The organism is Marisediminicola sp. UYEF4 (assembly GCF_040546025.1).
Classification (GTDB): domain Bacteria; phylum Actinomycetota; class Actinomycetes; order Actinomycetales; family Microbacteriaceae; genus Marisediminicola.
Genome location: NZ_JBEPNA010000001.1, coordinates 453,687 through 511,357, shown reverse-complemented (window position 1 = coordinate 511,357; position 57,671 = coordinate 453,687). Strand labels below are relative to the sequence as shown.

The 57,671-nt window shown below is 68.2% G+C and carries 49 protein-coding genes and 1 pseudogene (2 of these 50 cut by a window edge); 19 read left to right on the top strand and 31 right to left on the bottom strand.

Annotated features, from left to right (window positions below):
* The 7 genes from ABIB15_RS02460 to ABIB15_RS02430 all read left to right on the top strand — a co-directional run.
* Positions 1–179 carry the 3' end of an AzlC family ABC transporter permease gene (locus tag ABIB15_RS02460; RefSeq protein ID WP_354474956.1) on the top strand. It extends 583 nt beyond the left edge of the window, so 179 of the gene's 762 nt are visible here — the last part of the coding sequence; its start codon lies beyond the left edge, outside the window; the stop codon is at positions 177–179.
* Entirely contained in the window at positions 176–487 is a 312-nt protein-coding gene (locus ABIB15_RS02455; protein ID WP_161885623.1) for an AzlD domain-containing protein, read from the top strand. The genes ABIB15_RS02460 and ABIB15_RS02455 overlap by 4 nt, the downstream gene beginning before the upstream one ends.
* A gap of 183 nt (positions 488–670) precedes the next feature.
* Positions 671–1,432 (top strand): SGNH/GDSL hydrolase family protein, encoded by a 762-nt coding sequence (locus ABIB15_RS02450; RefSeq protein ID WP_354474954.1) that lies wholly within the window; start codon positions 671–673, stop codon positions 1,430–1,432.
* Between the two features lie 62 nt (positions 1,433–1,494).
* The gene (locus ABIB15_RS02445) at positions 1,495–1,944 is read left to right on the top strand and encodes an SRPBCC family protein (RefSeq protein WP_354474953.1); all 450 of its coding nucleotides are present in this window, start codon (positions 1,495–1,497) and stop codon (positions 1,942–1,944) included.
* A 69-nt stretch (positions 1,945–2,013) separates the two neighbouring features.
* Positions 2,014–5,865 carry an ATP-dependent RNA helicase HrpA gene (hrpA, locus tag ABIB15_RS02440; protein WP_354474952.1) on the top strand — a complete coding sequence of 1,284 codons (3,852 nt, stop codon included), beginning with the start codon at positions 2,014–2,016 and terminating at the stop codon, positions 5,863–5,865.
* A gap of 44 nt (positions 5,866–5,909) precedes the next feature.
* Positions 5,910–7,064: a thiolase family protein gene (locus ABIB15_RS02435; RefSeq protein WP_354474950.1), complete on the top strand. Its 1,155-nt coding sequence runs from the start codon at positions 5,910–5,912 to the stop codon at positions 7,062–7,064.
* A gap of 2 nt (positions 7,065–7,066) precedes the next feature.
* Complete coding sequence (locus ABIB15_RS02430; RefSeq protein ID WP_354474948.1) at positions 7,067–7,867, top strand: SDR family NAD(P)-dependent oxidoreductase; 801 nt, start codon at positions 7,067–7,069, stop codon at positions 7,865–7,867.
* A gap of 32 nt (positions 7,868–7,899) precedes the next feature.
* Here ABIB15_RS02430 and ABIB15_RS02425 read toward each other — a convergent pair whose 3' ends face one another.
* The 13 genes from ABIB15_RS02425 to ABIB15_RS02365 all read right to left on the bottom strand — a co-directional run bounded on the left by ABIB15_RS02425 (position 7,900) and on the right by ABIB15_RS02365 (position 21,511).
* The gene (locus ABIB15_RS02425) at positions 7,900–8,634 is read right to left on the bottom strand and encodes a TSUP family transporter (protein WP_354474947.1); all 735 of its coding nucleotides are present in this window, start codon (positions 8,632–8,634) and stop codon (positions 7,900–7,902) included.
* Positions 8,635–8,648: 14 nt separating this feature from the next.
* Positions 8,649–9,650, bottom strand: coding sequence for an amidohydrolase family protein (locus tag ABIB15_RS02420; RefSeq protein ID WP_354474945.1), 1,002 nt, complete (start codon positions 9,648–9,650; stop codon positions 8,649–8,651).
* A complete protein-coding gene (locus ABIB15_RS02415) occupies positions 9,647–10,483 on the bottom strand; it encodes an ABC transporter permease (protein ID WP_354474944.1) in 837 nt (278 codons plus the stop codon). The genes ABIB15_RS02420 and ABIB15_RS02415 overlap by 4 nt, the downstream gene beginning before the upstream one ends.
* Positions 10,483–11,319: an ABC transporter permease gene (locus ABIB15_RS02410; RefSeq protein ID WP_354474943.1), complete on the bottom strand. Its 837-nt coding sequence runs from the start codon at positions 11,317–11,319 to the stop codon at positions 10,483–10,485. Before ABIB15_RS02410 ends, ABIB15_RS02415 begins: the two co-directional genes overlap by 1 nt.
* On the bottom strand, positions 11,316–12,092 hold the full coding sequence (locus ABIB15_RS02405; protein WP_354474941.1) for an ABC transporter ATP-binding protein: 777 nt from the start codon (positions 12,090–12,092) through the stop codon (positions 11,316–11,318). The genes ABIB15_RS02410 and ABIB15_RS02405 overlap by 4 nt, the downstream gene beginning before the upstream one ends.
* Before the next feature lie 43 nt (positions 12,093–12,135).
* Positions 12,136–13,239, bottom strand: a complete 1,104-nt coding sequence (locus tag ABIB15_RS02400; protein ID WP_354474940.1) for an ABC transporter substrate-binding protein — start codon at positions 13,237–13,239, stop codon at positions 12,136–12,138.
* A gap of 273 nt (positions 13,240–13,512) precedes the next feature.
* On the bottom strand, positions 13,513–14,472 hold the full coding sequence (locus tag ABIB15_RS02395; protein WP_354474939.1) for an MBL fold metallo-hydrolase: 960 nt from the start codon (positions 14,470–14,472) through the stop codon (positions 13,513–13,515).
* Positions 14,473–14,494: 22 nt separating this feature from the next.
* Positions 14,495–15,640 (bottom strand): acetyl-CoA acetyltransferase, encoded by a 1,146-nt coding sequence (locus tag ABIB15_RS02390; protein ID WP_354474938.1) that lies wholly within the window; start codon positions 15,638–15,640, stop codon positions 14,495–14,497.
* Entirely contained in the window at positions 15,637–16,074 is a 438-nt protein-coding gene (locus tag ABIB15_RS02385; RefSeq protein ID WP_354474936.1) for a Zn-ribbon domain-containing OB-fold protein, read from the bottom strand. The genes ABIB15_RS02390 and ABIB15_RS02385 overlap by 4 nt, the downstream gene beginning before the upstream one ends.
* Positions 16,071–17,171: a tartrate dehydrogenase gene (locus ABIB15_RS02380; RefSeq protein WP_354474935.1), complete on the bottom strand. Its 1,101-nt coding sequence runs from the start codon at positions 17,169–17,171 to the stop codon at positions 16,071–16,073. The genes ABIB15_RS02385 and ABIB15_RS02380 overlap by 4 nt, the downstream gene beginning before the upstream one ends.
* Positions 17,171–18,166 (bottom strand): cyclase family protein, encoded by a 996-nt coding sequence (locus tag ABIB15_RS02375; protein WP_354474934.1) that lies wholly within the window; start codon positions 18,164–18,166, stop codon positions 17,171–17,173. Before ABIB15_RS02375 ends, ABIB15_RS02380 begins: the two co-directional genes overlap by 1 nt.
* Positions 18,167–18,195: 29 nt before the next feature.
* Entirely contained in the window at positions 18,196–19,806 is a 1,611-nt protein-coding gene (locus tag ABIB15_RS02370; protein WP_354474933.1) for an AMP-binding protein, read from the bottom strand.
* Positions 19,807–19,828: 22 nt separating this feature from the next.
* Positions 19,829–21,511 carry a thiamine pyrophosphate-binding protein gene (locus ABIB15_RS02365; protein ID WP_354475134.1) on the bottom strand — a complete coding sequence of 561 codons (1,683 nt, stop codon included), beginning with the start codon at positions 21,509–21,511 and terminating at the stop codon, positions 19,829–19,831.
* Positions 21,512–21,699: 188 nt separating this feature from the next.
* Between ABIB15_RS02365 and ABIB15_RS02360 the strand changes: the two genes are divergently transcribed.
* Positions 21,700–22,533 carry an IclR family transcriptional regulator gene (locus ABIB15_RS02360; protein ID WP_354474932.1) on the top strand — a complete coding sequence of 278 codons (834 nt, stop codon included), beginning with the start codon at positions 21,700–21,702 and terminating at the stop codon, positions 22,531–22,533.
* A gap of 13 nt (positions 22,534–22,546) precedes the next feature.
* On the opposite strand, the gene ABIB15_RS02355 is transcribed toward ABIB15_RS02360, so the two are convergent.
* The 3 genes from ABIB15_RS02355 to ABIB15_RS02345 all read right to left on the bottom strand — a co-directional run bounded on the left by ABIB15_RS02355 (position 22,547) and on the right by ABIB15_RS02345 (position 25,140).
* Positions 22,547–23,377, bottom strand: a complete 831-nt coding sequence (locus ABIB15_RS02355) for a polysaccharide deacetylase family protein (RefSeq protein ID WP_354474931.1) — start codon at positions 23,375–23,377, stop codon at positions 22,547–22,549.
* Positions 23,374–24,387 carry an amidohydrolase family protein gene (locus tag ABIB15_RS02350; RefSeq protein WP_354474930.1) on the bottom strand — a complete coding sequence of 338 codons (1,014 nt, stop codon included), beginning with the start codon at positions 24,385–24,387 and terminating at the stop codon, positions 23,374–23,376. Before ABIB15_RS02350 ends, ABIB15_RS02355 begins: the two co-directional genes overlap by 4 nt.
* An 81-nt stretch (positions 24,388–24,468) precedes the next feature.
* Positions 24,469–25,140, bottom strand: coding sequence for a FadR/GntR family transcriptional regulator (locus ABIB15_RS02345; RefSeq protein WP_354474929.1), 672 nt, complete (start codon positions 25,138–25,140; stop codon positions 24,469–24,471).
* Positions 25,141–25,272: 132 nt separating this feature from the next.
* Between ABIB15_RS02345 and ABIB15_RS02340 the strand changes: the two genes are divergently transcribed.
* Complete coding sequence (locus ABIB15_RS02340; protein ID WP_354474927.1) at positions 25,273–26,103, top strand: fumarylacetoacetate hydrolase family protein; 831 nt, start codon at positions 25,273–25,275, stop codon at positions 26,101–26,103.
* A 31-nt stretch (positions 26,104–26,134) separates the two neighbouring features.
* On the opposite strand, the gene ABIB15_RS02335 is transcribed toward ABIB15_RS02340, so the two are convergent.
* The 3 genes and pseudogenes from ABIB15_RS02335 to ABIB15_RS02325 form a co-directional block, all read right to left on the bottom strand.
* Positions 26,135–27,739: a peptide chain release factor 3 gene (locus ABIB15_RS02335; protein WP_354474925.1), complete on the bottom strand. Its 1,605-nt coding sequence runs from the start codon at positions 27,737–27,739 to the stop codon at positions 26,135–26,137.
* A gap of 28 nt (positions 27,740–27,767) precedes the next feature.
* Positions 27,768–29,456 carry a ribonuclease J gene (locus tag ABIB15_RS02330; RefSeq protein ID WP_354474923.1) on the bottom strand — a complete coding sequence of 563 codons (1,689 nt, stop codon included), beginning with the start codon at positions 29,454–29,456 and terminating at the stop codon, positions 27,768–27,770.
* A gap of 151 nt (positions 29,457–29,607) precedes the next feature.
* Positions 29,608–29,988, bottom strand: a pseudogene (locus ABIB15_RS02325) (MerR family transcriptional regulator); the annotation flags it as partial.
* 153 nt (positions 29,989–30,141) lie between these two features.
* On the opposite strand from ABIB15_RS02325, the gene ABIB15_RS02320 reads away from it, so the two are divergent.
* Positions 30,142–31,662: a SulP family inorganic anion transporter gene (locus ABIB15_RS02320; RefSeq protein WP_354474920.1), complete on the top strand. Its 1,521-nt coding sequence runs from the start codon at positions 30,142–30,144 to the stop codon at positions 31,660–31,662.
* A 12-nt stretch (positions 31,663–31,674) separates the two neighbouring features.
* Here the strand turns inward: ABIB15_RS02320 and ABIB15_RS02315 are convergent, their stop codons facing one another.
* From ABIB15_RS02315 to ABIB15_RS02305, 3 genes are all read right to left on the bottom strand, one after another.
* A complete protein-coding gene (locus tag ABIB15_RS02315) occupies positions 31,675–32,184 on the bottom strand; it encodes a universal stress protein (protein ID WP_354474919.1) in 510 nt (169 codons plus the stop codon).
* 119 nt (positions 32,185–32,303) lie between these two features.
* Positions 32,304–33,296, bottom strand: a complete 993-nt coding sequence (locus tag ABIB15_RS02310; RefSeq protein ID WP_354474918.1) for a ribonucleotide-diphosphate reductase subunit beta — start codon at positions 33,294–33,296, stop codon at positions 32,304–32,306.
* Positions 33,297–33,436: 140 nt separating this feature from the next.
* Complete coding sequence (locus ABIB15_RS02305) at positions 33,437–35,929, bottom strand: ribonucleoside-diphosphate reductase subunit alpha (protein WP_354474916.1); 2,493 nt, start codon at positions 35,927–35,929, stop codon at positions 33,437–33,439.
* A 235-nt stretch (positions 35,930–36,164) separates the two neighbouring features.
* On the opposite strand from ABIB15_RS02305, the gene ABIB15_RS02300 reads away from it, so the two are divergent.
* The 3 genes from ABIB15_RS02300 to ABIB15_RS02290 all read left to right on the top strand — a co-directional run bounded on the left by ABIB15_RS02300 (position 36,165) and on the right by ABIB15_RS02290 (position 39,206).
* Positions 36,165–37,373 carry an MFS transporter gene (locus ABIB15_RS02300; protein WP_354474915.1) on the top strand — a complete coding sequence of 403 codons (1,209 nt, stop codon included), beginning with the start codon at positions 36,165–36,167 and terminating at the stop codon, positions 37,371–37,373.
* 47 nt (positions 37,374–37,420) lie between these two features.
* Entirely contained in the window at positions 37,421–38,224 is an 804-nt protein-coding gene (locus ABIB15_RS02295; protein ID WP_354474913.1) for a DUF1206 domain-containing protein, read from the top strand.
* Between the two features lie 148 nt (positions 38,225–38,372).
* Positions 38,373–39,206 carry an aldo/keto reductase gene (locus ABIB15_RS02290; protein WP_354474912.1) on the top strand — a complete coding sequence of 278 codons (834 nt, stop codon included), beginning with the start codon at positions 38,373–38,375 and terminating at the stop codon, positions 39,204–39,206.
* A 90-nt stretch (positions 39,207–39,296) separates the two neighbouring features.
* Here the strand turns inward: ABIB15_RS02290 and ABIB15_RS02285 are convergent, their stop codons facing one another.
* Complete coding sequence (locus ABIB15_RS02285; protein ID WP_354474911.1) at positions 39,297–40,511, bottom strand: MFS transporter; 1,215 nt, start codon at positions 40,509–40,511, stop codon at positions 39,297–39,299.
* Positions 40,505–41,491 (bottom strand): aldo/keto reductase, encoded by a 987-nt coding sequence (locus tag ABIB15_RS02280; RefSeq protein ID WP_354474910.1) that lies wholly within the window; start codon positions 41,489–41,491, stop codon positions 40,505–40,507. The genes ABIB15_RS02285 and ABIB15_RS02280 overlap by 7 nt, the downstream gene beginning before the upstream one ends.
* Positions 41,492–41,632: 141 nt before the next feature.
* Here ABIB15_RS02280 and ABIB15_RS02275 point away from each other — a divergent pair, with 141 nt between their 5' ends.
* Positions 41,633–42,556, top strand: coding sequence for a DUF4349 domain-containing protein (locus ABIB15_RS02275; protein ID WP_354474909.1), 924 nt, complete (start codon positions 41,633–41,635; stop codon positions 42,554–42,556).
* Between the two features lie 62 nt (positions 42,557–42,618).
* Here the strand turns inward: ABIB15_RS02275 and ABIB15_RS02270 are convergent, their stop codons facing one another.
* Positions 42,619–44,379 (bottom strand): glycerol-3-phosphate dehydrogenase/oxidase, encoded by a 1,761-nt coding sequence (locus tag ABIB15_RS02270; RefSeq protein WP_502908898.1) that lies wholly within the window; start codon positions 44,377–44,379, stop codon positions 42,619–42,621.
* Between the two features lie 129 nt (positions 44,380–44,508).
* On the opposite strand from ABIB15_RS02270, the gene ABIB15_RS02265 reads away from it, so the two are divergent.
* Both ABIB15_RS02265 and ABIB15_RS02260 read left to right on the top strand, forming a co-directional pair.
* Positions 44,509–45,483, top strand: coding sequence for a sugar-binding transcriptional regulator (locus ABIB15_RS02265; RefSeq protein WP_354474907.1), 975 nt, complete (start codon positions 44,509–44,511; stop codon positions 45,481–45,483).
* A 48-nt stretch (positions 45,484–45,531) separates the two neighbouring features.
* Positions 45,532–46,788, top strand: coding sequence for an FAD-binding protein (locus ABIB15_RS02260; RefSeq protein WP_354474906.1), 1,257 nt, complete (start codon positions 45,532–45,534; stop codon positions 46,786–46,788).
* A 36-nt stretch (positions 46,789–46,824) separates the two neighbouring features.
* On the opposite strand, the gene cydD is transcribed toward ABIB15_RS02260, so the two are convergent.
* The 3 genes from cydD to ABIB15_RS02245 are packed head-to-tail and all read right to left on the bottom strand — an operon-like array spanning position 46,825 to position 52,882.
* Complete coding sequence (cydD, locus tag ABIB15_RS02255) at positions 46,825–50,226, bottom strand: thiol reductant ABC exporter subunit CydD (RefSeq protein ID WP_354474904.1); 3,402 nt, start codon at positions 50,224–50,226, stop codon at positions 46,825–46,827.
* Between the two features lie 32 nt (positions 50,227–50,258).
* On the bottom strand, positions 50,259–51,287 hold the full coding sequence (cydB, locus tag ABIB15_RS02250) for a cytochrome d ubiquinol oxidase subunit II (protein WP_354474902.1): 1,029 nt from the start codon (positions 51,285–51,287) through the stop codon (positions 50,259–50,261).
* Positions 51,288–51,304: 17 nt separating this feature from the next.
* Positions 51,305–52,882, bottom strand: coding sequence for a cytochrome ubiquinol oxidase subunit I (locus tag ABIB15_RS02245; RefSeq protein ID WP_354474900.1), 1,578 nt, complete (start codon positions 52,880–52,882; stop codon positions 51,305–51,307).
* 157 nt (positions 52,883–53,039) lie between these two features.
* Here ABIB15_RS02245 and ABIB15_RS02240 point away from each other — a divergent pair, with 157 nt between their 5' ends.
* A complete protein-coding gene (locus ABIB15_RS02240) occupies positions 53,040–53,408 on the top strand; it encodes a BlaI/MecI/CopY family transcriptional regulator (RefSeq protein ID WP_354474898.1) in 369 nt (122 codons plus the stop codon).
* 16 nt (positions 53,409–53,424) lie between these two features.
* Entirely contained in the window at positions 53,425–54,387 is a 963-nt protein-coding gene (locus tag ABIB15_RS02235; RefSeq protein ID WP_354474896.1) for a M56 family metallopeptidase, read from the top strand.
* Between the two features lie 29 nt (positions 54,388–54,416).
* On the opposite strand, the gene ABIB15_RS02230 is transcribed toward ABIB15_RS02235, so the two are convergent.
* From ABIB15_RS02230 to ABIB15_RS02220, 3 genes are read right to left on the bottom strand one after another with little or no spacing between them, the layout of a single operon-like run.
* On the bottom strand, positions 54,417–54,971 hold the full coding sequence (locus ABIB15_RS02230; protein ID WP_354474894.1) for a TetR/AcrR family transcriptional regulator: 555 nt from the start codon (positions 54,969–54,971) through the stop codon (positions 54,417–54,419).
* A 1-nt stretch (position 54,972) separates the two neighbouring features.
* Positions 54,973–55,815, bottom strand: coding sequence for an alpha/beta fold hydrolase (locus ABIB15_RS02225; RefSeq protein WP_354474893.1), 843 nt, complete (start codon positions 55,813–55,815; stop codon positions 54,973–54,975).
* Between the two features lie 55 nt (positions 55,816–55,870).
* The gene (locus tag ABIB15_RS02220) at positions 55,871–57,247 is read right to left on the bottom strand and encodes a DUF2254 domain-containing protein (RefSeq protein WP_354474890.1); all 1,377 of its coding nucleotides are present in this window, start codon (positions 57,245–57,247) and stop codon (positions 55,871–55,873) included.
* 163 nt (positions 57,248–57,410) lie between these two features.
* On the opposite strand from ABIB15_RS02220, the gene ABIB15_RS02215 reads away from it, so the two are divergent.
* Positions 57,411–57,671, top strand: partial view of an ion transporter gene (locus ABIB15_RS02215; protein WP_354474889.1) — the start only. 435 nt of this gene lie beyond the right edge of the window; only the first 261 of its 696 coding nucleotides appear in the window; it begins with the start codon at positions 57,411–57,413; its stop codon lies beyond the right edge, outside the window.

Sequence of the window (57,671 nt, the reverse complement as noted above, 5' to 3'; positions counted from 1 at the left end):
TGGCCGTTCCATTCGTGCCGCCCGGCATTCCGATTCTCGTGGCGGCCGTGGTCGCGGCCACGATCGGCTGGTTCGGCTCGGCGCGAGCCCCGGAGGGCGAGGGGCTGGAGCCCGACATCGACCCCTATCGCGGCGCGGACTCCCCCGGCCACAGCACCGGCACGGCGGGCGACACATGAGCCTCTGGTTCTGGGTGATCGTGGCCTGCGTTATCGGGTTCCTGACCAAGCTGCTCGGCTATCTCCTGCCGCGCAAGTGGCTCACCAATCCGCGCGTGGCTCGCGTCGCCGGAATCCTGACGATCGGGCTCCTCGCCTCGCTGACGATCGCGAACACGGTCGCGACCGGCCAGCAACTGGCGCTCGACGCCCGGCTCGGGGCGCTCGTCGCGGCCGCGATCGCGCTCTGGCTGCGGGCGCCGTTCCTCGTCGTGGTCATCGTCGGGGCGGCCGCCGCGGCCGGGCTGCGACTGCTCGGCTGGCCGTAGCGCACACTTCCTCGTCCGAGCGGGCCGCGCGTTACCGAGGAGTTTCGGCGACACGCCGCTGTTCTGGGCGCCGCGACCCGGCGCGGTGCCGATTCCCCTGCGTTAGCTCGCGCACGTCGCGACCTCGCGGGTCGCGACCTCGCGCGGGCCCGGCACCCCTCCGAAGTGTGGTGGACTCGACCGGTGCGGATCACCTACCCGAGCTACGTCGCCATCGGCGACAGCTTCACCGAGGGCGTCGGCGATGAGCGGCCCGACGGCAGCGTGCGGGGCTGGGCCGACCTCGTCGCCCTCGGCCTCGCGCTCGCCTCGCCCGAGCCGGTCCGCTACGCGAACCTCGCCATCCGCGGTCGCCTGCTCGCCCCGATCGTGACCAACCAGCTGGATGCCGCGATCGCGCTCTCCCCCGCCCTCCTGAGTATCAACGGGGGAGGAAATGACATCCTGCGTCCGCGCGTCGCGGTCGGCCAGGTTGCCGACGCGCTCGAGGCCGCCGTCGACCGGGCGGTCGCGAGCGGCATCCATGTCATCCTGACGAGCGGGGCGAATCCGACCCGGCACATCCCGCTCGGCGCCCTCATCGGCCGCCGCGGCGAGCAGCTCGCCCAGGCCATGCGCGACCGGCTCCCGAAGCACGGTGTGACCTTCGTCGACAACTGGGCCGACGCCGAGCTCACCGAGAGCCGCTACTGGTCGCGTGACAAGCTGCACCTCAACTCCCGCGGCCACGAGCGCGTCGCGAGCAACGTGCTCGCCGCCCTCGAGGTGCCGATTCCGGATGCCGCGGGCGAGCACTTCGACGGCGACCCGGCACAGCGCACGGCCGCGTACTGGCGCGAGCACGTGCTGCCGTGGATCGGACGCCGTCTCACCGGCCGCTCCTCCGGCGACAACCGGGCGCCGAAGATCGCCACCCTCACCCGGGTGGAACCCCCGCGCAGCTAGCGCCAAATCTCGAACCCGGTGACCACCTAGCGCTCCCGCCGGAGTCGGGGAACAATGGCGCGATGGAGAAGCTGCATTTCGTGACCGAGATCCACGCACCCGCCCACACCGTCTGGACCACGCTGCTCGACGACGCGACCTACCGCGAGTGGACGAGCCTGTTCAACGACGGCTCCTACTTCGAGGGAGGGTGGGAGGAGGGCCAGACGATCCGCTTCCTCGGGCCGGACGACGACGGAACCGTGAGCGGCATGATCGGCCGGATCATCGCCAACATTCCGGACGAGTTCGTCGCCATCGAATACCTCGGCCGGGTGGTGCGCGGCGTCGACGACACCTCGAGCGAGGCGATCGAGCAGCTCGTCGGATCCCATGAGAGCTACACGTTGAGCGAGTCCGGCAGTGTCACCACCCTCGAGGTGGAGGTCGACCTCGCGGACGAGTACGTCGACATGTTCCGGGGCATGTGGCCGAAGGCGCTCGCCTCGGTGAAGGAGATCGCCGAGCGCTGACGGCAGGCCGGCTGACGGCAGGCGGGCGGAATGGGTGCGACCACCCCGACCCCGTACGATTGATCCCCCATGCCCGAAGCTCCCCTCCTTGCGATCACCTACCCGCCCGAGCTGCCCGTCAGCCAGCGCCGGGAGGAGATCTCCCGCGCAATCCGCGACAACCAGGTCGTTATCATCGCCGGCGAGACCGGGTCGGGCAAGACGACGCAGCTGCCGAAGATCCTGCTGGAGCTTGGGCGGGAGAAGATCGGGCACACGCAGCCCCGGCGCATCGCCGCGCGCACCATCGCGGAGCGGATCGCCGAGGAGCTGGGCCAGGAGCTCGGCGGGGTCGTCGGCTACCAGGTGCGGTTCACCGACCGGGTGGGCAAGGACACCAAGGTCAAGCTGATGACCGACGGCATCCTGCTCGCCGAGATCCACCGCGACCGCGACCTCAACAAATACGACACGATCATCATCGACGAGGCGCACGAGCGCAGCCTCACGGTCGACTTCCTGCTCGGCTACCTCAAACAGCTGCTGCCGCGCCGGCCCGACCTCAAGGTCATCATCACGAGCGCGACGATCGACCCGGTGAGCTTCTCGAAGCATTTCGACGATGCCCCCATCATCGAGGTCTCCGGACGCACCTTCCCGGTGGAGATCCGCTACCGGCCGCTGGTCCCGGATGCGACCGACCCCGCGGCCGGCGGGCCGGGCGCAGGCGACGACGAGTTCGGCGACGAGTTCGTGCCGGCGGATGCCGGCGGCGGCAGGAACGCCCGGAAGGGCACCACGGCGTCGGAGGACCTCGACCCGATCGACGGAATCAACGCCGCGATCGACGAACTCGCCCGCGAGTCGATGGGCGACGTGCTCGTCTTCCTCAGCGGGGAGGCCGAGATCCGCGACGCCGAGGACGCCATCCGCGGCCGCAACCTGCCGCACACCGAGGTGCTCCCGCTGTACGGCCGGCTGAGCGCCGCCGACCAGCACAAGGTGTTCCGCCCGTCGGGAACCCCCGGAACGCGGCGCCGCATCATCCTCGCCACCAACGTCGCCGAGACGAGCCTCACGGTTCCCGGCATCCGCTACGTCGTCGATGCCGGAATGGCGCGCATCTCCAGGTACAGCGTGCGCGCCAAGGTGCAGCGGCTGCCGATCGAGGCCATCTCGCAGGCGTCGGCGAACCAGCGCTCCGGCCGCTCGGGCCGCACGAGCGACGGCATCGCGATCCGGCTCTACTCGGAGCAGGACTTCGCCCGCCGCCCCGAGTACACCGAGCCGGAGATCCTGCGCACGAACCTCGCCGCGGTGATCCTGCAGATGATCTCGCTCGGCCTCGGCGACATCGCCGCGTTCCCGTTCCTGCAGCCGCCGGACTCCCGCGGCATCAAGGACGGCCTCGACCTGCTGCGCGAGCTCGGCGCGGTCACCGGCGACAACAGCATCACCAAAATCGGGCGCCAGCTCGCCCAGCTGCCGATCGATCCGCGCCTGGGCCGCATGGTGGTCGAGTCGAAGCAGCACGGCACGACCCGCGAGGTCATGGCGATTGTCGCGGCCCTCAGCATCCAGGACCCGCGGGAGCGCCCGCTCGAGCGCCGCGCGCAGGCCGACCAGCAGCACGCGCGGTTCACCGACCCGACGAGCGACTTTTTGACGCTGCTCAACATCTGGAACTACGTGAAGGAGAAGGAGAGCGAGCTCTCGTCGAGCGCGTTCCGCCGGCTCTGCAAGGCGGAATACCTCAACTTCCTGCGCATCCGGGAGTGGGGCGACGTCTACCGTCAGCTGCAGCGTATGGCGAAGCCCCTGCAGCTCAGCATCAACGATCAGGCCGTGAACCCGGTCGGTATCCACAAGTCGCTGCTGGCCGGGCTGCTCAGCCAGATCGGCATCAAGGACCGGCAGAAGAAGGACTACGTCGGCGCGCGCCAGGTGCGGTTCCTCATCTTCCCCGGGTCGGCCCTGGCGAAGAAGCAGCCGGATGCCGTGATGAGCGCGGAACTGGTCGAGACGAGCCGGCTGTTCGCCCGGGTCAGCGCCGCGATCGATCCGGCCTGGGCGGAGCCGCTTGCGGGAGATCTCGCCAAGCGCAGCTACGGCGAGCCGCACTGGGAGAAGAAGCAGGGCCAGGTCGTCGCCTACGAGCGGGTCACCCTCTACGGGGTGCCGATCGTCGAGCGGCGGCGGGTGCAGTTCTCGCGCATCGACCCCGCCTACGCACGCGAGCTGTTCATCCGGCACGCGCTCGTCGAGGGCGACTGGGAGACCGACCGGCTCGACAAGCGCGTGACCGCCTTCGAGCGGGACAACCGTGCTTTGCGGAAGGAGCTCGCCGAGCTCGAGGAGCGCACCCGCCGCCGCGACATCCTCGTCGACGACGAGACGGTGTTCGAGTTCTACCACCGGCGCATCCCGTCCGACGTCTTCTCGACCCGCTCGTTCGAGTCGTGGTGGAAGAAGGCGCGACTCGAGACACCCGACCTGCTCACGATGACCGCCGAGAACCTCGTCGACGAGGCCGAGGCCGGCATCGACGAGAACGAGTTCCCGACCTGGTGGGACCAGGGCGACCAGCGCCTGAGGCTGAGCTACCGGTTCGAGCCTGGCGCCGAGGACGACGGCGTCACCGTGCAGATACCCCTCGCGCTCGTCGCCAGGCTCTCCCCCGCTGGCTTCGACTGGCAGGTGCCCGGGCTGCGGGAGGAGCTCGTCACCGCGCTCATCAAGAGCCTGCCGAAGGCGATCCGCCGCAACGTCGTGCCCGCCGCCGAGTGGGCAAGGCGACTTCTCGAGAACGCCCGCGGCCTGCCGATCGAGGAGCTCGAGGGCACCCCGATCACCGCCTACCTCGCCGACATGATCCAGCGCAAGACGCACACCCCCGTCGATCCGGACGACTTCGACCAGGAGCGCGTCGCCGCGCACCTGCGGATCACCTTCGCCGTCGTCGACGACCGCGGAAAGCAGGTCGCGCGGGCCAAGGATCTGCCCGCCCTGCAGCACAAGCTCAAGTCGCGGGTGCGCGAGTCGGTCGCCAAGGTCACCGAGGCCACCCCGCACGCCCTGGAACGCTCTGGCCTTGTGACGTGGGACTTCGACGAGCTGCCGAAGGTCGTCGATACGAGGCGCGGCGGAACCGTCATCCGCGGCTATCCGACGCTCGTCGACGAGGGGTCGAGCGTCGCGGTGCGTGTCATGGCGACCACCGAGGATCAGGCGGCGGCGCTGCCCGGCGGCATCCGGCGCCTGCTGCTGCTCGCGATCCCGTCGCCGCTGTCGTGGGTGCGCGACCACCTCAGCCAGACCGAGAAGCTCACCCTGGCCTCGAGCCCGTACCAGAACGTGCAGGCGATGTTCGACGACTGCCTCGTCGCGGTGATGGACGACGCGCTGCGCGAGATGGTGCCCGGAGGCCTGCTCTGGACCCGCACCGAGTTCGAGTCCGCCCGGGCGAACATCTCGGCCGGCCTGATCGACTCGCTCTATGGAGTGGTCTCCGTCGTCAGCTCGAGCCTCGCCGCCGCGCGCGACGCCGAGCGGGCGATCACGACGACGACGAGCATGACCCTGCTGCCGGCCCTGACCGACGTGCGCGGGCAGATCGCGGCGCTCATCTACCCCGGGTTCATCGCGCGCACCGGCGTGACCCAGCTGAAGCACCTGCCCCGGTACCTGCGCGCCGTGACGGCGCGGCTCGAGAAACTGCCCACGGCGGTGGCCCAGGACCGGGTGAGCCAGAACGAGGTCGCCAGGGCGATGGAGCGGTTCGTCGCCGCCGGCGGCCGCATCCCGCTCCCCCCGGATGCGCCAGAGCGCCTCGTGCGGGTGCGCTGGCTGCTCGAGGAGCTGCGCGTGAGCCTGTTCGCGCAGCAGCTGCGCACGGCCGAGCCGGTGAGCCTCCAGCGCATCGTCAAGGCGCTCGCGGGCTAGCCTCGCCCGTCGAAACCGAGCCGGCCTCGGCGTAGAGTCGACGGATGACTACTGCCGTCATCGTCGACGCCATCCGCACGCCTTCCGGCCGGGGAAAGCCCGGTGGTGCGCTCGCGGGCCACCACCCGGTCGACCTGCTCGCCGCAACCCTCTCCGCACTCGTCGGGCGCAGCGGGCTCGATCCGGCGCTCGTCGACGACGTGATCGGCGGATGCGTGTCGCAGGTCGGCGCCCAGTCCTTCAACGTCACCCGCAACGCCGTGCTCGCGGCCGGGTTCCCCGAATCCGTTCCCGGTACCACCATCGACCGGCAGTGCGGCTCGAGCCAGCAGGCGGCCGCGTTCGCCGCGCAGGGCGTCATCGCGGGGGCCTACGACGTCGTGATCGCCTGCGGCGTCGAGCTCATGAGCCAGAACCCGATCGGCAGCTCGACCGTCGGCGCCGAACCCTACGGCGAACGGATCGGCGCACGCTACCCGGGCGGGCTGATCGGCCAGGGTGTCTCGGCCGAGCTCATCGCCGCGCGATTCGGCCTCACCCGGCAGAGTCTCGACGCCTTCGCCGCCCGGTCGCACGCGCTCGCGGCCGCCGCCGACTTCTCGTCCGAGGTGCTGCCGATCGACGGGCGCACCACCGATGAGACCGTTCGGCCAGCCACAACCGCTGAAGGGCTCGCCGGGCTGCCGCCCGCGTTCCGCAATGAGGCCATGGCGCAGAGGTTCCCCGAGATCGACTGGCGCATCACCGCCGGCAACTCGTCGCCGCTCACCGACGGCGCCTCCGCGGTGCTCATCATGAGCGAGGAGAAGGCCGCGCAGCTCGGCCTCACCCCACGGGCGAGGTTCCGCAGCTTCGCCGTGGTCGGCTCCGACCCGATCGAGATGCTCACCGGCATCATCCCCGCCACCAAGCGCATCCTCGCCCGCTCCGGCCTCGGCATCGACGACATCGACCTGTTCGAGGTCAACGAGGCATTCGCGTCGGTGCCGCTCGCCTGGCAGCAGGAGCTGCACGCCGACCCCGCGAGGGTCAACCCGCGCGGCGGGGCGATCGCGCTCGGACATCCGCTCGGCTCCTCCGGCACCCGGCTGCTCACGACCCTGCTCAACGGGCTCGAGCACAGCGGCGGGCGGTTTGGCCTTCAGACCATGTGCGAGGGCGGCGGCATGGCCAACGCCACGATCATCGAGAGGATTTAGCCGTGGAGATCCGCGGAGCCGTCGCCCTCATCACCGGCGGTGCCTCCGGGCTCGGCCTTGCCACCGCATGGCTGCTGCGCGACGCCGGCGCGATAGTCGTGATCGTCGACCTGCCCCACTCCGCCGGCGAGGCCGTCGCCGCAGAGCACGGGCTCGTCTTCCTCGCCGCGGACGTGGCGGATGCCGATCAGGTGCAGCTCGCGGTGGAGACGGCCGCCGGACTCGGGCCGTTGCGGATCGTCGTGGCGTGTGCCGGCATTGCCACCGGCGGGCGGGTCGTCGGGCGGGGCGGTCCGCTGCCGCTCGAGGACTTCGAGCGCGTCATCCGGGTGAACCTCACCGGCACCTTCAACGTCATCCGCCTCGCCGCGGCGGCGATGGCGGAGACCCCGCCGCTCGCCGATCCGCCCGGTGCTCCGGGAGATGCGACCGGCGGTGCGACCGGCAGCGAGCGCGGCGTCATCGTCACCACTGCATCCGTCGCGGCGTTCGACGGCCAGGTCGGCCAGGCCGCCTACTCTGCATCGAAGGCGGGGGTAGCCGGGATGACCCTGCCGATCGCGCGCGAGCTCGCGCAGCACCTCATCCGGGTCGTCACGATCGCCCCGGGAATCTTCGAGACGCCGATGATGGCGGCGCTGCCCCAGGCGGCGCGCGACTCCCTCGGCGCCCAGGTGCCGCACCCCGCCCGGCTCGGCAGGCCGGACGAGTACGCCGCGCTCGTCGAGCACATCGTGCGCAATCCGATGCTCAACGGCGAGACCATCCGCCTCGACGGCGCGATCCGCATGGCCCCGCGCTGAGCGTCGCGAATCGTCCGGTGACGGGCTGCGGCCTACAGGGACTTCAGCCCGTCGACAATCGCCGCAACGCCGCCCGCGTAGGAGATGACGATCACGGTGAGCCGAGCCACTCGCACGCTCACCTTCTTCGCGACGAGCTCCCCCATCAACAGCCCGGCGACGGTGCAGGCGACCACGAGCACCCAGAGCCACCACTCGTAATCCGGAAGCGCACCATCCGACGCGATGATCTTGCCGAAGAAGGCAGAGGCGCCGAGAGTGAAGAAGTAGGGCTGGAGAGTCGCGGCGAATGTGCGGTGCTCCCAGCGGGTGAGCACGGCGAACACCCCGACAGCGGGTCCGCTGATGCCCGCCGTCGCGCTCATGAGCCCGGATGCCGTGCCCGCGATGATCCCGGTCGGCGTCGTCGGCGTCCTGTGCGCGCCGCGGGTCACGAGCAGCGACACCGTGAGCGCGACCGTGAGGATCACCCCGACGGTGATCTGCAGAGTTGGGCCGTCCACTGCGACGGCGATCATCGATCCGGGCACCACGGCGAGCACCGCGGGGATCGCGAGCAGGAAGTAGTGCCGCCAGCTGATCTGCCGCCACACCCGCGTGAAGACCATGAGCGCCGACGCCGCCCCGCAGATGTTGACCATGAGCACGCCGTCGAAGGGGCCGATGAGCAGCACCAGCACCGGCGCGACGACGAGGGCGAAGCCCATCCCCGAGACGCGCTGGGCGACGGCCCCGGCCATGACGGCGAGGGCGATGAGGATGACCACCTCCGAGAGCGCCTCTACTGGCCGGGACGGCGCGTGAGCAACTCGCGGGGATTGCCGACCAGGGCCTTCTCGATGACATCGGGGCGGTCGACGAGAGCAGCACGCACCGACCCGACGGGGTCAGGGTCGGCCATGTCGAACGGGTAGTCGCTGCCCAGGCACAGCCGGTCTTCACCGACTCGCTCGAGCAGAAACCTCAGCGACATCGGGTCATGAGTGAGCGTGTCGAACCAGAACCGATGCAGCAGCTCCGACGGCGGCACGTCGAGATGGGTGCGTGCCTCCGGCCGCACCTTCCACCCGTGGTCGAAGCGGCCGATCTGGTAGGGCAGGAAGCCTCCGCCGTGCAGCAGGGCCACCCGCAGCGCCGCGTTGCGGGAGAGCACTCCCCCGAACAGCAAGGAGCCCGCGGCGAGCGTGGAGTCGGTGGGGTTGCCGACGAAGTTGTGCAGGTAGTGGTCGTGCATGCGGTCGGCCCCGGCGACATCGCCCGGGTGCAGCACGACGGCGAGGCCCGCGGCGTCCAGTGCGTTCCAGACGGATTCGTGGCGCTCGTTCCCCAGGTTGACGCCCGCGACGTTAGTGCTCAGCTCGACCCCGACGATCTCGGGGATCGCCACGAGGCGTTCGAGTTCGGCGAGCGCGTGCTCCTCGCTCTGCATCGGGAGGTGCCCGAGCACGGTGAAGCGCGTGGGGTGGGCGCGCGCCATCTCGAGCATCGCGTCGTTGTGCATCCGTGCCGCGTCGGCAGCGGCACCCACAGGAAGCCGATAGCCGAAATGAGTCGGGGGCACGCTCAGCGCCTGGACGTCGACTCCGCACGCATCCATGTCCTCCAGTCGCGCGCCGAGGTCGAACATCCCCGCCGGGACCGGACCGCTGCGGCGCCCGCCGGGGTAGTCGAACCACCATTCGCCGTCCTGCTTGGTCACCTGAGGGGTGGCGTCGGGGACGACGCCCGCCAAGTCCTTGATGAAGCCCTCGGGGACGGTGTGGGCGTGGATGTCGATGGTCATGCCTTCTCCAGGTCGGGTCGTGTGATCGCCGTATGCCGCCAGAAGACGACTCGTTTTTCCACGTACCAGATGATCAGATACGTGGCCAGTCCAATGACGAGGAAGAAGAAGATGATCACCCAGTAGGCGGCCGTGTCGAAGCTTCCTCGATAGCGGATCATCAGGTAGCCGAGGCCGCCGGTCGATCCGATGAATTCGGAGACGATCGCACCGATGATGGCGGTCGTCGCGCCGAGTTGAAGGCCGCCGAAGATCACCGGGAGGGCGGTGGGCACTCGAAGCTTCCACATCGTCTGCCACCGCGATGCCTTGAGCGATCGCATCAGGTTCACGGCGTTCGGCTCGGCGAGCCCGAGCCCGGAGAGCGTCGTGATGAACACGGCGTAGAAGCAGGCGAGCGCCGCCTGCATGACCTTGCCCTCGATGCCGAATCCGACCCACGCGATGATGATGGGGGCGAGAATGACCGTCGGGATCGCCTCGAGCGCCGACAGCGCCGGCAGGTAGGCGGCGCGCAGCCGACTGGACGAGCTCAGCAGCATGCCGAGCAGGAACCCGATGCTCGCACCCAGCACGAACCCTCCGGCGATCTCGATGAGGGTGCGGGACACCTGGGCCCCGAACCCGTCGGCGAAGACGACCCGGGGGAAGGCCCGCGCCACCGACTCCGGGGTCGGCAGGAGGATTGCCGACGCCATCCGACCTTCCGTGACCACCCACCACACGGCGAGGATGATCGGGGCGAAGGCCACCGTGAGGATGTACGGCGAGAACTTGCGCCGCCGCGGCTTTGACTGCTCGACCGCGAGGCTTGCCATCTGTTCGGTTCTCATCATCGTTTCCTTGCTCGTGACTCTTCGGACCAGAACACGACCCGGCGCTCGACCACATCCGCGATCGACACGAGGGACACCGCCAGGATCACGACGATTCCGACGACGGAGTAGGTGAGCGGCATGTTCAGCTGCGAGGCGAATTCCTTGGCGAGCTTGCCGAGCCCGCCCTCCGATGCCGAGAGGATCTCGGCCACGAGCACGCCGGTGAAAGCCAGCAGGAGGGAGTGCTTCACTCCGACCATGATCATTGGAATGGCCGACGGCAACTGAAGCTTGAGGAAGATCTGCCGGCGGGTGGCCTTGAGCGACTGCATGAGCTTAAACTCATTCGCGGCCGGGAGCGCGAGCCCGACCATTGTGTCGATCCACACCGGGAAGAAGCAGATGATGACGGCGAGGGCGATCTTGCTCTCGGAACCGAAGCCCAGCCAGCCAATGAGCAGAGGTGCCAGCACCACCTTCGGCAGCGCCTGGACGGCGATCGCATAGGGAGTGATCGCCTGCCGGATGAACGGCGAGGTTCCGAGGACGACCCCCATGACGAAACCGAAGGAGACTCCAATGAGCCAGGCGATCGCGACCGCGATCATCGTCTTGCCGAGGTCGTCCCACCAGTAGCCGCTCGTGACGAGCTGGACGAATCCGGCCAGAGTCTCGGTGAAGGTCGGGAAGAGCACCCGGTTGATGAGGCCGGTCTGGGGGATGAACTGCCAGAGCAGCAGGAAGATGATGATCGTGGTGATCGAAATCCACGCCGAGCCCTCGCGCGCCTTGTCGACCGTGAATCGCCGGTCCCGCACGGGAGGGGGTTCGAGGGGGGCTGTCGCGGTCACTGCAACTCCAGCATCTTGCGCGCCTCGGCGACGAGTCGAACGAATTCGGTGGTGGTCTGCAGATCCGGGGTTCGCGGCCGGTCGAACGGGATCTCGAGGATTCCGACGAGGCGACCCGGTCGGGCGCTCATCACGGCCACCCGGTCGGACATGAAGACGGCCTCGGCGATGTTGTGCGTGACGAGAACCGCGGTGCTCTTGGAGTAGGCCTGCAGCCGGAGCAGCTCCTGGTTCATGGTCTCCCGCGTGAACTCGTCGAGCGCACCGAACGGCTCGTCGAGGAGCAGAAGCTTGGGGTCGTGGAGCAGCACACGGCAGAGGGCGGCGCGCTGCTGCATGCCGCCGGACAGCTCCCACGGGTAGGACCCAGCGAATTCGCTGATCCCGACCATGCCGAGCAGTTCCTCCGCCTTGGCCTTGTACTTCTTCTTCGACTCCCCGAAGATTTCGACGGGGAGCAGCACGTTGTCGAGCGTGGTCCGCCACGGGAACATGACGGCCTGTTGGAACATCATGCCGATTTTCCTGCTGGGCTCGGTGAGCTTCTCGCCGCCAAAAGTGATCGAGCCCTCGGTGGCCGAGAGAAGTCCGCCCATGATGTTCAGGGCGGTGGACTTCCCGCAGCCGCTCGGGCCCAGGAGGGAGAGGAACTCTCCCTCCTGGACTTCGAGGTTCAACCCACTCAGGGCGACCATCTCCTTGTCACCAGATCCGAACTTCTTGGTGACACCTTCCGCTCGAACGAGCGGTGCGGTCTGGGTCGTGGTCGTCATGTGTGTCATTCCACTTCGTTGTTGGTGATTGCCGCTGAACGGGCTATTCGTTTTCCGGCACGTACGCCTCGGCGTCCGCTTCGACGTCGGCGCGATCGAAGTCGTTCGCGTAGTCGATGAAGTCGTCGTTGAGTACGGACTCCGCGTCAACCTCCTGGTAATCATCCGACGTCGATGCGATCAGGTCGAGGAACTCCTGGGTGCCCTCCACATCGTGAGCGCCGTAGCGGTCCGGATCGGCCGGGGGAACCTGCTTGAGCGAGAGCTCGAACCTCAGCTTGCCCTGCGAGACGCCGTCGGCGTTCTCCTCGAATGCCGCCGGGATCGCGCCCTTAAGCATGTCGACGCAGGCGTCGTTGTTCGTGAGACAGAAGTGCATCCCCATCGCGGTGCCTCGGGCGAGCCGCTGGAGCGCCTCGGGCTTCTCGCTGAGCGTGTCCTGCGTCGTGATGATGCCACGGGCGGGGAAGGTGTTGTAGATTTCCGGCGTCAGGTCGAGCAGGTCAACCCCGGCCGTCTGCAGCGCGAAAATATCGTTGTAGGCCGTCGAGTAGGCGTCCACAGAGCCGGACTCGAGCGCGGCCAGCGTCTCCGGTCCGCCATCGCCGATCGGGATCAGCTGGACGTCGGTGATCGGGTCGATGCCCTCGGCCCGCAGCGCGGCCTCGAGGAACGCGACCTCGCCTCCGCCGGCCTCCGAGATTCCGATGTTCATCCCATTCAACCCGGCGATGTCGGTGATGCCCTCGCTCTCCGGCACGAAGATACCGAAGATGGCGCCGCTCGAGTAGGTGAAGACGTTCACCACCGGGAGACCGACAAGGGCCGCTTCTCCGAAGGCGGGCGCCGAGGGGTTACCAGCGTCCGCGTTGCCGGCGATGACCTGCTCCATCGCCGAACCGCTTCCGCCGGCGCCGACGAACTCCATGGTGAGACCTTGGTCTTCGTAGTAGCCCAGGGTGTCGGCGGCGAGCCACCCCCACCATTCCGCGGTGTATTTGTCCTCGGCTGCCATCGCCATGGTGAGTTCGTACTGTTCACCTTCGCCTCCGCCTCCGTCTCCACCCTCGGGCGTGTCGGCGGAGCATCCGGCGAGCGCCAGCGCCCCTACCGCGACAATAGCTGTGAGTGTTAGCTGCTTCTTCATGCTCGAATCTCCTTTGGTTCGGTGCATTGATCTGTTTCTGGATTGCTGGCACTGGTGCGACGAGAGTCGGGAGGCCGTCGTGCCGGTGGGCCTGAAGACAATGTGACAGCCCCGAGTCGCATTGTCAAGACACTGTCTTACTTTTTACCATTTTGGAACGTTAGCTGTGTAAATGCCTGATGAAATGGGGTTTTGGCAAGGCACGCCGGAGGTGCGGCGGTGCACATGTCGATCAAACGGGTAGGGAGGCAGGTGAGTCTCGACGTAGCCTGCCTAGCTCGCATCGTCGCGTGGGGCGGCGATGACCAGCTCGGCCCCCGCCGTCATAAGGGCAAACGCATCCGGCATCGCTTCGGCCAGGGCTCGCTGAGCACGAAACCCGCTGCAGTGCATGGGCGAGACGAGCGAGAGCCCACGCTCGACGAGCCCGTCCACGGTCTGGTCGATCTTCTGTTGGGTGACGCCGGCGTGGGCCAGGTGGAAGCCACCGAGCACGCCGTGCATGCGGCGCACCCCGGTGAGGCTCGCGGCATGGTCGAGCGAACTGAGCACCCCGGAGTGGCCGCATGGGTCGAGCACGACGAGCCCGACGCCCTCGACATTGATGATGAGGGTGAGGTAGTCGTCGATGGGGTCGGGATGCACGTGGCCGTTCCGGATCGACATCCGTCCCGCCGGCACCTCCTTCTCGAACTCGACGGTGATGGGAATCTCGCCACTGGTTGTGATTCCCGGAGCGATCTCCAGCGGCTCGCGCACCGCGACGACGCCGGCGCCCGCCTCCGTCAACTCGCGCTCGGTGAGGCCGCGGTTGAAGTACTGGATCATCAGGTCCGGGCGCCGAATGGAGCGCGGGTGGAACGCGGAGGGGTGCACGATCAGCGGAACCCGTCTGCCGATCGCCTCGAGAGCCGCGTAGATGCCGCCGAAGTGGTCCGGATGCCCGTGGCTGAGCACGACCTGGTCGACTTCGGACAGGTCGATCCCGAGTACCCGGGCATTGTGGATGATCGGAATGCCGCTCATCCCCGCATCGAACAGGATCGTCGTCGTACGCCCGGCCGTTGTCGCTTTGATCAGAAAGGAAATGCCATTTTCAGCGAGCGGGGTGCCTCGCCGCGGCAAGAAGTGCTCGGCCATTCCCTGCCGGCGGATGCCGGGCGAGTCCTGCATGAGCATGTCGATGTAGTTGTCGACGAGCACGGTAATGGACAGGTGCTCACAGGTTTGCACGAGGGGTTCTCCTTCGGTCGTTTCATGCGCTGGGTTCGTTGGACAGGATTGCGCTCGCGTGCGCCGCGAGGGTCATCCCCATACCGTGCACGAGCGAGAGCTGTGCGCCCGGAATCTGTCGGCGTCCCGCAGTGCCGCGCAATTGCTGCACCGCCTCAATCACGAGGAACATGCCGAGCATCCCGGGGTGGGTGTAGGAGAGCCCGGCGCCGTTGGTGTTGAGCGCAAGCGAGCCGCCGGGCGCGACCCGTCCGTTCTCGACGAACGCGCCCCCCTCCCCCTTCTCGCAGAACCCGAGATCCTCGAGCAGCACAAGCAGGCTGATCGTGAAGGCGTCATAGACGTGGGCGGTGTCGATGTCGTTTCTCGTGACGCCCGCCATGTCGAACGCGCGGTTGGCGCTGTGCACGGCGTGGGTGGTCGTGAGGTCGGCCATCTGCGAGATGTTGCGGTGGTTCTGCGCTTCGCCGGCGCCGAGCAGGTACACGGGGTCGCCCCGCAGGTCCCTCGCCCGCGCGGCCGACGTCACCACGACGGCTCCCCCGCCGTCGGTCACGAGGCAACAGTCGAGCTTGTGCAGGGGGCTCGCGATGACGGGCGAGGAGAGCACCTCGTCGACGGTGAGCGGAGTCGGGTAGGGCGCGTCGTCGGTGAGCATCGACCACTGCCTGGCCGACACGGCGAGCTCGGCCAATTGTGCGCTCGTCGTTCCGTACTGGGCCATGTGCCGGTGGGCGACCATACCGAATGCGCCGATCGGGTGAATGAGCCCGTAGGGCAGTTCGTAGGCGGACTGCTCGGCGATGCTGACGAGCCTGCCAGCGTCGCTGCGTTGGGTGCTGCCGTAGGCGATCAGGGCCACCTCACAGAGTCCCGCCTCGATGGCAGCCGCGGCGTGGGCGAGCTGGGCCACGAAAGCGCAGCCGCCGATCGAGGTCGAGTCGACGTAGCGCGGATGGATCCCGAGGTATTCGCCGAGTGTGAGGGTGGGCATCGCGTAGTACGACGACGACGTGAAGAGGCCGTCGACGTCGGAGAGTCGCAGCCCGGCATCCTCGAGCGCCCGCTTGGCGGCGACCGCCATCAGACCGGCGGGAGACTTGCCCGCGGTGCGGAACACGTCGACCTGCGCGGCGCCGACGATGGCCACCTTGCCGCTGATGCTCATGCTGTCGTCTCCCCGAGTCTGCTTCGCGGGCGGAAGCGGGGCAGGGTCAGCTCGTCCGTGACATCGTCGAAGACGGTTTCGACGGCGAGGCCCACGTGCACCTGCTCCGGATCGCAGTCGACGATATTGGCGAACAGGCGGAATCCCTCCTCCATGTCCGCGAGCACGAGGGTGTAGGGGACGTCGTGCTGGAAAAAGGGGTGCGCCGCCCGGTGCTGGGTCGTGAAGGAATACACCCGTCCGAGCCCGGACGATCGCTCGATGGACAGGTTCTCCGATCCGCACTCCGGACAGATCGTGCGCAGGTAGAACACTGCGCGAGCGCAGTCGCCACAGCGTTGAAAGACGACTTCGCGCTGTCGGGCGTGCGCGTAGAAGACCTGCTCCTCGCCGCGGAGGATGGCGGTGGGCCTGGCAGGGGCCGTGTCGGTCATGCTCCCGGTGTCCTCTCCTGTGCGGCGAGCGCCTGCTGCACGGCGGCGGCGACCTCGGCCGTGGTCGCGGACCCGCCGAGATCCGGGGTACGAATGTCGGACTCGCCGAGAACCGCGTGGATCGCGTCGAGGATCGCAGCGGCCGACTCCGCCTCACCCAAATGGTCGAGCATCATCGCCGCGGACCAGATTTGACCGATGGGGTTGGCGACCCCCGCGCCCGCAATATCGGGGGCGGATCCGTGGACGGGCTCGAACATCGACGGATGCACACCCTCCGGGTTGAGATTCGCCGAGGGTGCCATTCCCATACTTCCGACGATGACGGCGCCGATGTCGGTCAGGATGTCGCCGAAGAGGTTGGAACCGACGACGACATCGAGCTCATGCGGGTGGCTCACGAAGCGCGCGGCGAGCGCGTCGACGTGCATGAGCCTGCCCTCGACGTCCGGGTACTCCGCCATGACCTGCCCGAACACCTCGTCCCAGAAGGTCATGCTGTGAATGATCCCGTTCGACTTCGTCGCCGAGATGAGGCGCCTCTCACGCGTCCGGGCGAGATCGGCGGCGAATTTCACCACCCGCTCGATGCCCCGGCGCGTGAAGATCGCCTCTTGCACCGCGAACTCCTGCGGTGTTCCGGGGAACACGCGCCCGCCGACCTCGGAGTACTCCCCCTCGCTGTTCTCCCGGACGACGAGGATGTCGATCCCCCGGTCGCTGTGTCGCAGCGGGCTCTCCACCCCGGGCAGGAGTTTGGCGGGGCGCAGATTGATGTACTGGTCGAATGCGCGGCGGATGGGGATCAGCAGCCCCCAGAGGGACACGTGGTCGGGCAGGCTCGGATCTCCGACCGCACCGAGCAGGATCGCATCCTGCTCCGCGAGGCGGTCGATCCCGTCGCTCGGCATCATCGCGCCGGTCTTGGTGTAGTAGTCGCAGCTCCACGGGTATTCGACCCAGTCGACGTCGAATCCAAACCGCGTCCCGACCGTCTCGACCACCTCGAGCGCCGGCGGCATGACCTCGCGCCCGATGCCGTCGCCCGCGAGCACGGCGACCGGGATGCGCCGCCGAGAGCCCCCGTCCGCCGCCATTACTTAATGGCCATCGGGTTCACCGGCGACCCGACGGCGCGTGTGAACGGGAGCGGAGGGGCACAGAAGAAGAAGTCATACTGGCCGTCTTCGGCGCAGTCTGCCGCGAGGTCCTCGAGGTCGAAGATCTCGCCGACGAACAGCCCCATCGCGACGAGGAAGATGCAGTGCAGGGGCTGGAAGACATCCGGGCTCTCGTTCGGCAGCACCTCCATCCCCCAGGTGTCGGTGGCAAGTGCAGCGATCTCCCGCTCCGCCACCCATGGCACGCTCGCGAACCCGAGACCAGGAGCCGACCCGGCAGAATAGTCCTTCCAGTTCCCTTTGCGGTCGCCCATCTGGCCGGTGCGCACCATGACGAAGTCGCCTCGACCGACCGTGACCCCCTGCGCCGCCTCGCACGCCTCGAGGTCCTCGGCGGTGATCGCGTACCCCGGTTCGAGGAAGTCCACGCCCTTCAGCCTCGCCACGTCGAGCAGCACCCCGCGCCCGGCGATCTGGTTCTTGGCCTGGGCGATGTCGCCGTGGGTGGCACCCTTGCTGGTGACCGCCTTGGGGGTGAATCCGTTGTACATGTGCCCATCGAAGAAGATGTGGGCGAGGGCGTCCCATTGGGTCCCCGACTGGAGCGGCATAATGATCATGTCATCGGTGCCGCGGATGTGCCGGTCGTTGCCGCCGTAGAAGTCATCGATGACCGTGCCGTTGGCGATGTCTCCCCCATCGCGAAACATGAGGTGGATGGGGTTGAAGCGACCGCCGAACCCGCCGCCGCTCTGTGGCCCGTTCTGGTCGAAGTTGAGCCCGAGCGAGATGCGCTTGCCGGACCGGATGCTGGCCGCGGCCTTCGCGACGATCTCCGGGGTGACGTGGTTGAGGGTACCCCGCTGGTCGTCGGCACCCCAGCGGCCCCAGTTTGAGTATTTCCTGCTGAGTTCTCGCACGGTCTCGACGTCGGGCGTTGACGTCTGCGTGGTGGGCATCTCGGTTGTCATGGGGTCTCCTTCTGATCGGTGTGGGGAAGCTACGAAGTGACGGTGCTGGGCGTAACGGTGCTGGGTCTGGTCGAGCGAATGCCGGCGTCGAACCGGGTCCCCGCGGCGTAGTCTCCCGAGCGGAGGCGATGCTTCTCGACCTTCGAAGTCGGTGTCTTCGGCAGGGCGCCGACGACCTCGATGTAACGCGGAACCTTGAACGCGGCGAGCTGGTCGGCGCACCAGCCGACGATCGCCGCCGGGTCGACCACGTGGTCGGGGCGAGCCACCACGAAGGCGCACAGTTCCTCGTCCGTGAGGTCGGAGGGAACGCCGATCACCGCGGACTCCATCACATCGGCGTGCTGGCTGATGACGTTCTCGACCTCGAGTGACGACACGTTCTCGCCGCGCCTGCGCACGATGTCCTTCTTGCGGTCGACGAAGAAGAACCAGCCGTCCTCGTCCTGCCAGGCGCTGTCGCCCGTGTGCAGCCAGCCGTCGACGAGGGCCTCGGCTGTCTTCTCCGGCTCCTTGAAGTAGCCGAGCATCATCGCCGCGTTGCGAACGACAAGCTCGCCGATGGTCCCGGCGGGCACCTCGGCGCCATCCGCATCCACGACCTTGACCTCGGTGGGCGGCACGGAGGGGTCCGGATGGGATCGGGGCACGCCCATCGACCCGGGTTTCCGTTCGGCGTCGACGGGCTCGAGCAGTCCGTAGGTGGTCTCGCTCATCCCGAATCCGGAGATGCACGCGATGCCGAAGCGCTCCTCGATTTCCTGGCGCACCTCGGACGGCAGTGCCGGAACCCCGTAGGCGACGCGCACCTTGTGGTTCCGGTCCTCGGCGCTGGGTGCGCTTTTGGAGAGAATCACCGTCATCGCCCCGATGAAGTTGAAGACGGTGACTCCGTGGCGGCGCACGTCCGGCCAGAACCTGCTGGCGCTGAAGCGCGGCGCAAGCACGATCGCGCCCTCCGCGCCGATCGCGCCCATCGTCGAGTACGCCTGCGAGTTGATATGGAACAGGGGCAGGCAGGCGTAGATGCGATCGCCCTTCTCCATCTTCATCCAGTACGGGTAGGCCTGCCCGGTGAGCACGTAGTTGCGGTGCGTCTGCATCACGCCCTTCGGCTTGCCGGTCGTACCGGAGGTGTAGATGAGGCTGATGATGTCGTCGCCGGAGATGTGCACCGCCGGCACATGCCCGTTCAGCTGCGCTGCCGACGACACGAAGTCGTCGTAGTCGTCGGCGGGGCCGAGCGAGAAGGTGCTCGAGAGCGACGGCACGCTCTGCTCGATCCGGCGGAAAACGGCGGCGTGCGCCGGGTCGATCAGAGCAAACCTGGCCTCGGAGTGCTCAACGAGATAGCTCGCCTCGGCGAACTTGAATCCGGTGTTGATCGCCACCAGCACCGCGCCGAGTTTCGCGAGGCCGAGCCAGGCATGGAGGAATCCCGGGCTGTTGTCGGCCATGAATGCCACCCGGTCGCCCTTGCGGACCCCGATGTGGTGCCAGTACGCGGCCGCGGTGTCCACGTGGGCATTGAACTGCTCGTAGGTCTCCTCCTCGTCGCCCCAGATCAGGAAGGTCGATGTCGGGTTGCGGCGGACGGCATCTTCGAGAAAGCTGCGGACGTTGAGGTCGTTGAGGTTCATGCGGTGTCCTTGCATTGGAGAGTCAGACGGTTGCCCGTTGGGCGGAACCTTTGGGGGCGAGAGCGTCGATGTCGGTGACGACGTCGATCAGGACCGGGCCGTTCATTGCCACGGCGCGCGCGATGGCCGGCTCGAGGTCCTGGGGCCGGGTCACGCGGATGCCGGTCACGCCGAGCGACTCGGCGACGCGCGACAGGTCGAGGTCCTCGAAGTGCCACAGCTCGTGGTGGCGACCCCCGAGCGATCCCCCATAGGCCACGGTGTACGGGTTGATCTCCTGGTTGAGCGATCGGTTGTCATTGACCACGACGACGAGCGGCACCTTCCAGCGCGCGGCCGTCTCGAGTTCGGCGAGGTGATAGAACAGCCCCCCGTCGCCGGTGAAGACCACGACTTGGGCATCCGGACGCGCGATCTGGGCCCCGATCCCGGCGGGAAGGCCCCAGCCGAGCGAGCCAGCCGCTCGGAGGAACCCCTGGCCGGGCTTCGCGAGGTCAAGGTACCCACCGGTCCACATACCCGCGTGCCCGGTGTCGGCCACGATGATCGCGTTGTCGGGGACGAGGCGGCCGAGTTCGCTCGCGAGGCGCTCAGGTCTGATCGGCTCGGCCTCCGAGTCGAGACGATCGGCGAGGCGGTCCCGCCAGCGGCACCCGAGCTCTCTGGTTCGCGCAACCCAGTCGGCCGTGCGGGAGGGGTCGGCATCCGACAGCGCATCGAGGAGGGCAGCAAGGCCGAGCCGGGCATCCGCGGCGACGGGGATCGTGTTCGGGTAGTGGCGGCCGAGCTCCGTGGGCTCGATGTCGAGGTGCACGATCTGAGTGCTCGTCGGCGGAACCTGCCAGGTGAGGGTGACCTGGCTGCCTGTTTGGCTGCCCACATAGAAGACCACGTCCGCTTCGAGGATGATCTCGTTGGCGCTGGCCCGCGCGTAGAGACCGGGAACACCGATCGCCAGCGGGTGATCGCCGGGCACGGTGTCCTTGCCGTTGAGCGAGGTGGCGATCGGCGCACCGAGCCGCTCGGCGAGCGCGACGACCTCGCTTGACGCACCGGATGCGCGAACGCCACCGCCCGAGACGATGACCGGTCTCCGCGCCTCACGCAGAACTCGGGCGGCGCGGGCAACGGCGGCGGGATCCGGCGCGACTCGCATGCCGGGGACGCTGCGGGGCTGCGGGGCGGGCAGCTCCGCCGAGATGGTCTGGTTCTCGACGGTGTCGCCGGTGTGGCCGGCGAGCTCGAGGTGCGCGGGACCGGGCTTGCCGACGGTGGCATCCCGGAAGGCCTGGTCGAGCTGGTCTGGCAGTCGCTGCGCATCGAGAACCTGCCGGCTCGACTTCGTGACGGGCTTGAAGAGCGGGAAGTCCTCGATCTCCTGGTAGTAGTTGCGGCCGCGGCTGTACTCGTACGGCCCGCCGGTCAGCGCAATGACGGGTGAGCAGCCGAGATAGGCGTCGCGCAGCCCGGCGGCAAGGTTCGCACCGCCGATGTTCTGCGCCATGCAGACACCCGGGCGACCGGTGGCGCGCGCGTAGCCGTCGGCCATATAGGCGGCGGCCTTCTCACCGTGGGTGACGATCCTCTTGATCTCGGTCTCCCGTTCCATCGTGACGAGGGTCGCGCTGAGCGACGTCGGCACCAGAAACACGGCGGACACCCCATACGCGTCGAGGGCTCGGGAGAGGTATTCCGCCCCGGTCATTTCTGTCACGTAGACCACCTTGTCTCAATGTATGTCTTGTTGAGCAAGACAACGTCTTGTTATTCTGGCGTGAGATTATGGAGGTGTCAAGATCGCAATTCGCCCGTGTCGTAACATGTGCAGTGTGCCGAACGGGCGATGCCCGTGCGGCCTGGGCGGGCCGGATGGCACGGATGAGACGGATGCGAATGTCCGCAACGAACAGGTGGAATGCCGTGGAAGCTGACAAGGACGAGCCGCACGGCGTCGGCCCGAAGTCCGGGATCCTTGCCAGGGCGATCGCCCTCCTTGAGCTCGTCTCAACGCACGCCGACGGCATCGGCGTGCGCGAGGCCGCCCGACAGACCGGCATCGACCGCAGCGCAGTGAGCCGCATCCTCACCCAGTTCGAGGAGATGGGGTACGTGGAGCAAGAGCGCGATCGCGGACTCTATTCAGCCGGTCCCCGTCTGTTCGCTATCGTGGCCGCGCTCGGCGAGCGCGACACGCTCGTCAAGGCGGCTGAGCCGTTCCTCAAGGACCTCGTCGCCAAGTACAACGAGACCTGCTACGTCGCCTCCAGGGTCGACGATTCGCTTGTGTTCCGCGGAAAGGTCGATTGCGAGCACACGATTCGTTACGTGATCGAGCTCGGCAAGCCGTTCCCCCTCGTCAGCGGGGCCTCGGGGATGGCCATCCTCGCCGGAATGCCACCAGAGGAGAGCGACAGGATAATCGCTAGCGGTCTGGTCGCCCACACACCACAGAGCATCACCGATGCGGACGAGTTCCGTCGGCAGCTGCAGGTCGACCGTGACCTCGGCTACACGTACAGCCCCGGCCGCTGGGTGCGCAACGGCGCCGGTATCGCCGCCCCGTTCTTCGATGCGACCGGCCGCTGTGCGGGCGCGATCACGCTCAGCTGTCCCGCCGACCGCCTCGAGTCGCTGTCGATCGACGAAGTCGGCGCGTCCATCCGCGCCGCGGCAGCCGAGCTCTCCCGCCGGCTCGGCTACTTCCCAGCCGCCGTTCCGCTCGCCTAGCCGGCTCCCTGCATCATTCCGAGTCGATGAAGCGGTCGGCGATGTCACCCCTGGTTCCGATCCACATTCCGAGCCTGCGCGCGGTCGAGACGATCTGCGCCAGAGCGGCCAATCCGGCGGGCCGGCCACCGACGTGGGCGTGCACGGTGACATCGATGTAACCAACACGGCGGTCACGGAGCAGACCGTTGGCCGCGAATTCGAAACTCTTCGCGAGTTCTCTCGTCGGCTGGCCATAGCGCACCGTCATCGGGAGGTCGTTGACTTCCAAGCCGAACGGCAGGGCGACGATACCCCCGCCCGGTGTGTCCATCCGGTACGGCAGGTCGGCGTCGAACACGTCCCCGAACCATTCGAATCCAGCGTGAGCGAGCAGTTCCGCCGTGTTCCCACTCGGAGTGCAGCGCGGACTGATCCAGCCGCGTGGACGCTGCCCCCCGACGCGCTCGAGCTCGTCGGCGCAGCGCTGGATCTCGTCCCGCTCATCCCCTATCGCGAGGGCGGCGGGGATGCGGTCCTGCGACCACGAGTGGGCGCACAGCTCGTGCCCGCCGTCGACGATTGCCCGCACCGAATCGGGTGCCGTCTCGGTCAGGATGCCGCTGGCGTAGAACGACGCCGCGAGCGACTCCCGTTCGAGGAAGTCGAGCAGCGCCCAGATGCCAGTCCGCGGTCCATAGCGCGCCCAGGAAACCGCTTGGTGGTCGACGACACCGGGCGGCAGCGGGTTGCCCATCGGCCCGAGGCCGGGCGACGCATCCGGGGCCCACTGCTCGTACATCACGTTGAGCACGAGGGCGGCGGTCACGCCTCCCGGCCACGGGGTGGCAGCGGTGTCGGTCATGAGTGGTGGCCTTCCTGAGCGCGGTTGGGGTCGTTCGGTGGGTTCACATGGGGAGCGAGGATGCCGTGGAGCACGCGATCCGACGAGAAACCCGGCGCCGCGAGATCGCGGACCATCGCCACGGGCCGGGCAAGGTCTGTCGGGTCGACAAAGGGAAAGTCGGTGCCGAACACCAGCGACCCGGCCGGCAGGGTGTCAATCGCGAGACGCAATGTCGCGGGGGTCGAGTTGGCTGTGTCGAAGAGCAACCGTTCAAGGCGGACTCCGCCGCGCGACGAGGTTCCAAGCAGGTCGGCTTCCAGTTGCCAGCGCCAGAGCAGCCGGTGCAACAGGAACGGGAGCGTTCCGCCGAGGTGGGGCACCACCCAGTTCAGGCGACTGTACCGGTCGAGGATTCCGGAGCACAGCAGCCGCACGGCAGCGATCGTGTCGTCGAACGGCGCACCGAGCGCCCACTCCATCGAGTAGTCGTCGAGAACGCCGGGGGCGCAGAAGCCGTCGGGGTGCACGAGCACGAGTGCCGGCGCCTCGTTCATCGCCGCGTAGACCTCGTCCCAGCGCGGATCGTCGATGCCGGCCCCGTCAATGTGGGTGGGGATGGTGTAGCCGACGAATCCGGGCAGGGTGCGCGCGCGGCGCACCTCGGCGACCGCCTCCGGCACGTGCGGGAAGGGAAGGGTCGCAAGGAACCTCAGCCGATCGGGATACTCCGCGGAAGCGGCAGCGCACCCGTCGTTGTGCGCGGCCGTGAGTCGGGCGCGCTGCCGGGGGTCCGGATGCCAGATGTTGAGCGACGCGAAGCTCAGCACCTGAACGCCGATCCCGGCGGAGTCGAGCAGCCGGATTCGCTCTCGCAGGTCGCCCGTGAAGGTCGGCACCTTCTGGATGATGCCGTGTCGGAGGAAGGCCCGAGCAACCTCGGAATGACGGCCGGACTCGCCGGCCACCTCGGCCACGACTAGCGTGTACTCGGGCGGGTAGTAGTGCGCGTGCACGTCATGGGCGATCATCTGACGGCCTCCCTCTGCCGGTCTCGAACGGCCTCCGCTCATTGCTGCTCCTCAGTTGGGTGTGGCCCGGTTGCAACGGGCTCAGTGGGCGGAAACAGCCGTGGCGGCGCGCTCGACGTCGCCGGCGATAATCGCCTCGACGAGCTCGCGGTGCACGGCGATGCGATGCCCGACGTACGCATCCGGATCCTCACTCAGGTCGTTGACGGCGAGGTCGGACTGGTCGTTGATGATGTGCATCATCGTGAGGTAGATCGCGGTGAGCATGGTGTTCGGGGTGATCGAGGCGATCGCGAGGTGAAGCTCCCAGTTGGCGCGGATGAACCGATCGCGGTCGCTGCTCGCGGCGGCGAGGGCCGCGAGCAGGCGATTCAGCCGCTTCGAATCCGCCGCAGTGCGATGGCGGGTGGCGTTCTCGACGACGAGCGGCTCGAGGGACTCGCGGATGGCAAGCGCATCGGCGACCGTCGACGCCTCGCCGTGCACAGCGAGGAGGGTGTGGCGCAACCGAACGACCGGGCCGGTCTGGGCGACAAAAATTCCGCCGCCCCGACCCGGCCTGATCTCGACGAGGCCGCGGTCGATCAGGATCCGCACGGCCTCGCTCACCGTCGCCCGCGCGAACCCGGATTCCGCACGCCAGCTGTCGAGCGTTCCGAGCGAGTCGCCCTGGACCAGTCCCCGCTCGATAATCGACGCCTCGATTCGCTCGAGCAACGTCTGGGCGCGGGTCAGTGGCGCGGCGGGTGACATGGCACGAAACCTAACACGCACCGGACATGCACGACCAGCAAATACTTAAAAGGTTCGTATGTTTAGCTTTCCCCGGCTAGCCTGTCACGTGACGGTCTGCCCGCACCTCGACCGCAGGCACAAGGAGCGAACGTGAGACTCATCGGCATCCAGCATCCGCACGGCGGCATCGACATCGCGCGCCGAGGAGGCGACGGCACGGCGACGCCGCTCGCTCCCCTCGCCATCTTCTGGGAAGACCCGGCCGGCTGGATCCGGCGCGCCGACGAGGCGACCGCGAGCGTGCCGCTCGAATCGGTGACGATCGTGCCGCCGGTGCTGCCCTCTGCCCGCGTGCTCTGCCTCGGCCTCAACTACCGGGCCCATGCGGCCGAGGGGTCGTTCGAGGTGCCCGAGTTCCCGATGATCTTCGGGCGCTGGACGGTCTCGCTCACGGTGGACGGCACGCCTGCGCCGGTGCCGGTCGACGAGCTGGGGCTCGACTGGGAAGCAGAGGTGGCCGCGTTCGTCGGCGCACCGCTGCGGAACGCCGATGCGGACACCGCCGGGGCGTCCGTCGTTGGCTACGCCGCGTTCAACGACCTCAGCGCTCGACGGGCGCAGAAGCTGACGGCGCAGTGGACCCTCGGGAAGAACGCGGATGCCTCCGGCCCTGTCGGCGATCTCGTCACCGCCGATGAGGTGGGAGACCTGCGCGACGGGCTGCGGGTCCGCACCCGGGTGAACGGCGAGACGATGCAGGACGGCAACACCCGCGACATGATCTTCGAGCTCGGAGACGTGCTCGCACTCGTCAGCCGCACGATGACCCTCAACCCTGGTGACATCATCGTGACGGGCACGCCGGAGGGCGTCGGCTACGCACGGAACCCGCCGATCTACCTCACCGACGGGGACGTCGTGGAGGTCGAGGTCGAGAGGATGGGCATCGTCCGCACACCGATCGTCGGCCCCATGCGTTGAAGTTCCCTGTCACTCCTGAAAGAACGGTGGGCTACTCGGCGGAGATCGAGTCGAGGGTGAGTTCCGGATGCTCGCGCCGCAGCGTCCGCAGCTTCCACTCGTTGGCGAACAGCGCGATCAGCCGGCCGTCGGAGGCCATCGTCACCTCGGTCGAGGAGTGCTTCGCGAGCACCTTCGCCGTCTCGGCGTCGATCAGGCAGGCGACCGTGTACGGCAGCGCGTCGAAAGCGATCGGCGCACGGTACTCGTTCGCCATCCGCTCGGTCGCGACCTCGAACTGCATCGGGCCGACGGCGGCGAGGATCGGGGTCTGGTCGCCGCGCCGGTCGGAGTGCAGCACCTGGATGACGCCCTCGTGGTCGAGCTGCTCGATTCCCTTGCGGAACTGCTTGTGCTTGCTGCTGTCGGTGGAACGCGCCGCGCGGAAGTGCTCGGGCTGGAACCTCGGCATCGGAGGGTAGACGACCGGGCCGCCCATGAACAGGGTGTCGCCTGGGCGCAGCGCCGAGGCGTTGATCAGGCCGACGATGTCGCCGGGCCACGCGGTGTCGACGGTTTCGCGGTCCTTGCCGAACATCTGTTGGGCGTACTTGGTGGCGAACGGGCGTCCGCTCGGCTCGTGGGTCACGGTCATCCCGCGCTCGAACACGCCGGAGCAGACCCGCACGAAGGCGACCCGGTCGCGGTGGTTGGAGTCCATCCCGGACTGCACCTTGAACACGAACCCGGAGAACGCGGAGTTCACAGCCCGGCGCACGCCGGAGGTGTCGGCGCGGGCCTCGGCGGACGGCGCGAGGTCGACGAGGGTGTCGAGCAGCTGGCGCACGCCGATGTTGAGCGCCGCGGCGCCGAACAGCACCGGGGTCGAGGCGGCGGAGAGGAAAAGCGACTCGTCGTGACGGTGCCCCTCCTCGCGCAGCAGGCCGGTCTCCTCGACCGCCGTCTGCCACGCTGGCCCGGCGATCGCGGTCGCGTCCTCCGCCGGAACGGTCTCCTCGCTGGCGATCGTCGCCCCGCCGGCGGTGCGGTGGAAGCGCACGAACTGCCCGCTGTCGCAGTCGACGAGCCCGCGGAAGTCGCCCGACTCGCCCACAGGCCAGGTGAGCGGCGTCGGGAAGAGGCCGGTGCGCTTCTCGATCTCGTCCATCAGGGCGAGGGCGTCGCCACCGGGACGGTCCCACTTGTTGATCATCGTGATGAGCGGGATGCCGCGGCGTTTACACACCTCGAAGAGCTTCATGGTCTGCGCCTCGAGGCCCTTGGCCGCGTCGACGAGCATGATGGCGGCATCCACCGCGGCGAGCACCCGGTAGGTGTCCTCCGAGAAGTCGGCGTGGCCGGGGGTGTCGACGAGGTTGATGATCGTGTCGCGGTGGGTGAACTGGATCGCCGCGGAGCTGATCGAGATGCCGCGTTCCTTCTCCATCGTCATCCAGTCCGACACGGTCGCCCGCCGGCCGGCCTTGCCGTGGGTCGCCCCCGCCTCACCGATGGCGTGCGCGTGCAGCAGCAGCGCCTCGGTGAGTGTGGACTTTCCGGCATCCGGATGGGAGATCACGGCGATGGTTCGCCGCTTGAGGGCCTCGTCGAGAACCCGCAGGTTGTCGACGCCGTCCCTCGTTTCCACAGCGCTCATGTGTGCTCTCCCGTTGTACCCTCTCGGATCAGGCGTCGACGACGATCGACGTGATCACGGGCGTGCGGCGGTACTTGCGCTGCATCCAGCGGTTCATTGTGCGGGTCAGCAGCAGCTCGAGCGCCGCACCGTCGACGCGCTTGCTCTGGTTCGCCGCCACCATCGCGTCGTCGATCGCCTTCGTCGCGCCGCGGATCCACTCGTCGTCGTGCGCGAATCCGCGCGCGAAGAACTCGATCGGCTCGGCGAGCAGGCCCGTCTTGGTGTCGAGGATGCCGAGGATCGTGATCGCGCCGTCTTCGGCGAGCATCCGGCGGTCGCTCAGCGCCTCCTCCGAGGCCACGCCGATCGACATGCCATCGACGAACACGAGGTCCGCCTTGACCTTGCCGACGATCGACGCTCGGCCGTTCACGAGGTCGACGACGACGCCGTCCTCCGCGATGATCACACGGTCCTCCGGAACGCCGGTGCGCACGGCGAGCTCGGCGTTCGCGGTGAGGTGGCGCCACTCGCCATGAACGGGCATCACGTTCTTGGGCTTGACGATGTTGTAGCAGTAGACGAGCTCGCCGGCACTCGCGTGGCCCGAGACGTGCACCTTCGCGTTGCCCTTGTGCACGACGTTCGCACCCCAGCGGATGAGCCCGTTGATGACGCGGTAGATCGCGTTCTCGTTGCCGGGGATGAGCGAGCTCGCGAGCAGCACGGTGTCGCCGTCGCCGATCTCGATGATGTGCTCGCGGTTGGCCATGCGAGACAGGGCCGCCATCGGCTCGCCCTGCGAGCCGGTGCAGACGAGCACCATCTTGTCGTCGGGGAGCTTCTCGAGGGTCTTGAGGTCGACGACGAGGCCCTTGGGCACGTTGAGGTAGCCGAGGTCGGAGGCGATCCCCATGTTGCGCACCATCGACCGGCCGACGAACGCGACCTTGCGGTCGTTCTTGACGGCGGCATCCAGCACCTGCTGGATCCGGTGCACGTGGCTCGCGAAGCTCGACACGACGATGCGTCGCGGCGAGGTGCGGAACACCGCGTCGATGGCCGGCCGGATGTCCTCTTCCGAGGTCGTGAATCCGGGCACCTCGGCGTTGGTCGAGTCGGTGAGGAAGAGGTCGACACCCTCCTCGGCGAGACGGGCGAAGGCACCGAGGTCGGTGATGCGCTTGTCGAGCGGGAACTGGTCCATCTTGAAGTCGCCCGTGTGCAGCACGAGGCCGGCCTCGGTGCGGATCGCGATCGCGAGACCGTCGGGGATGGAGTGGTTCACGGCGACGAACTCGAGGTCGAACGGTCCGAACGAGCGCTTCTCGCCCGCGACGACCTCGACGACGGGGGGCGACAGCCGCTCCTCCTGGAACTTCGCGCCGACGAACGCCAGGGTGAGCTTGGAGCCCACCACGGGGATGTTCTTGCGTTCCTTGATGAGGTGCGGCACGCCGCCGATGTGGTCCTCGTGCCCGTGGGTGAGCACGATCGCGACGATGTCGTTGAGGCGGTGCCTGATCGAGCTGAAGTCGGGCAGGATCACGTTGATGCCGGGCTGGTTGTCCTCGGGGAACAGCACCCCACAGTCGACGATGAGGAGCTTGCCCTGGTGCTCGAACACGGTCATGTTGCGGCCGATCTCGCCGAGCCCGCCGAGCGGGGTGACCCGGAGGCCCCCCTTGGGCAGCTTCGGCGGTGACGGCAGGTCGAGGTGGTGGTGGTTGATCATGGTGCTCGTTTCTTGGATTGTCTGCCCGACGCCTCATGGCTTGTCGCGGGCCTTATTGCACTGCGGGGTTTGTGGGGGCGGCGTCGAACCGCCCGGGGCCGATCTGGGCCAATGCGCGCGTCGCGATCGGATCGCGCGCTGCCTGTTGGCGGCGGAGAAGTGCCAGGAACTCGTCGGCCATCTCGAGCTGTCTCTCGAGCGTCTGCCTGCGTTCGGCGGCCTGATCGATGAAGCGATCCAACCGGGAACGTACCTCTAGGCTACCGGAACCCGGTGCGCCTGCCTGCAGCGTGTCAATGACGCCGAGCAGATCGGTCATTTCCTCGAGCGAGAACCCGAGCGGCTTCATGCGCCGGATGAGCATGAGCCGGGTCAGGTCGTCCTGGTTGTAGAGCCGGAATCCGCCCTCCGTTCGACCGGATGCCTTGAGCAGGCCCACGTCGTCGTAGTGGCGAATTGTGCGCAGCGACAGGCCGGTCTTCTCGGCGAGCTCGCCGATGTGCATCGTTTCGGGGCGGACATCCGCGCTCATGTTGTCCTTTCGGCCGCTTCGCTTCCAACCCTAACGTTAGGGTAGAGTTCGGAATGACGACCGGCCGCGCGCCCGTCGTCCCCCCATTCTCCGCGTAACGCTGCGCGCGACGCCCATCCCACCCGGCATCCCCTCTCGTTACTGGAGACTCCCATGGCCATTGCCCAGAAGACCGACGCGCCCGACCGCTACCGGGCCGACCCGTCGGTGATGACCGCGCTGCGCACGCCGCGCCTGCTCACCCGCGAGGTGCTCGCCGGCCTCGTGGTCGCCATGGCACTCATCCCTGAGGCGATCTCGTTCTCGATCATCGCCGGAGTGGACCCCCGGGTGGGACTGTTCTCCTCGTTCGTCATGGCCGTGTCGATCGCCTTCCTCGGCGGCAGGCCCGCGATGATCACCGCGGCGACCGGCGCGATCGCCCTCGTCATCGCGCCCGTGGCCCGCGAGTACGGTATGGAGTACTTCATCGCCACGGTGATCCTCGCTGGCATCTTCCAGGTGGTGCTCGGCGTCATCGGCGTCGCGAAGCTCATGCGCTTCATCCCCCGCAGTGTCATGGTCGGGTTCGTCAATGCGCTCGCGATCCTTATCTTCACAGCCCAGCTCCCCCACCTCATCGGGGTTCCGTGGCTCGTCTACCCGCTCGTCGCGGTCGGCATCCTCATCATGGTCGTCATGCCGCGACTGACCAAGGTCGTGCCCGCCCCGCTCGTCGCAATCGTGCTCATCACGGTCGCCGTCGTCACGATGGCGATCGCCGTTCCCACCGTTGGCGACCAGGGCGAGCTGCCGCGGAGCCTGCCCGAGCTGTTCATCCCCGACGTGCCGCTCAACTGGGAGACGTTCCAGATCATCGCGCCCTACGCCCTCGCGATGGCGCTCGTCGGGCTTCTCGAGTCGCTCATGACCGCGAAGCTCGTCGACGAGATCACCGATACGCATTCCCGCAAGACCCGCGAGGCGTGGGGCCAGGGTGTCGCGAACATGCTCTCCGGCCTGTTCGGCGGCATGGGCGGATGCGCGATTATCGGCCAGACCATGATCAACGTGAAGGCGTCGGGTGCGCGCACCCGCATCTCGACCTTCCTCGCCGGGGTGTTCCTGCTGATCCTCGTGGTCGGACTTGGCGACGTCGTGTCGATCATCCCGATGGCGGCGCTCGTCGCGGTGATGATCATGGTTTCCGTCGCAACGCTCGACTGGCACAGCATCCGCCCCTCGACCCTGAAGCGGATGCCGAAGAGCGAGACCGGCGTCATGGTTGCCACCGTCGTCATCGTCGTGATCACCCACAACCTCGCAATCGGCGTGATCGCCGGGGTCATCCTCGCGATGGTGCTCTTCGCCCGGCGCGTCGCGCACTTCGTCTCGGTGGAGCGCACGGTACCCGAGGGCGAAACCGTGCCGACCGCGTACTACGTTGTGACGGGCGAGCTGTTCTTCGCCTCGAGCAACGACCTGACGACGCAGTTCGAGTACGCCGACGACCAGGAACGGGTTGTCATAGACATGTCGAACTCGCACATCTGGGACGCCTCGACCGTCGCCGCGCTCGACGCCATCACCACCAAGTACGAGCAGCACGGCAAACGTGCCGTCATCATGGGCCTGAACGAGGCAAGCACCTCGATTCATGCGCGTCTCGGCGGCCAGCTGGGCGCCGGGCACTGAGTCGGAGCCGGCTCAGCCCTGCTCCCAGGGCAGCTCGCGGTCGATCGGCACCGGATCGAGCGGGATCACGACGACGGGCCGGTGCTGCCGGTGCGCCAGGTGCGCCGCGACCGACCCGGTGAGCAGCTCCTGGATGCTGCCGCGCAGGCCGGCCTCGCGTGTTCCGACGACGATCATGGCCGCGTCGAGCCGGTCGGCGAGTCGGCCGAGCGCGTGCGCGGGATCGCCCGCGAGCATCCGGGTCGACCAGCGCACGCCGCGGTTCTGGAGCAGCGTTGCGAGGTGGCGCTCGAGCTCCTCGGGGAACTCCTCCACCGCGAGGTCGGGCAGGTCGGGGTCGATCGGCAGCGAGGCGACCGAGCCGTCCTCGCGCTCCTGCACGGTGTACCGCCCGCGGTCGACGCTCGCGCAGACGAGCTCTGCGCCGAAGCGCCGCGCGAACTCGACGGCGCTGAGCACCACGGCATCCGGCTGGTCGTGGACCACACCGACGATCACCGGCGCTGATTCCCTCGCGTCCATCTGGCTCCCCTCGTCGATTCAGGGTGTCAGAGTCGGGCGCGTTCCGGTAGCGGTGGCGCCGGGCGCACCAACGCCCCCGGGATGCCGAAGCCACCCGGGGGCGTCGTGATTGGGCGTTCTCAGCGTGCGGCGACCGTGGCCGACGCGTTCGACTCGTACGACGTGTTGGTCGACTCGAAGAAGTTGACGAGCTGCAGCGTGTCGTTCGCTGCGGCCATCCACTTCGCCGGGTTGGTCACGTTGTACTCCGGCTCGAAGCCGAGCTCCTCGAGCCGGCGGTCCGCCAGGTACTTCACGTACTGGTTGATGTAGTTCGAGTTGAGTCCGAGGATGCCGCCGGGCAGCAGGTCCCGGTTGTACTCCTCTTCGAGCGCGACGGCGTCGAGGATCATCTGCTTGATCTCGGCGGCGAATTCCTCGGTCTGGAGGTCTTCGTTCTCTTCGAGAACCGTGAGGATCAAGTTGATGCCGAACTTGAGGTGAAGCGACTCGTCCCGCACCACCCAGTCCATGAGCGAACCGAAGTTGCGCAGCAGGTTGCGCTGGCGGAAGCTCAGCGCCACCATGAAGCCCGAATAGAACCAGATGCCCTCGAGGATGACGTTGTACGCGACGAGGTTGCGGACGAAGTCCTTCTTGCCCTCGGTGGTGGTGATGTCGAGCGTGTTCTCGGTCATCCGACGGATGTACTTGACCTCGAACTCCTCCTTCTTCGCCATCGACGGGATCTCGACGTGCGAGGCATAGGCGGCCTCACGGTCGATCGGGAAGGTCTCGAGCACGTACTCGAACGACATGCAGTGGTTGGCCTCTTCCCACATCTGCTTCGCGAGGTACAGGCTGCACTCGGCGGCGTTGACGTAGGGGTACACGCCGAAGGCGAGCGCCTTGTTGACGAGGAGCTCGTTCGGGTTGAAGTAGCTCATCAGGAAGGTGACGGCGTGGCGCTCCTCGTCGGTCATCTTCTTGAAGTCGGCGATGTCCTCGCCGAGCTGGATCTCGTTCGGGAACCAGGTGTTCGCGACGGCCTGGTCGTACAGGTCCATGGCCCACTGGTAGCGGATTGGTTTGAGGAGCAGCCCCTCCTGGAGGCCGGTGCCGAGAATGCCCATTGCTCTAGTCTTCCTTCTGGATCTGTGATTCGACGGTAAGTGGTGCGATGCGGACCGCTGCGGTGAGTACTACTGGCAGCTGTCGCACTGGAGGTCGTCCATCGGGTCGACCGGAACTTCGTACTGGAATTGCTCGTTCATCAGTTGCCCGACTTTCCGAAGCCGAAGCCCTTGCGGGGCGCCGACGGGGCGGGCTCCGCCACGACCGGGGCTGCTGCCGCCTCGATCGGCACGCCGGCCGGGGTCGACGAGGCGCCGAAGCCCTTGCGGGGCCCCGTGCCGATCGACTCCGACTTGTTGACCTTGACCGTCGACTGCTCCGCCGTGTGGCGCGGCTTCATGTGCAGGTAGTAGGTGGTCTTCACGCCGCGTTCCCACGCTGCGAAGTAGATGTCCATCATGTCGCCGAGGTCGCGCGTCTCGAGGTACATGTTGCGGCTGATGGCCTGGTCGATCCACTTCTGCGCACGGGCCGCAACCTCGATGAACGCGTACGGGGAGAGCTGGAAACTCGTCTTGTACGTCGCCTTGACGTTGTCGGGGATCGCGTCGATGTTCTGGATGTCGCCCTGGCTGCGCAGGATCGTCTCGCGCGTCGAGTCCCAGATACCCAGCTCCTGCAGGTCGGCCACGAGGTTGCGGTTGACCTCGAGGAACTTGCCGTTCGAGGTCGCGCGGCTGAAGATCTGCGAGAACTGCGGGTCGAGGCCCGGCGTGGTGCCGGCGACGAGGCCGATGGATGCGGTCGGTGCGATGGCCATGAGGGTCGCGTTGCGCATGCCGCCCTTGACCTTCTCGCGCAGGGCGTCCCAGTCGAGGCGGGTCGTGCGGTTGACCTTGATCGCCATGCCGCGGTCGGCCTCGGTCGACGCGATGCTGTCGATCGGCACCATTCCCTTCGACCAGCCGGAGCCCTCGAAGTTCGGGTACGAACCGCGCTCGCGGGCGAGGTTGGCGCTCTCGTCGATCGCCGCGTACGACACGTGCTCCATGATCTCGTCGACCAGGTCGTAGGAGGCTTCGCTCTCGTAGCTGAAGCCGAGCTTCTCGACGATGTCGGTGAAGCCCATGACGCCAAGGCCGACAGCGCGGTTCTGCTCGTTGGAGAAGTCCGCCTCCTTGACCGAGGAACGGGTGATGTCGATGAGGTTGTCGAGCTGGCGAATCGCGAGACGGGCGCTCTCCTCGATCTTCTTGAAGTCGACGGCCAATCCGCCCGCCTCAAGATCGCGCATGTGCCGCGACAGGTTGATCGAGGCCAGGTTGCAGACCGAGACGTTGTCCTCGTCCTGGGGCAGGGTGATCTCGGTGCACAGGTTGGACAGGTGGATCGTGCCGGTGTTGTTGTTGAGGGCACGGTTGTTGATCGTGTCCTTCCAGGTGAGCCACGGGTGCGAGGTCGTCTGGAGCGAGATGAGGATCGACTTGAACTGCTCACGTGCGGTGATGCGCTTGTACATGCGCATCTGCCCGGCGTCGGCGAGGGCGACGTATTCGTTGTAGCGCGTCGAGAATTCCTTGCCGTACAGCTCGTTGAGGTCGCTGACCTCGAGCGGGTCGAAGAGGTACCAGTCGTCGTCGTTCTGCACACGCTTCATGAACTCGTCGCTGATCCAGACCGCGGTGTTCGCGGTGCGGGTGCGGCGGTACGGGTCTCCGGAGTTCTGGCGCAGGTCGAGGAACTCGGGGAAGTCGAGGTGCCAGTTCTCGATGTAGAAGCACAGCGCACCGAACTTCTTGCCGCCGCGGCTGACCGCGCGCAGGATCGAGTCGATCGTGTGCATGAACGGGATAGGGCCCGTCGAGGTGGTGTTATTCGAACGGATCGGGGATCCCTGCGCGCGCAGCTTGGTGACCGAGAGGCCGATGCCGCCGGTGCCCTTGGTGAGCCACATCACGTCGCGAGTGGTCTTGGCGATGTGCTCCATGTCGTCTTGCATTTCCATGACGAAGCAGTTCGCGAGCTGCGGGTAGATCGTGCCCGCGTTGACGAGGGTGGATCCGGCCGCGAGGTACTCGAGGGTCGACATCTTCTCGTAGAACGCGATGGCGTGCTCGGTGGGGTTCGCCTCGTTGAGCGAGAGGCCCATCGCGATGCGCATCCAGAAGTACTGCGGCACCTCGAGGGCGTCGCCGTTGCGACCCTTGATGCCGTAGCGGTTGTTGAGGGTGACGACGCCGATGTACTTGAGCAGCTCGTCGTGCGCGGGCTCGAGAGCCTGGCTGAGCTTCTCGAGGTCGAACATCTCGACGAGGCGGGAGTCGAGGAGCTTCTCCTCGACGCCGCGGCTGATGTTCGCGGCGAAGTGCGAGGCGTGCAGGAACTTGAGCTGCTCGGCCGACTCGTAGTCGCCGAGAACGCGCTTGTAGATGGTCTTCAGCAGCAGGCGGGCGGCGACCGTGTCGAACGCCGGGTCGTCCTTGACGTTCTGCAGCGCGACCTGGATGACGGCCTCGTCGAGCTGCTGCGTCGTGATGCCGTCGAACAGGGTGATTTCCAGCTCGGACGCGATCTGCGTGACCCACGCGATGTTGTCGTCGAGTCCGGTTGTCGCGTGCTCGATTGCGAGGTTGATCTTGTTCGCGTCATACGGCTCACGCTGTCCGTTGCGCTTGACTACGGTGATTTCCACAAAAACTCCCTTACGACCCCGACGAACGCCTGCATTCAGGCCCATCCCTGCCTGTAACCGATATGCCGGCCAGACGTTGTTACCACTATATATCGGGGGTCGGACAATGAGCCAACCCTAGATGTAGTGGGCGTGTCCTCCACAGGTGTGTATAACTTCGCCGACTTATGCACAGCCAGATCGTGCCACCAGCCACCGACATTCCGGCCGTTTCTGCCCGATAGGCTGACTGCTTGTGAGCAGTTACGCGAGCCTGTTGAAGTCCCCCGGGGTCGCCCGCATCATCGCCGCACAACTCACGGCCCGCTTCCCGTTCGGGATGCTCTCCCTCGCCCTCCTGCTGCACGTCGAGCACGTGCACGATTCGTACGCTGCGGCGGGCCTCGTCCTCGCCGCGACGAGCATCGGCCAGGCGATCGCCGGGCCGCTCACGAGCCGGTGGATGGGGCGTTGGGCGATGCGCCCGGTGCTCATCCTCACGACCGTTCTCTGCACGGCATCCATCGGCACGATCGCCCTCGTCGAGATGCCCGTTCCCCTGTACATGGCGATCGGCCTGATCGCCGGACTGAGCATGCCGCCGGTGCAGCCGGCCGTGCGCACGATCTACCCGAAGATGGTCAACTCCCGCCAGCTCACCCCCCTGTTCTCGCTCGACGCCTCGGCGCAGGAGATCATCTGGGTGCTCGGCCCGGTCATCACGGTCTTCCTCGCGGTGCAGATCAGCACCGTCACGGCGATTCTTGCCGCCGTGGGAATCCTCGTCATCGGCTCGACCTGGTTTATCTCCTCCCCCGAGGTCGGCCGGGTGCGCATCCCCCTCAGCCGCCGCAGGCTCGGAGCCGTGCTCGGCCGGCCGCCCGTGCTGCTCGCCACCGTCACCGGGTTCCTGCTCATCGGCGCGTGCGCAGCGGTCGAGGTCGGCGTGGTGGCGGCTTTCGGCGAGGGCGGCTCAGAATCGGGCATCATTCTCGCGATCTTCGCGATCGGGTCGCTCATCGGCGGACTCTCGTTCGGCCACCGGCCGATCGGGCCGGCCGCGCTCGCGATGCGGATGCTCGGGGTGGCGATCGGCCTGTCCCTCGCGATCGTGAGCCTCAATTTCTGGTGGCTTGCACTCACCATGCTGATCGCGGGAGTCGGCATCGCCCCCGCCCTCGCTGTCATGTTCGCGATCGTGTCGGCGAGTGTGAAGTTCAGCGAGACCGCTGAGGCCTACGGATGGGTGGGCACCGGCCAGCTCATCGGCGCCGCGATCGGATCTGCGATCGCCGGCTTCGTGATCGACGCCTCGGGCGCGTCGGGCGCGTTCGTCGTCGCGGCGGCCTTCGCGATCGGCGGCGTCATCGTGGCGACGATGTTCCGCCGCTGGCACCCCGACCTGCGGGACCGGGACGCGAGCCCGATCCCCGACACCGAACCGATCGCGGTGCAGCCGAGCTGAGCGGCGAGTTCGACGCGCTGGGCCGGTGGCCGAACTAATCTGGGCTGATGACCGACGAAGTAGAGAGCGCCGCCCGCAGCGCCAGCCGAAGCCGTCCGTTCCAGATCGTTGCCCGGCTCGGGTACGCCGTCAACGGACTGCTGCACATGCTGATTGGCGGCATCGCGATCGGCGTCGCGCGCGGAACAGGCGGCGAAGCCGACGCCTCCGGGGCCCTCAGCGGTCTTGCCGCGACCCCCGGCGGCATCGTCGTGCTCTGGACGATCGTCATCGGGCTCGCCGCCCTCGGGTTGTGGCAGGTCGCGGAGGCCGTCCTCGTGCCATCGCCCGACCCGAAGCGCAAGTGGGGGCACCGCGCGATCGAGCTCGGCAAGGCGGTGGCGTACCTCGCGATCGCCGGGACCGCGCTGAGCTTCGCGATGGGCCGCTCGTCCGACTCGGGCGGCGACGCCCGGGGATTCACCGCCGCCCTGCTCGCGACGCCGGGCGGCATCATCGTGCTCGGTGTCGTCGGCCTGGGGGTCTGCGTGATCGGCGGGTTCTTCGTGGTGAAGGGCATCACACAGAAGTTCACCGAGGATCTGACCGTTCCCTCGGGAACCGTCGGCCGGGTGGTGGTCGGGCTCGGCATCTTCGGCTATGTCGCCAAGGGAATCGCGCTCGGTGTCGTCGGCATCCTGTTCCTGGTCGCGGCATTCACCGTGGACGCGAGCGAGTCCACCGGACTCGACGGTGCCCTGAAGGCTCTCGTCGAGCTGCCATTCGGTCCGGCGATTTTGATCGTTGTCGCCATCGGCCTGATCGCCTACGGGCTCTACAGCTTCGTTCGGGCGCGGCGAGCGCGGCTGTAGCCAGCGGCGCCCCGCAGGGGACAAGCCCGCGAGTCGCCCACTTATGCGGCCCCAGCGGCCCAGAACACGACGCAAATGGGCGGCTCACGAGACACTGTCGGTCGACCTCGTGCACTCTGGCCACAGCAACCCGGCCAATAATGGACGGATGACAACCACGCCTGTATCCCCCGTCCTGACGATGAACGATGGCCAGGTCATCCCCCAGCTCGGGCTCGGCGTGTACAAGATCGCCGACGAGCAGGCGGCGGATGTGGTCCAGACGGCGATCGACGCCGGCTACCGGCACGTCGACACGGCGACCCTGTACGGCAATGAGGTCGGCGTGGGCGAGGGGATGCGCCGCTCGGGCGTTCCCCGCGAGGAGCTGTTCGTGACGACGAAACTCTGGCAGGACGACCACGGCTACGAGAACACGTTGCGCGCGTTCGAGGGAAGCCGCCAGAAGCTCGGCCTCGACTATGTCGATCTCTATCTGATCCACTGGCCGGCCCCGAAGCGCGGCCTCTATATCGAGACGTGGCGCGCGCTCGAGAAGCTGCGAGCCGACGGGGTCGTCCGCTCGATCGGCGTCTCCAACTTCCACACCCACCACCTCGACGCCCTGCTGGCCGAGACCGAGGTCGTTCCCGTCATCAACCAGGTCGAGCTGCACCCGTGGCTGCCCCAGCGGGAGGTGCGCGCCTACGACGACGCGAACGGGATCCTGACCGAGGCCTGGTCGCCTCTCGCTCGCGGGCGGGTTCTCGGCAACCCCGTGCTCGACACCCTCGCGGCGAAGTACTCCGTCTCGCCCGCCCAGGTCGTCATCCGATGGCACCTGCAGCAGGGAATCGTCGTCATCCCGAAGTCGGTGACGCCGGACCGCATCCGCCAGAACGCCGATGTGTTCGGCTTCGAGCTGGATGCCGACGACCTCGCGGCCATCGACGGACTCGAGTCGGGCGAGCGCACGGGCCTCGACCCGGACGACAACAACTGACCGCAGGAGCACGAGCACCCGCGGTCAGGTCAGTGGCGTGATCCCCGGGGGCTCGATCGGTCCGACGGGAATGTCGCCGTTGTCGACGTCCTAGGCGTTGGGGAGCGTCATGAGGAACCGGAAGAACACGACGCTCGCGGCGAGCGACACCCCGCCGCCGACGAGGAACGGCACGGTGAGGTCGATGCGGCCGAGCAGCCCGCCGAGGAGCGCCCCGACGGGCATCGCACCCCACAGCAGGGTGCGCCCGGTGCCGTGAACCCGGCCGAGCAGCCGCCCGGGGATCACGCTCTGCCGGAGCGACATGATGTGGATGTTCCACACGGTGATCGCCCCGGAGGTGAGGGCGGTGCCCACCGCCGCCACCGCAATCGTCGGCACCGCGCCGATCGCGACCGTCGCGGCGCCGGTGATGGTCGTCATGATGGCGACCGTCAGCCCGGTGCCCCAGCGCTCCTTGAGCGGGCCGGCGACGACCGACCCGACGATGCCGCCGACGGCGCCCGACAGCATGAAGAATCCGAACCACGCCTCGGGAACGCGGAGGGTGTCGAGCACGAAGAGCACGTAGCTCGCCGTGGCCGCCGTGAAGGCGATGCCGGTGAAGGTGCTGAAGAACCAGAGGGTGCGCAGCATGCGGTTGCGGATGATGAAGTGGTAGCCGTCGGTGAACTGCCGGTGCCACGGCGTGCCCTCCTCGGCGACGGGGCGGGCGAACTGGCCCCCGGAGGCCGCCTTCGGCAGGAAGAACGCGAGCGCGAGGGCACCACCGAACACGGCGGCGTTGACCCCGAGCGGGATCAGCGCCGACACCGCGAAGAGCACAGAGGTGAACGGGCCGGACAGGAAGTTCTGCACCACGAGCTCCCCGCCCTCGATGCGGGCGTTCGCGCGCGACAGGTTGGACCTCTCGACGATGCTGGGCACAATGGCGCGGATCGCCCCGTCGTAGACCGTCTCGAAGGCGCCGTAGACGAAGATCACTAGATACAGCCACCAGATGGTGAGCCCGTCCGTCGCCACGAGCACGAACAGCGCGATCGCGAGCGCGACGCGCACCCCGTTCGCGAGTGCGAGCGCGTGCCGCCGGTCGATGCGATCCACGAGGATGCCCGCGGGGATCGCGAAGAACAGCCAGGGCAGCAGCGCGAGCGCGGCGATCCCCGAGATGAGCAGTGGGTCGTCGGTGAGCCTCGCGGCCAGCAGTGGCGCCGCGACCCGCGCGATCCCGTCGCCGAGACTCGACGCGAGATTCGCGGTGAAGAGGTTAGCGAATGCGGGGCCGAGGCCCCTCTTCGCTACCACCGCGGGTGGATCGCCGCCCGGAAGTAGGTGTCGTAGAGGCGTGCGACGCCGGCGTTGAACTCGGCCGACAGCGGCTCTGCGGATCCGGCGACCGCGTTCGAGCGGGCCTGGTCGACCGACCGGGCGCCGGGGATGACGCTGCTGACCCCGTCGAGCTGCGCGACCCAGGCGAGCGCCGCCTGCGCGGTGGTGAGCCCGGTGGATGCCGCGAGCGCCGCGAATTCCTGCGCCGCCGCCACGCCCTGCTCGAAGTCGACACCGGAGAAGGTCTCGCCGACGTCGAACGCGGAGCCGTCCCTGTTGTAGTTGCGGTGGTCGTTCGCCGCGAAGGTCGTCTCGGTCGTGTACTTGCCGCTCAGCAGGCCCGAGGCGAGCGGGACCCGCGCGATGATGCCGACGCCGGCGGCGATCGCGGCGGGGAGCACCTCGTCGAGCGGCTTGTGCCGGAAGGCGTTGAGGATGATCTGCACGCTCGCGGTTCCGGGGTGGGCGATCGCGGCGAGGGCCTCGGCGGCCGTCTCGACGCTCACGCCGTAGGCCGCGATGGCGCCGTCGGCGACGAGGGTGTCGAGCGCGTCGTAGACGGAGTCGGTGGAGAGCACCTCCGTGGGCGGGCAGTGCAGCTGCACGAGGTCGAGGGTGTCGACGCGCAGGTTCGTGCGGGAGCGGTCGGTCCACTCGCGGAACTTGGGGAGCGTGAAGTTCGCGGCGTCCTGCGCCTCGCGGCGCCCCATCTTGGTCGCGACGGTGATGCCGTGGCCCGGCTTGCCAGCCAGGTACTCGCCGATGAACTTCTCGCTGCGCCCGTCTCCGTAGACGTCGGCGGTGTCGAAGAAGGTGATTCCCGAGTCGACCGCGGAGTCGAGGATCGCGCGCGCCGCGTCGGCGTCGACGTCGCCCCAGTCGGCGCCGAGCTGCCAGGTGCCGAGGCCGATGACAGAAACCGTGCGGCCGGTGCGGCCGAGAGTACGTGTGTGCATGAATCGAGCGTACCCGGCGGAGGCGGGTTGCCCACGCGGTTCCACGACCCGTCTTTCCGGCGCCAGCAGCCGCAAACCGACGCTCGACGAGCCGCAAACGTTGGGTGGTGGCCCACGAGGGCGCAGGCATACAGTGAGCCCATGAGGCGATGGCGGAGTGCAGCGGCGGTCATAGTGGCGGTGGTGCTTCTCTCCGGCTGCACCACCGGGGCGTCCGACTCGTCAGGCGACGAGGCGCCGCCCAGCAACGGATTACCCACCGAGGACTTCACCGAGGGGTCCGACGGCGACGTCTCGCGCGGGGCGAGCCCCGAATCGGCCGACCGCGACGTGATCGTACAGGGCTATCTCACCATCACCGCCGAGGATCCGATCGAGGCCGCCGACGACGCGGCCCGCATTGTCGAGCGGTCCGGCGGGCGTGTCGACAGCCGCAGCGAGCAGCCCGGCCTGGACCGTGGAGGGAACGGCGCATTCGCGCAGCTGGTGGTGCGGATCCCCTCCGACGAGCTCACCACGACCCTCGACGAGATCAAGGAGCTGGGCGAGGTCGAAGACGTCTCGATCAACTCGACCGACGTCACCGCGCAGACGCAGGACCTCGACGCGCGGATCGAGGCACTGCAGGCGTCCACCGATCGGCTGCTTGCCCTTCTCGCCTCGGCAACCTCGACGACCGACCTCATCGCAATCGAGACCGCCCTGTCAGAGCGACAGGCCAACCTGGAGGGCCTCCAGGCCCAGCGCCGCTACCTCTCGGAACAGGTCGACCTGTCCACTGTCACGGTGGACTTCGGCTCGGAGGACGCCGCACCGATCGACGAGCCCGAGGGCTTTCTCGACGGACTCGTCGCCGGCTGGAACGCACTCGTCGGGTTCCTCGGCGCTGTGCTCATCGCGTTCGGAGTGGCACTGCCCTGGCTCGCAGCGGTTGCGGTGCTCGCGCTCATCGCCCTCCTGATCGTGCGTGTGGCGCGCCGGTCACGCCGCTCGACGACCGCGGCGTCGCCGGAGGAGGGAGGCGCGGACCGCGCCGACGCGGAGAAGGCCGAATCCGCGGAGTGATCCCGGACCGGGAGTGATCCGACCGGCAGCGGACCGGCCACGGTGGCCGGCCCCGCTCCCGGTCAGGCCGCGTCGGCCGCCGGTCGACCGGTGGCCGGAGCCGCGGCGAGCTCCAGTCCGTGGAACAGGGCGAGAGTCTCGACTGCCCCCTGGCGCTCCGTCGCCAGCTGCTCGGCCGACCAGCCGAGAGCGGAGGCGACAACGGCGGCGAGCTCGTCAAACACCGGCTGCGTGAGTCCCCCGGCGAAGGCGATGATCGTGCGTCGCAGGAACAGGTCGCCCAGGTGCACGATGTATTCGCGCTCGCACAGGTACTCGATCTCGCCCGCGCTGAAGCCCTCGAGCGCGCCGAGCGGCTGGTCGCCGGCGGTCTGCAGGAAAGCGATCACCTCGGCGGCCTTCGTGCCGTAACGGGCAAGCAGCTGCGCGGTGCGGGCCCGGCCGAGTCTGCCGGAGTGGTTCGCGATCCAGGCATCCGTTTCCGCGCCCGCGGTCGGGAAGCCGACGCCGCCGCCCATGGCGAGGTCCTCGGTGCTCACGCGCCGTTCGACGCCGAGGATCTCGAGGGTGTCGGTGCTGATGTGCTCGGAGAGCGCGCGGAATGTGGTCCACTTGCCGCCGACGAGGCTCAGCATCTTCACCGCTCCGCTCTCGCCGAACGGAGTCTTCTCGATGCGGTAGTCACGCGATACGAAGCCCGGTGCGGCGTCCTCGCTCGGGAGCGGGCGCACGCCGGAGTAGCGGAAGACGATCTGCGACCGGTCGACGGGGATCTTCGGGAACACGTGGGTCACGAGTTCGAAGAAGTAGTCGACCTCCTCCTCGGTGCAGACGGCCGGCTGGCCCATGTCGGCGGGGATGTCGGTCGTTCCGACGAGCACCTTGCCGTTGAGCGGGTAGATCAGCACGATGCGGCCGTCGTTGTTCTCGAAGAACACCTCGCCGCCGGCGCAGGCGGCGAACAGCGCCGGGTTGTCGAGCACGATGTGGGAGCCCTTCGTGCCGCCCATGAACTCGGTCGGCCGGCCGAGCGCGGTGTTCGTCAGGTCGGTCCAGGGGCCCGTGGTGTTCACGACCACGCTGGCCGAGAGGGAGAACTCGGTGCCGGTCACGGTGTCGCGCAGCAGCACGTCGTCGCCGCGCGCGCCGATCGCCTCGATGTAGTTGGCGCTTCTGGCGTGGGGCCCTGTGGCGCGGGCGTCGCCGACGAGGTCGAGGGCGAGCCGCTCGGGGTTCTCGACGGCGGCGTCGAAGTAGGTGGCGGTGTACTTGACGTCGCGGCGCAGCTCCGGAAGCTTGGCGAGCGAGGCTGCGCGGCCGGCGAACTGGTGGCGCGGCACGCTGCCGCCGTCGCGGGAGAAGGAGTCGTAGCCGGTGAGCCCCAGCTTGATGAGCAGGGCGCCGCGCTCCTTGGGCTTGCCCTGCTGCTTGTGGGTGAGGAAGCGCAGCGGTGCGGACAGGATGCCCGAGAAGGTGGAGAAGATCGGGATCGTCGTCGGCAGCGGCTTCACGTAGTGCGGCGCGAGGCGCAACAGCCGGTTGCGCTCCTGGACCGACTCGCGGACCAGGCGGAATTCGCCGTTCTCGAGGTAGCGCACGCCGCCGTGGATCATGTGCGAGGAGGCCGCCGAGGCGCCGGAGCAGAAGTCGTTCCGCTCGACCAGGATGACGTCGACACCCTGCAGGGCGAGGTCACGGAAGGTCGCGATGCCGTTGATGCCGCCGCCGATCACGAGAACCTGGGTTCTCGGCGCGGAGACGATTGCTGCGACGTCGGGACGGAGTCCGGAAACGGATGCCGTTGTATTCGATTCTGTGCTCACTAGCGCAACGCCTTTGTTTGAGTGATGGATTCCCGGAGCGGGAGTTGCTGACTGCTACAGTGTGAGCGCCCACACACAACCGATCAACGTTCTTGCACATACGTGCAAGACCAGGAGAGGCCGCTCATCATGGCATCCGCCCCGTCCGACTACGATCCCGACAAGGCGCGCGACGCCCTCCGGGCCGCCCAGCTCTACTACCTGCAGGACATCACGATGGAGGCGATCGCCCAGGAGCTGCACACGTCCCGTTCCTCGGTGTCGCGGCTGCTCAGTTTCGCCAGGGAGAGCGGCCTCGTCGAGATCCAGGTGAAGTCCCCCGCCGACCGGATCTCCACCGCCCAACGCCGGCTGCGCGAGCGTTTCGGTATCACCGCGCACATCGTTCCGGTACCGAATTCGACGAACGAGGTCGACCGGCTCGAGCGCGTTGCCGTCTCGGCTGCACGTATTCTCGCGCCGTTCTTCGACTCGAATATGACGCTCGGCATCGCCTGGGGCGGCACCATGAGCGCCGTCAGCCGCCACCTGCCCGACAAGATCACCCACAACTCGACGGTCGTGCAGCTCAACGGGGCGGCCAACACCCACACGCTCGGGATCGTCTATGCGAGCGAGATCATGAGCCGTTTCGGTGTCGCCTACGGCGCGACGGTCGAGCAGTTTCCCGTGCCGGCGTTCTTCGACGATCCGACCACCAAGGACGCGCTCTGGAGGGAGCGAGCCATCCGACGCGTGCTCGACATCCAGAAGCGCATGGACATCGCACTGTTCGGGCTCGGCTCCACGAGCTCGGCCGTCCCCAGCCACGTGCACATCGGCGGCTACCTCGACAAGAGCGACTACGCGGCGCTGGCCGGCAGCGACGTCGTCGGCGATGTCGCGACCGTGTTCTACCGAAGCGACGGCACCTACGACGGCATCGAGGTGAACTCGCGGTCGAGCGGGCCCGGCCTGGACCTTGTGGCGAGCGTGCCGCGACGGGTGTGCGTCGTCTCGGGTCGGTCCAAGCTTCCGGCACTGCGCGGCGCCCTCGCCGCTGGGCTGGTCACCGATCTCATCGTGGACGAGGCCACCGCGCACCTTCTCTCGGACACCGCGTAGGCGGCCCGTCGGCTGGCGAGTCGCACCAGTTCTGAGCAGACTGTGGCGATGACGTCGAAAAATTGGGCTGGCAATTTCAGCTATTCCGCCACTCGTCTTCTCGAACCGACCTCGGTCGACGAGCTGCGCGAGATGGTCGCGGCGACACCCCGCATCCGCGCCCTCGGCTCCCGGCATTCGTTCAACCGGATCGCTGACACGACCGCGGTGCAGGTGTCGACGGCGGGCATCCCGCTCGACATCGAGATCGACGAGGCCGGCCGCACCGTCACCGTCGGCGCCGGAGCCAGGTACGGGGAGTTCGTCCGGCAGCTCGATCGGGCCGGGTGGGCGCTGCACAATCTCGCCTCACTGCCGCACATCTCCGTCGCGGGTGCGATCGCCACCGGCACGCACGGCTCCGGCGACCGCAACGGCTGCCTGTCGACCGAGGTCGCCGGCCTCGAGATCGTCGCAGCCGACGGCGGCATCCTCACCGTTCGGCGCGGCGATCCGGGCTTCGCCGGCGCGGTCGTCTCCCTCGGCGCGCTCGGCGTCGTCGCGCGCGTGACCCTCGACATCGAGCCGGCGTTCGAGGTGCGGCAAGACCTCTTCGCGAACCTCCCCCTGACCTCGCTCACCGATCATTTCGACGAGATCACGGCGAGCGCGTACAGCGTCAGCCTCTTCACCACGTGGGGCGAGGTCGGCGCCGACCCCGTCTGGATCAAGTCCCGGATGGATGCCCCGGCCGCGGCGGTTGTGAGCGGCAAGCTGTTCGGCGCCAGCCGGGTGCCGGTGCAGCGGTCTCCGCTCGCCGGTGCCCCCGCCGTGAACACGACGGTGCAGGACGGCATCCCCGGCGCCTGGTGGGACCGGCTGCCGCACTTCAAGCTCGAGTTCACGCCGAGCAACGGGGAGGAGCTGCAGACCGAGTACCTCGTGCCCCGCAGGCACGCGATCGACGCGTTCGAGGCCGTCCGGGCACTCGCGCCGCGCATCCGCCCGCACCTGCTCGTCAGCGAGCTGCGCACGGTCGCCGGGGACGACCTCTGGCTGAGCCCAAGCCACAGCGAGGACTGCGTGGGGATCCACTTCACCTGGCAGCAGCACATCCCCGAGGTGACGGCCCTGCTGCCCGACCTCGACGCCGCCCTCGCCCCGTTCGGCGCGCGCCCGCACTGGGGCAAGCTGTTCGAGACCGACCCCGCCCGCATGCCGCGGCTCTACCCCCGGCTGGCGGATTTCCGCGAGCTCGCCGAGCGGCTCGACCCGGGGCACAAGTTCCGCAACGAGTTTGTCGACCGCTGGCTGTTCGGCGCCTGAGGGCGCGCCGCGACGACGGATGCCCGCGCCGCCGGCCTACACGTGGGCGGCGGGCAGCGCGAGGCGGTCGAGGTCGATCCGCTGGTCTTCCGGCCGGCGGTCGACGAGGTGATGGGTGACGAGCACCACGATCTGCCCCGACAGGGTGGCCCTGAGATCGTCAATGAGGGTGCTGGCGGTCTGCGCATCGAGGTGCGCCGTCGGCTCGTCGAGCAGAACGACCTCGGAGCGGGTGAGGAGGGTTCTCGCGACGGCCAGGCGCTGCCGCTCGCCCCCGGACAGGTGCGCTCCCTCCGAGCCGATGCGCGTGTCGAGTCCGAGCGGGAGGCGTTCGATGACGTCGGCGAGGCCCGCGCGGCGGAGCGCCGATTGCATTTCCGTCTCGTCCGGGGCATCCTCGCGGCCACGGGCGATGAGCAGGTTGGCCCGCACCGAGGAGTCGAAGAGGTGACCCTCTTGCGGGCACCACGACACGTGACGGCGGAGCTCGCGCGGGTCGATCCGCCGGGAGTCGCGGCCGGCGAGGAGGTAGGAGCCGGCATCCGGGGCGAGGTAGCCGAGCAGGAGCGTGAGCAGGGTCGACTTGCCGGAGCCGGATGCGCCGCTCACGACGAGCCACTCCCCCGTCGCCACCGTGGCGCTGACGCCGTCGAAGGCCCGGGCGGGCGCGTGCGGCCAGCGGGCCGCGAGAGCTCGGAGCTCGAGCTCGTCAACGTCGGCGAGGGGCGACTCGGACACGGGCGGCTCGGAGAGGGGCATCTCGGACTGGGTCGTCCCGGAACCGGGCACCTCCCTGGCGAGCGTGAGCCGGGCGGCCCGGCGCAGGGCCTGCCGCAGCGACGGCCACTGCTGCACGGCGTCGACCACGGCGAGCAGCGGGTCGAGCAGCGCGAGCGGGAGCAGCACGAGCACGGCCACGACCTCGATCGGCAGTGTGCCCGCGCGCACGGCGGGCGCGCTCACGGCGAGCATCCCGGCCGCGGTGGAACAGGTGGCCGCGATGAGCACTGCACCGCCGAGGCCGAGGGCCCAGGCGCTGCGGCGGGCGGTCTCGCCGGCGTTCCGGTCGAGGTCGCGCAGCTCGGCGCGCACCTGGCCGTCCACCCCGTTCGCGCGCAGCTCGGGCCCCGCCGCGATCATCGCCGCGAACCGGCGGGTCACGGTCGACCGGATCGCCTGCTGTCCCCGGCTGGCCGCCCGATCGGCCGCGAGCGCGACGGCGGGAGCGAGGATCAGGCACACGAACAGGCAGGCGAGGAGCAGCGGAAGGGCGGGGGCGTGCAGCAGGCCGACCGCCACGACGGAGGCGACGCCGACGGCGACGCCGACGATCGGCGGCACGAGAACGCGCGGCGCGAGGTCGCGCACCTGGTCGGCCGTGACGACGAGGTAGTCCAGGGCGGTGCCGCCGCGCATCAGCTTGCGGGAGGTCGCCCCCTGCGCGGCGAGCGAGCGCCACAGCCGGGTGCGCAGTCCTGTCACCGCCACGAAGATGGCGTCGTGGGTCACGAGGCGTTCGCCGTAGCGAAGCACCGAGCGCCCGATGCCGAAGAACCGCACGCCGACGATCGCGACCAGCAGGTACATGATCGGCGGTTGCGTGCTCGCCCGCACGATCAGCCAGCCAGACACCGCCGTGAGCGCGACGGCGAAGAGGGCGGCGAGGGTGCCGAGCAGGATCGCGAGGGCGAACCGCCCCGCCGCCGGGGTGAGCACCTCGCGCACCAGTCGGGAGGTGCCGGGCACGGCGACGAGGTCGGACCCGTCGCCGTGCGTGGAGGAGCGCGGAGCGGTCGGCGGGTCGACCTGTGCCGGGGACGCGGCGGGCGAGGCGGCGGCCTCCGCGAGGGGGTCGCCTGACACCAGCCCGCGCTCATTCCGCCGGCCCGGCGTCGCCGCCCCGAGCTGCACGACATGCGAGGCGAGAGCGGTCACGGACGCCTCATGCGAGGCGACGACAACGGTCGCCCGACCGCGCAGGCCGGAGATCGCCCTCTCGATCACGAGGCTGCTCTCATCGTCGAGGTGGGCGGTCGGCTCGTCGAGAAGCACGAGGTCGGCCCCGTCGTCGACGCGGAGCAGGGCCCGCGCGATGCCGACGCGGCGCAGCTCCCCCGGACTCAGCTGAGCGGGGTCGGAATCGGCCACGAGGTCGATGCCGAGGTGCCGGAGCACCGCATCGATGCTCTGCTCGGTGGCCGCGGCGCCGCCGTAGAGGCGCAGCTCGGCCCGAACGGTCTCACCGACGGTGTGCGGATGCTGCGGGACCCACGCGACGCGGGCGCGGTCGACGCCGGCGACGGTGCCCGCGATCGCCGCGTCGGGCCCGTCTCCGAGCACGCCAGCGAGCACCGCGAGAACCGTGGACTTGCCGCTGCCGCTCGCGCCGGTGATCGCCGTGATCTGCCCCGGCGGAAGCTCGAAGCTGACCTGGTCGACCGCGGGGCTGCCGCGGCCCTCATAGTGCACGGTCAGCCCGCTCACCGAGATCGTGTCCGCGGCCGCCACCGGGCTGACCTGGGCGGGGGCGTCGATGAGTGCGCGCGCCTGGTCGAGGGCGAGCACGCCGTCCCTCGAGGCGTGGAACGCGGCTCCGAGGTCACGGAACGGGGCGAAGCACTCCGGCGCGAGGATGAGAACGAGGAGGCCGACCTCGAGCGGGAGGGTGCCATTCACCAGCCGGGTGCCGATAAAGACCGCGACCACGGCGACGGAGATGGTCGAGATCAGCTCGAGCGCAAGCGACGACAGGAACGCCGTGCGGAGGGTGGCCATGGTGCGGATGCGGTAGTCGTTGGAGATGCGGTCGAGGGCCGCGGTCTGCTCGTCGACGCGGCCGAGTCCGACGAGCACGGGAAGCCCGCGCGCGAGCTCGACGAGGTGGTCGGAGAGCCGGCCGAGTGCGACGGATGCCGCGTCGACGTCATCCTGCGTCTGCATTCCGATGAGCGCCATGAACACGGGCACGAGCGGCACCGTGAGCACGATGATGAGGGCGCTGACCCAGTCAGCCGAGAGGATCATCGCCCCGACCATGAGCGGCACGACCGCCACGTTCGTGACCGCCGGAAGCACCGTGCCGAAGTACTTGTCCAGCTCATCGAGGCCACGGGTCGCGAGAGTCGTTGTGCCTCCGACCGATCGGCCGCCACCCTGCACGAGGCGGTCGGCCAGGTCGCGCCGGATCGCCTCCTTCGCACCGAGGGTGGCGCGCGCCGCGTAGGCCCCGGTCGCCCAGCTGGCGAGGGCGCGCAGTAGCGCTGCGGCGACCGCGACGATCAGCGCGTCATTCCAGTCGTCGTCCACGGCGATGACGCTGACGATTCCGCGGGCGAGCGAGCTGGCGAGCAGCACGAGGGCCACGGCCTTGACGGCGCTGAGCACGCCCAGCACGTACAGGGTCCTGAGGCCGGAGGGCCCGAAACCGGCCCGCAGCATCCCCGGCGAACGCCGAAGGGGCCCGCCGGGAGTCACTCGCCGGTCGCGGGACGGATCAGGTGCGCCGCGGGGATGTGGTGGTCGCTGATGCGCTGGCGGAACACCCAATAGGTCCAGCCCTGGTAGACGAACACGAGCGGGAGGCCGAATGCGGTCACCCAGGTCATGACGCCGAGCGTGTAGTCGCCGCTGGAGGCGTTCTGAATAGTCAGGTCGAACGCGTGGTCGAGGGTCGACGGCAGCACGACCGGGAACACCGCCGCGAAGATCGACGCGGCGCCGGCCACGAGGAAGACGGCGACTCCGATGAACGCGCGCCCCTCCCGCCCGACGCGCCCGTTGAGGTACCCCCAGAGAACGGCGGCGACGGCAACGACGACGAGCGACCAGGTGATGATGGTGCCCGTCTGGACCTGCACGACGAGTACCCAGCCCACGATGGGCAGCAGTGCGACCGGGGTCCAGCGGGTGAACCAGCGGCCAGCGGATGCCCGCACGGTGCCGTCCGACTTGAGCGCGAGGAAGGTGGATGCGTGCACGAGGCAGAATCCGACCACCGCGAGCCCTCCGAGCACGGCGTATCCGTTGAGCCACGCGAACGCTCCGCCGACGCGGTCGCCATTCTCGTTGAGTGGCAGCCCGGTCGTGGTGAGAGTGAGCATCGCGCCGACGCCGAACGCGACGACGAACGAGCCGAGTCCGAGCGCGAGGTCCCAGTTGCGGGTCCACCGCTCGCTGCTGCCCTTGCCCCGATATTCGATCGCGACGGCGCGGAAGATGAGCCCGAGCAGCACGAGGGTGAGCGGCACGTAGAGAGCCGAGAACAACGACGCGTACCAGAACGGGAAGGCCGCGAATGTCGCGGCCCCGGCCGTGATGAGCCACACCTCGTTGCCGTCCCAGACTGGTCCGATCGTGTTGAGCATGACGCGTCGCTGGGTCTCGCTCTTGGCGGTGACGAGCATGTGCATCCCGACCCCGAGGTCGAACCCCTCGAGAAGGAGGTAGCCGATCCAGAGGGCCGCGATCGCGATGAACCAGACAGTGGGCAGAATGTCCATGGAGGAGCTTCCTCGTCCTAGTAGGCGAACGACAGGACGTCGTCGCTCGGTTTGGCGTCGGGGTGGTCGGGGTCGTCGTCCTTGCGATCCAGGTCGGGCATCGCCGAGACCACGCCGCCGCGCACGTACTTGACGATGAGCTTGACCTCGAACACCATGAGAACCCCGTAGACGAGGGTGAGGGTGACGAGGGAGAACAGGATCTCGGCGAAGCTCACGCCCGGTGACACAGCCGCCGCGGTGAACATGAACACGCCGTCGACACCGGACGGGTTCGGATTCGGCGCGACCACGAAGGGCTGCCGGCCCATCTCTGTGAAGATCCAGCCCGCCGAGTTGGCCGCGAACGGGGCGAGGATGCCGACGACCGCGAGGCGCATGATGCCCTTCGACTGGGGCACCGTGCCCTTGCGGGTCAGCCAGAGCGCGACGACCGCGGCGAACGCGGCGAGTCCGCCGAAGCCGATCATCAGGCGGAACCCCCAATAGGTGACCGCCATGATCGGCACGTACTGGATCTCGTCTCCGGCGCGGGCGCCGAGCAGTGCCTCGCTGGGCAGGTTGGTGCCGAAGTTCGCCTGATACTCGGGGACGAGATCCGCGACGCCCTTGATCTCGGTCGTGAAGTCGCCGTGCGCGAGGAACGAGAGCAGCCCGGGGATCTCGATGATGCTGACGACGTCATCGCAGTCGCGAGACCCGAGGTCGCCGATCGCGAGCACCGAGAAGCTCGTTCCGGTCTTGCAGGCCGCCTCGGCCGCCGCCATCTTCATCGGCTGCTGGTCGAACATGAGCTTGGCCTGGATGTCGCCGCTCACGGCGACTCCGCTGAACGCCACGACCGCGACGATGGCGCCCATCCGCAGCGACTTGATCCAGACCGAGTGGTCGACTTTGTCGCGACCGCGGATGGTCGCCGACGATCCGACGACGACCCGGCCCCCGGCATCCACCGAGTCGATCCCATCGCGCCGGCGCTGCCACAGCTGGTACCAGGAGATGCCGATGAGGAACGCTCCGCCGACCGCGAAAGCCCCGAAGATCGTGTGGATGTAGGCGGAGATCGCGGTGTTGTTGGTGAGCACGGCCCAGATGTCGACCATCACGGGGCGGCCGTCGACGATCTCGACGCCCACCGGATGCTGCATCCAGGAGTTCGCGACGATGATGAAGAACGCCGAGACGACGGAGCCGGCGACGGCGGTCCACAGTGTGGCGAGGTGCACTCGCTTGCTGAGCCGACCCCAGCCGAAGATCCACAGGCCGAGGAAGGTCGACTCGAAGAAGAACGCGAGCAGCCCCTCCATGGCGAGTGGGGCGCCGAAGACGTCACCGACGAAGCGGGAGTACTCGCTCCAGGCCATCCCGAACTGGAACTCCTGCACGAGGCCGGTCGCGACACCCATGATGAAGTTGATCAGGTAGAGCTTTCCCCAGAACTTCGTCATCCGCAGGTAGCGCTCCTCGCCCGTGCGCACCCACAGGGTCTGCATGATCGCGACGACGGGGCCGAGGCCGAGCGTGAGGGGGACCATCCAGAAGTGGTAGACCGTGGTGATGCCGAACTGCCAGCGGGCGATTTCGAGAGGGTCCAACGTACACACCAATGCTCGGGCGGAAGAGCCAGATTTCTACGAAGCGTAGAACTCATTTCTACACCATTGCCAACCCACTTCTACGCCACGTAGAAGCACAGGTTCGGCGGGGTATCCTTGAGTACTGGTTGATGCGGCACACATCTGAAGGGGCCCGATGGTCACGCTCGGCGATCTCGAGAGGACAGTCATGGACCTCCTCTGGGAATCCCCCGCGCCGCTGTCCGCCTACGAACTGCAGGACCGCCTCGCGGCGACCCCCGCGGGCGCGAAGCGGCTCGCGCCGACGACCGTGCTGACCGTGCTGTCGCGGCTCGAGAAGAAGAAGTTCGTCGCCAGGGACCGCTCCTCCCGCCCCCACCGGTTTCTCGCCGCCCAGACGCGCGAACACCACATGGCTGTGCTGATGCACGAGGTGCTCGGCACCGTCACCGACCGCGCGGCCGTGCTCGAGAGGTTCGTCGGACAGGCGAGCGAGGGCGAGGCCGACCTGCTGCGCAAGCTGCTCGATTCCGGCGCACGCTGACACACCTGACGTCTCTGTGATCGCCGCCGCCATCGCCCTCGCCGTACTCGCGGTCCTGCTGGCCTGGCCGGTTCCTATCGCCCTCGCGCGCGCCGGGTGGCCGTCGCGTGCGCCCGCGACCGCGTTGGCCCTCTGGCAGGCGATCGCCCTCGCCGGCGGCCTGTCGATGATCGGCGCGCTACTCACGTTCGGCCTGGCTCCGTTCGGCCTCAACCTGGTGGATGCGTCCATTGCCGCGGTCACGGACGCCGCGTGGCCGCCCGCCATCTCGAACCTGCTGGCGCTCGTGGTGGCCGGGCTGCTCGCCGCCTATCTCATCGCGAACCTGCTGCGCACCGCCCTGCTCATCGAGAGGCAGCGGCGGCGCCACCGCCAGCTCGTGCGGCTACTCAGCACGCCCCTTCCCGACCACCCGAACACCCGGATGATCGATGTTGAACTGCCGGTCGCGTACTGCCTGCCCGGGAGCCCGCATCCCATCACGGTCTTCTCCGCCGGGCTGGTGCAGCTACTCGACGATGTGCAGCTGCGCGCCGTCATCGAGCACGAGAAGGCGCACCTTCTGCAGCGCCACTACATCGTGCTGATGGCCTTCGACGCGTGGCACCGCTCGCTGCCCTGGTTTCCGACCGCAACCCGCGCGCGCACCGAGGTCGCCCTGCTCATCGAGATGCTCGCCGACGACCATGCCCGACGCGCTGTCGACGACCGCACCCTCGCCGGTGCGATCGCACTCGTGGCGAGCGGCGCAGCAGGTGGCGCGACTCGCGGGTCGGCGACCGGCGCGCGCGGCATGGCCAGCCGCACCGACGCCGACCTCGCCAGCCACCACGCTCATCAGCAGCGCGCGCGGGTAACCCGGCTCATCGACGTCGCGCCGGGGCTGCCGCGCCCGCTGCAGGGGCTCGTGCTGGCCGGAGCATTCGGGCTGGTCGCGGTCCCGACAGTGCTGCTGTTGACGCCGGCGCTCGGCGGCTGAACGCGGTCGGTCGCCGCAGCGGGCGGATGTCACGATCGCGACCAGCTCTCCAACGCAGTCACAACGCTCTCGACGAGCCTCACGAAGCTGCGTTCGAGATCGACTGGCAGCTCGAAGCCGCCGCGTGTCTCGAGGTCGACAAAGCCGTGCACGGCGGAGCGGAAGAATCGCGTGGCGTCAACGGCGTCGTCGTCACGGAGGTCATAGCCGGCGAGCACACTGAATACGACGTCGGCTATCGATGACGACACCGTCGCGTCGTCATCGTCACCCGGTAGCGGTGCGCGCATCGTCATCGGGTACTGCCCCGGGCGCTCGAGCGCCCACTGCCGATAGGCGAACGACATGCTCGTGATGGCATCCTCCCGGGCACGCCCGATGGCCGCGTGCCCGAGAGTGCCGGCGAGGCTCGACTTGGCACGGATCATGATGCTGCGGCGGAGGCCGGGCATCCCATCGATGTGCTTGTAGAGCGACGGTATCCGCACCCCGAGACTCTCGGCCAGGACAGCGAGGTTGAACCCGTCCGGGCCGCGTTCATCGAGAATCTGGGCCGCACGCTCGACGACGGCGGCCGTGCTCAATCTAGCCCTGGGCACGGTACCGGAGTGTGCCGAGAAACCGCACGATCGCGGCCGACGTGAGCTCGGGTTGCTGCGACTGGGGGTAGTGGCCGGCGTCCGCGATCATCACGGTCGTCCCACCCAGCGCGCGGCCGATCCAGTCCGCCTCACCCTTCGGGTCGGCAAAGTCGGGGTCCTTCTCGCCCATGACGACAAGAGTCGGCGAGGTCACGTCGGTCAGGCTCTCGCCAGCTCGACGGTGATCGGCGCGGGCGGTCAGGCTGAATGCTCGGGTGTAGCCGGGTCGCCGGAGCGCCGCGATCACCGCATTCCGGTAGTCGGTGAAGTCCTCGGGCCGGCGACCGGCGTAGAGCTTCGGCAGATACGTCTTCCACACGGCCGCGGCCCACGGGCGCGCCATCAGGGGGCGCAGCATCGCTCGCGTGAACGCCGTGCTGGAGGCGGGCTGTCGCACGAACGGTCCGACGAGCACGAGTCCATCGACGAGATGCGGGTACTCCGCCGCGACAATCACGGCGGAGCCGGCTCCCATCGAGTTGCCGACGATCACGGCCGGGGTGGCGAGAACCTCGAGCAGCAGGGTGATGTCTGCCGCTGTTTCGACATCCCCGGAGGAATCGAACGCGGCATCGCTCTCACCGTGCCCTCTCACGTCGACGGAGGCTGCCGTGTACCCGGCATTCACGAGCGCTGGGACAAGAAACCGGTAGGCAGCCCGAAGGTCGCCCATCCCCGGAACAAGAAGCACAAGGGGCCCCTCGCCCTGGATGTCGTAAGCGATCGTGCCACCCGGGACTGACAGGTATCGGGTCTCCGTCCGGGGCCCATTATGCGTGAAGGTCATTTGGCTAATGTAGTTAGCCTTTCAGCTAATGTCAATAACCTCGCGTCGCACCACGTCAACCCGCCTCATACGCCTCCGCGCGCCAGCGCCCATCGAGCGCGTCGTCAACCTCGGCCGCGAGCGCGTTCAGCCTGGTGCGGTCCGCCGCGATCCACTCCTGCCGGGCCATCGACTCCCGCATCCGGGCGAGCTGGTCGCGCACGGCGGCCAGCACGGCGGGGTGATCGCCGTTCCAGGCGACCTCTTGCAGCAGCCGCAGCAGCCTGCCCGTGACCGCGGGGTCGGCAATGCCGTAAAGGCGCGGCTGCGCGACCACGAGGTCAAGATAGTGGGCGAAGGTCGGTCGGCGCACGATCACGCACACCCGATCGTTGTCGTCACGATGCAGCCGAGGGCCGAGGTCCCGGGCCGCAAGGTCGCACAGGAGCGCTGCGGCGTGCCCGAGCGCGTGCACCGCCGTCGTCGGGTCGTTGATGCCCGGTGAGAGCGCCTTGGCCGTCACATCGATGAGCTGGCGCAGTCCGAATCCGGCATCCTGCACGATCGTGCGCTCCGATCCGCTCGACACCGCCGCGGCCACACCCTTGCGCAGGTCGGCGACGTCGTCCGCGGCGATCACCGTTCCCGGCTGCTGTGGCCAGAGCGTCGCGAGCGGCACGCCGCGCACCAAGGACGAGCCGGGGAGCGCATCGATCCGAATGACCACGGAGCGTGCGATCGCCAGGTCGAGCAGGGAGTGCTCGTCGACCATAAGGAGAAACCCGGACTCCGCCGCGCCCACAAGGATCTCGTTCGAGCCGCCGCCGGACGGCACTATCGCTGGTACTCCAGCGTCATCTGGAAAGCTGTGGTCAAGCTCGGCGGATGCCTCGCGGTGCACCGTGGTCAGCATCGTCTCGATCCGCAACTCCCGGACGAGGTGCGCGAGGAAGGCCACCAGGCCGATGACGCTCGCGACCGCGAGCACGTAGGCGAGCGTGGTCGACATCACCGGGATGAACAGGTCGCGCTCGTCACCGCCGGTGCGCACCGTGCGCAGCACCGTCAAGGAGTACACGAAGGTGCCGAGCAGCAGCCCGAGGGTCCAGTGCACGACGCCGTCGCTGGTGAACGTGCGCAGCAGTCGCGGCGAGAATTGGCTGCTCGCGAGCTGAAGGGTGACAACGGTGAGCGAGAAGGTCAGCGCGGTCACAGTGATGAGCGAGCCGGCGATTGCCTGGAGCACAGCGCGGGCGGCATCCGCGCCCCCTTGGAAGAGGTAGACGGTCAGCCACGCGGGCAGGGTGTCGTCGATTGCCTCATCGAGGATGGGAAGCCCGATGCCGAGCGCGATCGCAAGGGCGATCGCGACGCTGGGAACGGGCCAGAGTTGCGCGCGGAGGCTCTCGGCTATGCGGCTGGTTCCGCGCCGTTGCGGGTTACTCGGGGCCATGGCGTCCTCCGCGTTCGATGAGCATGTCTCTTCGACGCTACAGGGTGGGCCCGGGCGCGACACGTGAACACTGAGGCCACGATGCGAAAGAATCGTCCTACTGGCACACGTCTCCGCCGCGGTACGGTGATGGCTCAGCGATGAAAGGAGTGGTCAACAATCGATGGACGTTATCGACGACTCCTCGGTGCGTGAGGCGGAGCTGACCCGGGCCGAGTCGTTCGCGAAGTCGCTCGACAAACCGATGGGCATACTCGGACTGCTCTTTCTGTTCGTCGTCCTCGGACAGCTGGTGGCAACCCAGCAAGCTCTCGTCAGCGCACTGACCATTATCGGCTGGGTCTTCTGGCTCGTCTTCGTCGCCGAATTCCTCCTTCGCGCCTACGTCGCGCGCTTCCAGCCCAAATTCTGGAAGCGGAACTGG

Coding starts and splice junctions, on each gene's coding strand:
- ABIB15_RS02455 (WP_161885623.1), top strand. CDS start 176: ATGAGCCTCTGGTTCTGGGTGATCGTGGCCTGCGTTATCGGGTTCCTG.
- ABIB15_RS02445 (WP_354474953.1), top strand. CDS start 1,495: ATGGAGAAGCTGCATTTCGTGACCGAGATCCACGCACCCGCCCACACC.
- hrpA (WP_354474952.1), top strand. CDS start 2,014: ATGCCCGAAGCTCCCCTCCTTGCGATCACCTACCCGCCCGAGCTGCCC.
- ABIB15_RS02435 (WP_354474950.1), top strand. CDS start 5,910: ATGACTACTGCCGTCATCGTCGACGCCATCCGCACGCCTTCCGGCCGG.
- ABIB15_RS02420 (WP_354474945.1), bottom strand. CDS start 9,650: ATGACCATCGACATCCACGCCCACACCGTCCCCGAGGGCTTCATCAAG.
- ABIB15_RS02415 (WP_354474944.1), bottom strand. CDS start 10,483: ATGAGAACCGAACAGATGGCAAGCCTCGCGGTCGAGCAGTCAAAGCCG.
- ABIB15_RS02405 (WP_354474941.1), bottom strand. CDS start 12,092: ATGACGACCACGACCCAGACCGCACCGCTCGTTCGAGCGGAAGGTGTC.
- ABIB15_RS02400 (WP_354474940.1), bottom strand. CDS start 13,239: ATGAAGAAGCAGCTAACACTCACAGCTATTGTCGCGGTAGGGGCGCTG.
- ABIB15_RS02390 (WP_354474938.1), bottom strand. CDS start 15,640: ATGAGCATCAGCGGCAAGGTGGCCATCGTCGGCGCCGCGCAGGTCGAC.
- ABIB15_RS02385 (WP_354474936.1), bottom strand. CDS start 16,074: ATGACCGACACGGCCCCTGCCAGGCCCACCGCCATCCTCCGCGGCGAG.
- ABIB15_RS02380 (WP_354474935.1), bottom strand. CDS start 17,171: ATGGCGGCGGACGGGGGCTCTCGGCGGCGCATCCCGGTCGCCGTGCTC.
- ABIB15_RS02375 (WP_354474934.1), bottom strand. CDS start 18,166: ATGACAACCGAGATGCCCACCACGCAGACGTCAACGCCCGACGTCGAG.
- ABIB15_RS02370 (WP_354474933.1), bottom strand. CDS start 19,806: ATGAACCTCAACGACCTCAACGTCCGCAGCTTTCTCGAAGATGCCGTC.
- ABIB15_RS02365 (WP_354475134.1), bottom strand. CDS start 21,511: ATGACCGGGGCGGAATACCTCTCCCGAGCCCTCGACGCGTATGGGGTG.
- ABIB15_RS02360 (WP_354474932.1), top strand. CDS start 21,700: ATGTCCGCAACGAACAGGTGGAATGCCGTGGAAGCTGACAAGGACGAG.
- ABIB15_RS02355 (WP_354474931.1), bottom strand. CDS start 23,377: ATGACCGACACCGCTGCCACCCCGTGGCCGGGAGGCGTGACCGCCGCC.
- ABIB15_RS02350 (WP_354474930.1), bottom strand. CDS start 24,387: ATGATCGCCCATGACGTGCACGCGCACTACTACCCGCCCGAGTACACG.
- ABIB15_RS02345 (WP_354474929.1), bottom strand. CDS start 25,140: ATGTCACCCGCCGCGCCACTGACCCGCGCCCAGACGTTGCTCGAGCGA.
- ABIB15_RS02335 (WP_354474925.1), bottom strand. CDS start 27,739: ATGAGCGCTGTGGAAACGAGGGACGGCGTCGACAACCTGCGGGTTCTC.
- ABIB15_RS02330 (WP_354474923.1), bottom strand. CDS start 29,456: ATGATCAACCACCACCACCTCGACCTGCCGTCACCGCCGAAGCTGCCC.
- ABIB15_RS02320 (WP_354474920.1), top strand. CDS start 30,142: ATGGCCATTGCCCAGAAGACCGACGCGCCCGACCGCTACCGGGCCGAC.
- ABIB15_RS02315 (WP_354474919.1), bottom strand. CDS start 32,184: ATGGACGCGAGGGAATCAGCGCCGGTGATCGTCGGTGTGGTCCACGAC.
- ABIB15_RS02310 (WP_354474918.1), bottom strand. CDS start 33,296: ATGGGCATTCTCGGCACCGGCCTCCAGGAGGGGCTGCTCCTCAAACCA.
- ABIB15_RS02295 (WP_354474913.1), top strand. CDS start 37,421: ATGACCGACGAAGTAGAGAGCGCCGCCCGCAGCGCCAGCCGAAGCCGT.
- ABIB15_RS02290 (WP_354474912.1), top strand. CDS start 38,373: ATGACAACCACGCCTGTATCCCCCGTCCTGACGATGAACGATGGCCAG.
- ABIB15_RS02280 (WP_354474910.1), bottom strand. CDS start 41,491: ATGCACACACGTACTCTCGGCCGCACCGGCCGCACGGTTTCTGTCATC.
- ABIB15_RS02275 (WP_354474909.1), top strand. CDS start 41,633: ATGAGGCGATGGCGGAGTGCAGCGGCGGTCATAGTGGCGGTGGTGCTT.
- ABIB15_RS02265 (WP_354474907.1), top strand. CDS start 44,509: ATGGCATCCGCCCCGTCCGACTACGATCCCGACAAGGCGCGCGACGCC.
- ABIB15_RS02260 (WP_354474906.1), top strand. CDS start 45,532: ATGACGTCGAAAAATTGGGCTGGCAATTTCAGCTATTCCGCCACTCGT.
- cydD (WP_354474904.1), bottom strand. CDS start 50,226: ATGCTGCGGGCCGGTTTCGGGCCCTCCGGCCTCAGGACCCTGTACGTG.
- cydB (WP_354474902.1), bottom strand. CDS start 51,287: ATGGACATTCTGCCCACTGTCTGGTTCATCGCGATCGCGGCCCTCTGG.
- ABIB15_RS02240 (WP_354474898.1), top strand. CDS start 53,040: ATGGTCACGCTCGGCGATCTCGAGAGGACAGTCATGGACCTCCTCTGG.
- ABIB15_RS02225 (WP_354474893.1), bottom strand. CDS start 55,815: ATGACCTTCACGCATAATGGGCCCCGGACGGAGACCCGATACCTGTCA.
- ABIB15_RS02220 (WP_354474890.1), bottom strand. CDS start 57,247: ATGGCCCCGAGTAACCCGCAACGGCGCGGAACCAGCCGCATAGCCGAG.